The organism is Prosthecobacter sp. GW821-HT29F12, assembly GCF_058803405.1.
In genome coordinates this window covers 5899024-5956694 of the sequence record NZ_CM179517.1, presented here as the reverse complement: position 1 = coordinate 5956694, position 57671 = coordinate 5899024, and the positions used below count along the sequence as shown (strand labels likewise).

Genomic DNA, 57671 nt, shown 5'->3' with positions numbered 1-57671 from the left:
ATCATCCGCACCACCGGGATCAACCTTGTTCAGCGTGATCGTGCCTTTGTCGATACCGGTGACCACGCGGCCCTGCGGATCACGACCAATGCCACTCGGCGGACCATAGCTCGACTGCACCAGCGTGCCGGTCACAGCCAGCAAGGAGTCGCGCAGTGTCTCGGCATCGATGCGGCGCAGTTTGAAACGCGCATAGAGCTTGTTCTCAGGATCGTTGTGCAAAGAAGCGTTGTTCACCGAAGACTGCCGGTAGGCGCTGCTCAGCATGATGAGGCGGTGCAGGGACTTCAGCTTCCAGCCGCTTTTCACAAACTCATCGGCGAGATAGTCAAGCAGCTCCGGATGCGTGGGCAGCTCTCCCTGGCGGCCAAAATCACCCGGAGTGTTCACGATGCCACGTCCCATGTGGTTCATCCAAAAGCGGTTCACAAGCACCCGCGCCGTCAGCGGATGTTTGCCGCTGGTGAGCCATTGCGCATAGGCAAGGCGGCGCCCGCTGGACCCGCTGCTCACCGGCACCGGTTTGAAAGGCTCAATCTGCGGGCTGGCCAGGATGCTCAGCTCACCAGGAGTCAAAGCCTGCTTCGGCTGATCATGATCCCCACGATTGAAGAGCTTCGTCACAGGCACCTGGCCCTTCACTTCCGTCAGCGCCATCACAAAGCCTTCCGCCGGCTTCGTCTCGCGCAGCTTTTTGGCCTCGGCCATCTTTGCATCCACGATGTCCTGCTTCTTCTTGTCGTAGAGATCGAGCGAGTAGGTCGCGAGCGCGGAGGGATACTTTTTGATGAGCGTCTTCTGCTCCGGGGTCTGCTTGGCGACCGGCGTGTCACGGGCGACGCGGAAGGCCGCCTGCTCGGCCTCGGGCACCTTCTTGATCTCGACTTCGAAAATTTCGTCGAGGAACTTTTTGCTCATCGCACGCGCCTCGACCTCGATCTCCTTGGCCTTGACTTCGATCGCAGCCGCCTTGGCGCGCTCTTCAGGAGTGTAAAGTGAGTACAGCCTCTGCGCTGGCGCACGCCATGCCTCCCAGTTGTAGGCCGGATCAAACACTGCGCGCAGGCGATAATAATCGGCCTGCGTGATCGGATCGTAGCGATGATCGTGGCACTGCGCGCAGGCCACCGTCATGCCCATGAGCGACGAAGTCGTGACCTTCATCTGCTCGGCAATGACCTGGTTTTTCGCGAGCTTCGCATCATCCGGCGCATCGCCCGTGCCATCAGGCGCCATGCGCAGGAATGCGGTGGCAATGAGCTGATCAGTCCGATGCGGGTCCAGCACCGCCTGCTGGAAGTCCGCATGCGTCGCCCCGGCGAGTTCGTCCCCCGCCAGCTGCTCCTGAATGAATTCATTCCAAGGTTTGTCCGTGTTCATCGCACGGATCACGTAGTCCCTATAACGCCACGCCTGGGGCCGCACCGAGTCAGCCTCCGAATAGCCGTTGGAGTCCGCATAGCCCACCACATCCAGCCAATGCCGCGCCCAGCGCTCGCCGTAGTTTTTGGAGGCCAGCAGGCGCTCCACCAGCTGCTCATAGGCCAGCGGTGATTTGTCATTTAAAAAGACCTCCACCTCTTCCGGCGTCGGCAGCAGTCCGGTCAGATCGAGCGACACACGGCGGATCAAAGTTCTGCGGTCGGCCTCTGGCGCAAAGCTGAGCCCCTTGTCAGCCATCGACTTCAGCAGAAAGGCATCCACCGGGGTGCGCACCTTCTTTGCATCCACATTGGCCGGCACCGCAGGACGTTTCACCGGCTGAAAAGCCCAGTACTCGCGGTCATCGTCTGAAATCATCGGTCCGGGAGCGAGCGCCAGCGGCTCCGGCCTCGCGGTCTTGGCCCCTTGGGCGATCCACTGCTCAATGATCGCCAGTTCCGCCTCGGACACCTGCTTGCCCTTCTTCGGCATCTCGCCGTTTTTGATCAGGCGGACCAGTTCGCTCTGCGCCGGCTGTCCCGCCACCACGACATGGCCACCGCCCTCCAGCTTGAGGTCCATGAAGCGCCGCAGCCGCAGGTCCACCCCGCCCTCGGGCTTCTCCTCCTCCCCATGACAGTGCGTACAGTGCGCTTTTACGATGGGGCGCACGTCTTTTTCAAACGTGAGCAGGCGCTCCGCACCGCGAACGGTCACGGCGAGGGAGCAAAAAAGAACAGCAGGCGTCAGCTTCATCAGAGGGGAACAAACCTACGCCCCCAGTACGCCCGTTTTTGCGGCGGATTACTCCACCGCCACTTTGATCACCACTTTGAACACCTGCTCTGGCTTTTCCCACTCGATGCAGGGCGCATGCGCATCCTCCGGGTATAGGATGGCAAAGTGACCGCCGCTCATGTGCAGCGGGGTCACATCAGGCACCAGTTTCCACAGCGCAGCCTCTTTTTCCTCGTTGTAGGCCATCGTCTCCTCCTTCATCGCCGCCAGCGGCGCCCACAGTATCGTCTCACGACCGCTGTAGATAAACTGCACGTCGATGTACTTCCGATGCGCCTCAAACTTCGCCTTCTCCATCGGCTTGGTCTCATACGTCTGCACCAGCGCGAAGCAGTGATCCCCATCCAGATCAAACCGCCCCAGCGGTTGCGTGCCATCCACGGTGCGCAGATAGGCAAAGGCCTTGGCAAAGCGAGAATTCAGGGATTCGTAGCGGGCGGAGTTTTCAAGAGTGTCGAGGATCATGGGAGGAAGAGCTCCAAATCGACACCATGCTCAAGCGGACTGCAATACACAAAGGCGGACGATGAACATCATCGCGCATTGAATTGTCATCAGCCTCGCTGAGTGTCCCGCCCCTTCGTCCGCCCTGTCCATGAACGACCAGTTCCTATTTTCCGACATGCCCGCCGCCCTTGAAGAGCAGCCGGTCACCAGCGTCTTTCTGGCCATCCTTCCTGATCAGGTGGCTGCGGAGCAGATCGCCCGCTGCGCGTGCGAGGTGAAGGCTAGACACGGGCTCAAGGGTGCTCCCCGCCCCACGGGGCGCTTCCATGTCACCCTGCATACTTTCGATCATGCCCCGCATGCATTGGAGAGGTCGGTTCAAATGGCTCAAATGGTCGCGGCCAAAGTGGTGAAGGACGTCAGTCCATTTGAGGTGCGCTTTGACCGGGTGAAAAGCTTCTCAGAAAAGAAATCCAATTGCCCCTGTGTCCTCGCAGACCGCGAAGGCAATGAAGCCTTGAGAGCTTTCGCCTCACGCTTGAAACGCGAAATGGGCAAGCCCGCCGGACACTTTACGCCGCATGTCACGCTCCTGTACGATGATGCCATCGTTAAAGAAGAATATGTGGAACCCGTGATCTGGACGGTGCACGAAATCGTCCTGCTCAAGGCCATCATGAAAAGAAAGACTTTCCAGGAGCTCGGCCGCTGGCCGCTTCAGGGCTGAAGCACATCGCAACCTGTCACTTCGCACGGAGCAGTTCGACAATCGTCTCCCGCATCACCTTTTCTGACTCCGGCGCCGCAAAGGCCTGCGTCGGCTCATAGCCGCCTTCAGCGAAGGATTTTTCCAGCGGGATGTACCCCGGCCCGCCATCACCATAACTCGCCGTGGCGACAAATCCGCCGGGCCGCTGCTGCTGCGCAAACAATTGATACTCGATGAAAGTCTCGCCCGGCAAATGCAGGAGGCACACATCATCCCCCAGATGCAGGCTGGTGAACTGAATCGGCACACCCGCCGCACTCTGGCGGGCAAAGCCCACACGAAACGCGGCACTGATGCGCGTCGAGGCCGCAGCAGACGCGTTCTCACACACCTTCAGCATGCGCTCTTCGGGAAACTCGGGATTCGCTTTCAGCACCACCGGGCGCGCGCGCCATTCGATCTCCGTCAGAGGCACGCGTTTCATCTGCTGCTCGGACGTCACCATCGCCGCATGAATGTTTTCCCCCAGCCGCACCCGGGCCTCCTTGCTGGCATCATTGTATTTGCCTGCCCCGATGTTGCCTCCACAGCCGGTGAAGTACAGATGCGGCACGCCATCGTCCTGCGTGCGCCGCTCACGTGCGGTGCCCACGAAGTCATACGTCACCATGCCATCGCCGTAGTAGCTCATGGGATGCGTCGCGTAGTAGTGCAGCACCGCCAGCTTCTTCTCGCCGTTCCAAAAGCTGATCGTCTTCAGCAGCGGATCCACCAGCCCTTCCGGCAGCGCCTGCAGCGCCGCATCCTTCGTCGAGCTCAGCCGCATCTTCGCCACCTTCCCGTCGTCACCCATGATCCGGCGGTTGGACGCCACCTTCTCCACCGCCGCCTCGCCATGCGCCATGTGCGTCAGCGGCTCAGCCTTCTTCAGCCCCGCCTCAAGGCTCGCCGCCACGCCCTTCAGCGCACGCTCCGCCCACTCAAGGTCCATCACCTTCGGCGGCGAAGCAAAACCCTCCAGCAACCGGTGCGATGCCGCATCCCCAATCGGCGCATTGTGCTGGTGCAGACTCTGCACCGCCACGCGTTCCGGCGTCGTCCCCGCCGCCTGCGCCAGCACCTCCCGCCAGTGCACATGATCCCCCGCGCGAATCTCACACCAGTCCACCGCACACAGCACCACCGGCTTGTCATCACTCAAAATCACCACCCCCAGCGCCAGCAAAGGCTCGCTCACCCCCACCACCGGCTTCACCAACCCACCGCACAAGGGCGCACCGACCAACGGCGTGACATCCGCCCGAAACGTCGCGAGCCGCAGGGATTCGCCGAAGGCTGGGAATGTCAGCAGCGCCAGGAAAGTGATAAGCTTGTTCATGACTTCACTACGGGGGCCGTGCAGCAAGCTCTCAAACAGATTCTGCATTTCGTCACGGGATGGACTGCCCAATCGATTCTGTGGGACATCCCTGCACCGCCTCCACACAGAGCTGAATCTCCTCCTCTGTCACCGGCTGACGAAAGACGATGCTATAACCGATGTCGTCATCGCGGCGGAAAAAATCGGGGGCATTGCCGCGGCATAAATCGCAGTCGATGCAGCTGCTATCGACGTAGAAACGGCCTGGCGCATTTTGAGGGAGACGGTCTTCAAGGTTGGGCATGGTTAAAAGCGGGGTTGTCCGCGCCGATGCTGTCGCACCTTAGATTATTTGCGTGAAATGCATTAAACTCAGGTATTGTTGCAATTGATGCAACAATATCTGGCCCGGAAACCTTTCGACCTTTACGCGCTGCACCTCTTTCACCTCGTCGTGAAACACCGCAGTTTCACACGAGCCGCACGCGAGGCTGGTCTGTCGCAAAGCGCACTCACACGACAAATGCAGTCTTTGGAAGAGCGCCTGGGCCTGGCTCTGATCAACCGCACCACACGGTCCGTCGAAATCACCGAAGCCGGCCTCTTTCTCGCCGCTGAAGCCGCACGCCTCATTGGCGGTGTTGCCTCGGCGCTGGACGGATTGCAGGCTGAGTTTGGTTCCATCCGCCCCGAAGTTCGCGTCAGCGTTTCGCGCACCCTGGCGATGGCTCACATGCCCGGTCTCTTTCATGCCAATCACCAGCGTCATCCCGAAGTCGTATGCCGCGTCAGCTACAACACCAGCAGTTCCATCCTCACCGCACTGGATGCAGGAGAGATTGACGTGGGCGTCATCTGCCCGCCCTCACCTCTGCCAGAATCCATCAAGGTCACCCACCGTTTCAAAGACGCCTTTGAATTGATCGCCCCGGCCACGATGGCGGCCAAGGCTCCCGTGAAAGGTGCCGAGCGGCTCCGCCTTTGGCTGGCGCAGCAGCCATGGCTCCTCATCGACTCCAGTGCGCAGACCGGCAAAAACCTCCGTCGTTGGATGAAACGCCAGCACCTCGACCTTCAGCCCACGATGGAACTGGACAGCTTCGACCTCATCATCAATCTCGTCGCCTCCGGCTTCGGTCTAGCCTTCGTGCCCCGGCGTGCTCTCGCTCTCTATCGCAGAAAGGAATCCATCGCCACCCTGCACTTCCCCGAACGTTTCGAACGCGACATCGTCGCCGTTACTCGAAAGCATCGCAAACAACCCCAGCATGTGCAGAGCTTTGTTGAGAACATTTTGTTCTAGCTATTAACTCACCAAAATCATTCAGTATGCGCAGGCTAACATCATTGATCATTTCGGCGGTCATTTTGACTCACACTGCATTCGCAGACGATCCGGTCTCACCCTATGCATGGATTTCAACCTCAGAAAATCGGGAATACTGTTTCCGGATGATTCCCGAAAAGTACCACTTCGAGAGTGACAAGAAAATCATCGACCATCCCGCATTTTGTGTGGCCAGCAGACTCGAAAAAACCGGGGATTTGCAAGAAATCTGGAGAGCAGAGGGCTGGTATGCCTTCTCCGGCCATTTCTCGAATGACGGTCGACATTTTGTGCGCATGGGCCCGTGGGCTTCTGATCAGGAAGGACACACTGACCTCGCCCTGGCATTTTATGACCGCGGAAAATTGCTCAAAGAGTACCGAGTCAAAGACCTCATCAAAGATGCCTCCAAGCTGGAGTATTCCGTGAGCCACTACCGCTGGCAGCCTGAAAAGCAGTCAATGCCTACAGGGTTCGTCGATCATTGGGAATCGCGTCTTTTTCATCTCGTCATGGTGGACAAGACCACCTACGACTTTGATTTCACCACAGGTGCCATTGTGACTTCGGGCACCGATTCACAGGCTCTCAGCAGTCATGAAATCTTCGCAAAAGCAGAAGATGATGCCAGGAAGGCTGGCATATCCATGTTGGAATCCAGCGATGGAGCTAAAGATCTGCAGCATTTCTTCAAGCTGAGCGAAGTCAGTTTTGCGGTGAACACCAGAATCGAAGGAATATATTTTGAGGGTTCTGAATGGCGCGGAACTTTAACTCCAAAAACGCCGCTCCAACATTCATGCGAGGTCAATGTCGTCTATCCGGTCACACCCGACAGGAAGATTATTTTTGGAGTTCAGGCAGACGTCTTGATGACTGCATTAAAGACGATCATGTCTCATCCTTATGTCGAGAATCGCTTCAGAACACATTCGGCCATTGGAGTTCGCATCAGGATGGCGGGAGATCGCATGCATTGGGACACAGATGAAGTTCAGAAAAAGCTCAGACTTCTCAAAATGGAAAACAATTCGCCTGAAAGCTTCAAGGTGTGGGCAGAGATTATTGTGGATGAGCCCGATCACGTGTACCACACGATCCACCTGAATGTGATCACAGGCCAGGTCATGATGGATGACAAGTCCACATGGCCTTATGGGGTTATTCTGCTCGAGAAAAGCGCCAAGCTAAAATGACTCAATCACTTTTCATGCTACCAGCCCCCGGATCACCTGCCCATGTACATCCGTCAGCCGCCGATCAATGCCGTTGTGCCTCACCGTAAGCTGCGTGTGATCAATCCCCAGCAGATGCATCATCGTGGCATGAATGTCGTAGCAGGTGGTAGGGTTCGCTCGATCCAGCGGCTTATACCCCCACTGGTCACTCTCACCGGCAGTAACGCCGCCCTGAATGCCGCCACCACAGAGCCAGTTGGTGAAAACGTAAGGATTGTGATCGCGGCCTTTGCCCCCCTGCGTGCTCGGCATGCGGCCAAACTCCGTGGTCCAGAGGATGATCGTGTCATCCAGCAGTCCGCGCTGCTTCAAATCAAGAATCAGCGCTGAAACCGCCTTCGCCATGCCCCAGGCGAGCGGGCCATGGTCGCGCTCCACATCTTCGTGACTGTCCCAGTTGCGGCGCGGAAAGCCATTGTCATTGCCGCTCCAGATCTGCACGAAACGCACGCCTCGTTCCAGCAGACGGCGTGCGGCAAGGCACTTCCGCCCCATGTAGTCGGCCTCTTCTTCGGGATTGATCTCCGTCGGCCAGACTTTGCGATGCTCCTGAATTCCGTACATCGCCTTCATGGCATCGGATTCCTTCGAAATGTCCAACGCCTCGGGCGCGGCGAGCTGCATCTTCGCGGCAAGTTCATAGCTCTGGATGCGGCTTTCCAAGCGCGAGTCTTCTGGATGCGCGGCCATGTGTTTGCGATTCAGCTGCTCCAGCAGCGCAAATCCCTCGCGGTCGGACTTCGCACTGATGTAGCGCCCGGCCTTGTGCGGAAACAGATCCGCGATGGGAGTCTCCGCACCGGGATAAATGATCGTCCCCGCATGCTGCGAAGGTAAAAACGCGCTGTCCCAATTCTTCGGCCCGTTCGAGGCAAATCCGCGATGATCCGGCAGCACGACAAACGTCGGCAGATTGTCGCTGATGGAGCCCAGCGCGTAGCTCACCCAGCAGCCCACGCCCGGAAAGCCCGGCAGATTAAAGCCCGTGGCCTGCAGCAGCGTGCCCTGCGAATGCACGCCGGTCTTGCCCACCATGTTGTGCACAAAAGCCATGTCATCCGCACAAGCCCCCAGTGGCGCGACAGCTTCGCTCAGCATGCGGCCACTCTGGCCATAGGGTTTGAAGTCCCACACCGGTTTCTTCCACGGCCCGAGCCCGTTTTGAAACGCCTCCACCTTCTCGCCAAAGTCGGCGTCTTCGCCATGGTGCTTGATCAGCGCCGGCTTGTAATCAAAGAGGTCAATGTGGCTGGCAGCACCGCCCATGAAGAGCTGCACCACGCGTTTTGCCTTGGGCACCACCACCTGGGAGCGATGCGCCGTCTCCGCGCTGGCCAGCGAATGAAACGCGAGCGCGCCAAAGCCTTGTCCGGCGGTTTGCAAAAGCTGGCGGCGGGTAAACATGACAGAACAGTAGGCAATCATACGCCGCTGGCCAGCAGTCCCTTGTCACGCATTCGCGCCAGCCCCTGCGGGAAACGAATTGCACAGTCGCACAGCCCTCCAAAATCGTTATGCTCTACACACATGTCAGCCTGGTCTCCGCTCCGCAATCCTGTCTATCGTGCCATGTGGCTGGGCAGCATTGGCTCAAACATCGGCACCACGATGAATGACACGGCAGCCGTCTGGACCATGACCACGATGACGAGTTCGCCTTACCTCGTGTCGCTGATGCAGACGATGTCCAGTCTGCCGCTCTTCCTGCTGGCCCTGCCCGCCGGAGCATTGGCAGATCTGGTGGATCGGCGGCGCTTGATCCTCATCGCGCAAACCGGTGCCCTCCTCACCGCCGCCGGCATGGCACTGCTGGCATGGTACGGCGCTCTTACTCAGACCCTGCTGCTTCTCGCCACCTTTCAGCTCGGCGTCGCCGCGGCCTTCACCATGCCCGCCTGGCAGGCCCTGATCCCGGAAATCGTGGGCCGCGAGCAACTGCCCGCCGCCATTGCACTCAATGGTGTGGGCTTCAACATCGCCCGCTCACTCGGCCCCATCCTCGGCGGCCTGCTGCTCGCGGCACTTGGCCCGGCACCCGTGTTTGCGCTCAATGCCCTGTCCTTTGTCGCGGTGATCGGGGTGATGTGTACGGGCAACTACATCGCCACTCCGCGCAGCGCCCAGCAGGAGCAGATGCTCGGAGCCATGGCCGCCGCCATCCGCTACGCGCGCCATGCACGCGCCATGCAGGCCGTCCTCTGCCGTGGCGGTATTCACATGTTTGCCGCCGTGGCTCCGGTGGTGCTGCTGCCCATCATCGTGCATTCACGCCAATGGGCCGCCGCAGATTTCGGCATCCTCATGGGCTGCTACGGCGGCGGTGCCATCCTCATGGCCCTGGTGTGGCTGCCCAAACTGCGCGAGCGCTTTTCGTTCGATCACGTGCTGTTCGGAGCCAGCGTGGTCTCTGCAGCCATGACGGCCATTCTCGCACTCGTGCCTGGAAAGATCGCCATGGGTCTCGTCCTCATGGTCACAGGGGCGGCGTGGATCAGCGGCATGAACACCTTCAGCGTCGCCTCCCAAAGCGTGTTCCCCAATTGGGTGCGCGCCCGCAGCTCCGCCATTTATCTGGTCGTCATGCAGGGTGCCTTTGCCATCGGTGCCCTGACCTGGGGGCAGCTCACCAGCCAGTTCAATGCACCCATCACGCTCGGCATCGCCGCAGGCTGCCTTCTCATCAGCGCTCTGCTCGCACGCCTCCTGCCCATCAGTCATGTGGAAAAGCTGGACCTCTCTCCTTCCGGCCACATGCTGCCACACAGCGCGATGCCCACCGAACCCGCCCCCAGCGACGGCCCGGTCCTCATCACCATCGAGTATCACATCGATCCCAAAGAAGCCCCTGAATTCCGCGCCGCCATGCTGCATCTGCGCGAGGTCCGCCTGCGCGATGGCGCATTCCGTTGCTCCCTCTTCGCAGACTTGGAAGATCCCACGCACTATCGCGAAACCTTCCTCGTCGGCTCCTGGGCCGAGCACCTGCGGCAGCACGAGCGCGCCACCATGGAGGACCAGCGCACCGAGCAAGCTGTACAAAGCTTCCATCGCGGTGCCGAACCACCCCGCGTGCGGCACCTGCTCATGGTCAATCTGCGCGATGTGAAGCCGTGAATACCTGAGGCCAACGCAAAAGATGGAAATATTTTTTACTCCATTGTCGCAAAGATCATTTGGCTCTAGGATCGGCCCAAGCCATTCCTAGCATTGCTGCTATTTTGCCAGTCTCATTCATTTGAATGGCGGAGATTCGTCATGCCGCGCGGCATCTCAGACTGATCTCGAACATGAAAGCTTTTCTCTTCGCCCTTTCCGCGCTCGCGGTGCCGCCCGCTGCTCATGCCACCGTTTACAACGTGGGTCCGGCCTTTCCCATGACCATGCTCAAAGATGTGTCATGGGCCACCCTGCAACCGGGGGATGTCGTCAACATCCACACCAAACCGGGCGGTTACCATGAGAAGATCCAGATCTCTCAGGCTGGCACCAGCACTCAGCACATCGTTATTCATGGCGTTCCCGACCCGGTGACCGGCGCGCTTCCCATCATCGATGCCAATCAGGCGGTTGAGGACCCCAACGTGCAATATCGCCCGGGCATCAGCAACACCTTCGGACTGATCACAGTGAGCCCCCGGCAGACCGGCTATGTTTATGGAGGATCTCACATCGCATTCGTGGACATCGAAAACCTCGACATCCGCAACGCGCTCTACACCAGCGATGGCAGCATCTCCTTCACCGATCAGTTCGGCGTGACCCACCCCTACAACACCTTCGCCTGTGGCATCTACATCGAGTGGGCGCGCGACTTCACCGTGCGGGGCTGCGAGATCAACAACTGCGACAACGGCCTCTTTGCCAATTCCAAAAACGGCGCCGCACAAAGCAGCGCACGCCTCCTGATCGAAGGCAACTACTTCCACGACAACGGTCTGCCTCTGACTTACGATCCAGCACACCCCACCCAGGTGCTGAGCAATGGCTACCATGAGCACGACTGCTACATCGAAAGCGCCGGCGTCACCTACCAGTACAATCACTTCGGGCCCATGCGCACCGGTTGCCATGGCGACGCCATCAAAGACCGCAGCTCCAACATTGTCATTCGCTACAACGAGTTTGATCTGGGCGAACAAGGCGCGGCAATGCTCCTGCTGGAGCCGCAGGGCGGTGAGGGCTTCATCGAGTTTCAGCCCGGTTACGCAGACGCCTATGTCTATGGAAACAGCATCACCATTCGGAACTACGCCTCCCCCGTCAACATGGTCAGCTGGATCTCACAAGGCACTGCGGCGAGCTATCCCACGCTCCACCGGGGCACGCTGTATTTCTTCAACAACACGCTGGTCAATCACCACAACCGGCTGGCACTCTTCGAGCTGACCGCCACCACCTATACCGGGACTTCACCCACGTTCGAGAACATCGACTGTCGCAACAACATCTTCTTCACGGACACAGTCTTCATGAACGCGACCTATGAGAAGATGGTCTTCTCAACACCCGGCGCGACCAATGGCGGCGGCGACATCAACCTCAACGGGCCGAACTGGATCAGTCCCGGCTGGGCGAAAGATTCACCCGGGCATGCCTACGGGGGCACGCTCAACGGCATCTCAAACCTCATCGTAGGAGACACCTTCGGCGCGAACAATCCCAACTTCGTCAACGCCAGCACACGCGACTACCATGGGCTGACCGGTTCCAACATCCTGGATGCCGGCGGCCCCCTCGCAGCCAGCGCGATCTCGCTCGGCCATTCGGACACACTCGAATATCTTGCCCCGCAGGGCTTTCAATCACGCACGCAGGTGGGTGGCGCCTTGGACTTGGGAGCGGTCGAAAGCAGTGGCATACCACCGCCGCCACCTGCAGGCGGCATGTTGCAGTTCAGCTCCGCAGCTTACACAGTCAATGAAAACGCCGGCAGCATTACCATCGACGTCACTCGCAGCGGCGGCAGCACCGGTGCCGTGAGCGTGGCCTACAACGTGAGCGGAGGCACCGCGACGCAGGGCGGCGATTTCACGGCGAGCAACGGCGTGTTGAACTGGCCCGCAGGCGACCTGACCCCGCGCAGCTTCACCATCACCCTCATCAATGACAGCACCCTTGAGAACGCCGAGAGCCTCCAGCTCGCCCTTTCAAGCGTGAGCGGCGGCGCAGGCTACGGTGTGCCGAGCTATGCCGGCATCACCATCAACGACGATGACATTCCACCCTCGCAGCCCATCGTCGCTGTGACGGGGTCCGGGAAACTCATTCGCTTCACTACGGGCGCACCGGGAACCATCCTCAGCAATGTCACCGTCACCGGTATCGATGCATCACAAACACTGCGCGGTCTTGCCTTCAGGCGCAGCACCGGACAGCTCTATGTCGTGGGTGCCGTCGGTGGCACCGGCCCGGTGGCGGCCTCGCTTTACCTGCTCAATCCTGCCACCGGCGCGGTCACCAAGATCGCCGACATCACCACCCCGCAGCTTGCGCATCCGTCGTTTGATCTCGGGATCGATCCCTCCACCGATCAAATGCACATCTTGGGCAGCACCGGGCAGCACCTGCGGTTAAATTCAGATACAGGTGCCGTCCTCGCTGCAGACACACCTCTCGCCTTTGCCTCCGGCGACACCCATTTCGGCGCCACGCCCGGCATCGTCGGAGCCGACTTCACCCCCGGGCTCTCACCCACGGTCTACGCGATTGACAAGACCATCGACAGTCTGGTGCGCGTGGGCTCCGTCGGTGGCTTGCCCCTGAACTCTTCCAGCGGGCAGCTCACCACCATGGGCTCGCTGGGCACGGACACCGAAGGCCTCACCGGGCTCGACTTCTCCCCTGCGGGAGTGGGCTACGCAGTGCTCAATCCCGCCACTGGCACCAGCAGCAATCTCTACGTGATCGACACCCTCAATGGTCACGCAACCTCCCTCGGCCAGATCGGCGTTGCGGAACAGGTACGCGACATCGTTGTGGCCACACCGGGAGACATCAGTTTCGTCAGCAGTTCCTACGCAGCCGCTGAAAACGGTGGCAGCGCCTCCATCGGCATCGCCCGCTCCGGTGGCTCCTGGGGAGCCGTCAGCGTGGATTTTTCCACCTCCGGCGGCACGGCCAGTTCCGGGGGTGACTACACCTCCGTCTCTCAAACAGTCACCTGGCTCGACGGCGAAGTTGGCGTGAAGACTCTCATCATTCCGATCAAAAGCGACACGCTGGTGGAAGGCAACGAAACGGTGAACCTCACACTGGGCAATGCCACCGGCGGAGCTCTGCTTCTCCTGCCGTCTTCCAGCATTCTCACCATCAATGAACCCCCTTACCAGAACTGGAAAAATCTGACCTTCGGCATCCATGCCAACAATCCCCTCGTCTCAGGAGACGCCGTCTGCCCCGCAGGCGATGGTGTGCCGAATCTCCTGAAGTATGCCGCCGGCCTCTATCCCTTCTCCCATGCGGGTGCCGCACGGCCGTCGATCACCATCAGCGGCAGCAAGCTGCTGCTCACTTTTCAGCATGATCCCTCTGCGACCGATGCAACTCTGGTCGTCGATGCTTCCAGCGATCTCTCACAGTGGTTTGCGGGCTCGCAGTACGGTCAGTTGGGCGACATCCCGTCCAATGCCGCCAGCACCCAGCTCTCGCGCGTGATGGACCCCGCCACCGGGCTGGAGACGATCACGGTGCAAAGCAATGTGACAACTCCCACCGCAGGCTTCCTGCGCCTGCGAGTCAGCCAGCCGTGATCGCGTACAAACCCCCGCAGGCAAATATCACGCCCTGCGCTTTCATCTCGGCTACGTCTGCACCATCACCGGCACCCCATGAGAAGCGCCAGCGCGCTGCCCGCGGCCGGCGCTAGATAAATGCGAATTTATCTCGGCTTCCTGTCTTTGTTCATGTGCCAGCTCATTAATGAGGCGTCAATCACCCCCCAACCATGGCCACGCGCATCCTCTTGCTCCTGCTGATTTCGGCATCCCTGCTGCAAGCCGACCCGCAGATCTCTTCCTGGGTTGCAGGCGCCTCGACCAGATACGCACGCATTTTCACCAGCACAGCGAACCGCACTTCCGGCACATCCGCCACGACGTGGACGAACGGCACCCAGGTTCAATCTTCCCCCGCTTATGCTGGAGTGAACGAGGTGAACACCTCCGCAAGCTGGGTTTACATCCGCACGACAGGCCTTGGAGCTCATGTGATGGGGCCGTGGAACAATCCGAACTACCCGAAGAATCAGGCGCAGATCTGGCGGTTTCCCCGTGGTGCTGCAGGGGCTCAAACCGTGACCGGTCAATCGACGCTCACAGGCATGGGTGCCATAGGCTATTTCGTTGACGGCGTGGCCGCCTACAACACCTCGGACGGCTACTCCTACTCCAACTCCAACAACGTTGACGGGACACCCAATGGTACCGTGGGCACCGGCGACGGCATTTGGAATCGTGATGCGTTTGTCAATGAAGCCACCTCCTTTGACTACGCGCTGGCTCACAATCAGCCGAGCGGGGAGTATCATTATCATGCCAATGCGATCACCGCGCGCTACCTGGTGGGAGACAACATCCTCTACAACAGCACGACCAAAAACTACGCGGAAAACACGGCCAATACGAACATCCAGCATTCCCCGATCATCGGCTGGATGAAGGACGGCCTGCCGCTTTACGGCGCGTACGGCTATGATGGCGGCAGCACCGGCGCGACAGCGACGGCGACTGTGAGCGGCGGTGCGGTGACGGTGGTGAACGTGACGGCGGGCGGGACGCTGTACCAATCCGTGCCGCTCGTCACCTTCAGCGGCGGCGGTGGCAGCGGCGCAGCAGCCACCGCCGTGGTGACCAATGGGGTCGTGACGGCGGTGAACATCACCAGCAGCGGCAGCGGTTACACCTCCGCACCGACGGTGACGATCGGCGGTGTGCGACGCATGATTTCTGGCTATCAACTTCGCGATGGCACGAATGGATCGATCAGCCTCGACTCGACGGGACGCACCACGCTGCCCGTCTGGGCCGCAGCAGCCCAAGGCCGCTCAGCCACGCTGACCTCCGCGCAATACGGCCCCGCAACCAATTACACCACGACCGGCCTGACCTACACGCTGGGACATTACGCGGAAGATTACGCCTATCTGGGCGACTCTGCAGACTTCAGCGGCAATAATTATGTGCAGGGTTCGCGCAGCAATCCCAACGGCGTCTTCTACGACCTGAACAAATACAACGTGCGCTTCTGCGTAACGCCGGAGTATCCCAACGGCACCTGGGCCTACTTCGCGACGATCAAGACGGATGGCACCTCCTATTACCCCTACATGGTCGGTCGCTGGTATTACGGCAATCCGACTGGCGGCAGCACCAGCACCACGGTCATGTCGGCCGATGGCGCAACCACCCAGGTGCTTGCCGGTGCAAACACCGCCGTGAATGTCAGCACGCCCACCGTGTCCGGCGGCACGGTCACACTCACCTGGAGTTCGGTGGAAGGCGGCACCTACTCGGTGGATGCGTCACCGAATCAATCGACCTGGACGAGTGAGAAAACCGCCCTCAGCCCCACGAATGTGCCCACCGCGCCCACGGCGGGAAATCAAGGCGTCACCACCACCACCAGCTATGCCACGCTGGCTTCATCCGGCATCGAATACGCACGGGTGAGCCGCACCGCCCTGGCAAGTTACGACAGCACGGGCCAGACCACCGCCACCGTCTCACAAAGCACCATCAAAGCCTTTTCCGATTCTGGCACGAACACGCCGCCAACCATCAGCACCATCGCCAGTCAGACCACAGCACAAAACAGCACCCTGAGCTCGGTTGCATTCACCGTCGGGGATGCTGAGTCGGGCGCCGCCGGCCTCACGCTGGCTGACGCTTCGGACAACACCACACTGGTGCCCGTCGCAAACATCGTCTTCGGCGGCAGCGGGGCGAATCGCAGTGTCACGATCACACCGGTCACAAATCAAACCGGCAGCGCCACGATCACGCTCACCGTGAGCGATGGCCTCGACACCACGAGCACGAGCTTCACCCTCACCGTCACGCCCACGGCACCGGGCATCGCAGCCATCGCCATCAATCCGGCGTCACCCATCAGCACTTCCAATGTGGTCGTCACCGCCAGCGTGACACCACCCTCAGCCCGGACGCTTTCCACGGTGCAGCTCACCTACAACACCGGTGCCCAGACTCCCACTGCGGTGTTCACCGAAACAATGACCGCCAGCGCGGTCTCCCCCTGGACCGGCACCAATGCCAGCAATGCCTGGACGCTGAACTACACGCCGATCAATCCCTTCAGCCAGACAACGGCCGCCAACAACGGCAGCGGCAATGCCTGCGGCCTGGAGTGCAACAAGGCCACGCCCAATTTGACGGATTGCTACATCACCACGACCAACGCGATCAACGCCACCGGCTCTTCCGCCTACGTGGAGTTCTACGTCGCCACATCCAACTTGAGCGGCACCATGGGCTGGGATTTCCAAACCTCCATTGATGGCAGCACCTGGACCTCGCGCCTCAGTGAAACCAGCGGCTCCAACCACGTGTATCCCGGCACGCCGTATCACTATGATCTGAGCAGCGGCGAGCGCGTGAGCACGCTGAAGCTGCGCTTCCGCTTCGCCGGCTCCGGCGCAGGCACACCGCAGGCAAAGATCAGTCTGGACAACATCGTTGTCAAAGCCGCCACCACCAGCGCACCAGTAATGCTGACGATGTTTGATGACGGCACGCATGGTGACGGTGCGGCGGGAGATGGCACTTATGGCGCGACGATTCCCGCGCAGGCGCTCAACACCCTGGTGACTTACAGCATCACCGCCACCGACAACACCACTGCCAGCACCACGAGCGGCACGGGCACCTACACCGTGGGCACCGGCGCCCCGGCGTTGACCGTCACTCCATCGAGCAGCTTCACCGCCAGCGGCCCCGCAGGAGGCGCGTTCTCGCCCGCGAGCGCGACTTACACGCTCACCAACTCCGGCACGGCATCGATGAGCTGGTCGGCCAGCAAAACGGCGGGCTGGCTCACCCTCGATTCTTCGGGCGGCACGCTCGCAGCAGGCGCAAACACCACCGTTACCGCGACCATCAACAGTGCCGCCAGCAGCCTCCCAGCAGGCACCTACAGCGACACTCTCACCTTCACCAACAATACCAACAACATTGGCACCACGACCCGTGACGTCAGCCTCAGTGTACTTTCCACAAACGCAAATCTCTCCGGCCTCACACTCGGCGGAGTCACGCTCGCCCCCACATTTTCCAGCAGCACCACCAGCTACACCGCCACCGTTCCCAACACGACCTCAGCCATCACGGTCACCCCCACCGTGGCCGATGCCACGGCAAGTGTGAAGGTTGAAACCGTGGCAGTTTCCTCAGGCTCCCCCAGCGGTTCGATTGCTCTTGCCGTGGGCAGCGGCAACGTGATCAATACGGTTGTCACCGCCCAGGATGGCCTGACCACAAAGGCCTATGCCATCACGATCACACGGCAAAGCGGTGCGCAAACCTGGCAGACCACCTGGTATGGCAGCACTGTCAGCAGCAATGCCGCCTACACGGCCGACCCATACCACACGGGCCTCTCCAACCTGGCGGTTTACGCGTTCTTTGGCCCCGGCCAAAATCCCACCACCGCTCGGGTCTCGCAGCTTCCTCAGCCCTCGCTCAACGGCGGGAACTACACCTTTGGCTTTACCGAGCCGGCAGGAGTCAGCGGCGTCACCTACGGCGCGGAATGGAGCAGCACGCTGCTGTCCGGCTCATGGACCCCGATCACCGACTCTGGCAGTGGCACCCAGCACATCTTCAGCGTTCCCGTCGGCAGCAGCACCAGGCTGTTCATGCGCTTGAAACTATCGAGCCAGTAGACCTTATGTGGAGCAGCATCGTCCCTGCCTGGACGATGCTTCATCTTCCAGCCTCCATGCAACACTCAGCGTCTCGACTGGCCGAAGACGGTTTTTCCATTACGTTTCAAATTCATGCCCCTCTGTCGTTCCGCCTTTGTCTTTCGTCAGTTCACGGCGGCTTTGCTCCTCGCCACCACCGCCTTCTCCTCCACGCTGCGCCTCGATGTCAGCCTGACGGCGGGTGACGCCCCTCTGCTGCTCGACTCCCTCCGCTATGCCAATGCGGCGGGGGAAACCTTCTCCATCACGCGTTGCAGTTTCCTCCTCAGTGGTTTCGCTTTGCAGCAGGCCGATGGCACTTGGCTGGAAGTGCCGGGTCACATTGCCTGGCTCGACGCTGAGCGACATCGTCTTGGCACATCGTTGCCAAACATCCCCGCAGGCAGGTACCAGGCTCTGCGCTTCCATCTTGGTCTCGATCCCGCCACCAATGCCGCCACGCCTGCGCAATATCCGCCTGATCATCCGCTCAATCCCAACTTGAACGGCCTGCACTGGAGCTGGCAGGGCGGGTACATCTTTCTCGCGCTCGAAGGCAGCTTTCGCGCCGCTGGGCAGGCCCCAGGCGGCTTTTCTTACCACCTCGCCCGCGATCCCAACCGCACCCCGCTCACCTTCACGGGAGATTTTGATCTCACTGCGGATGCCGGCGCTTCATTCACCTTCGATCTGCATAGGTTGCTGGCCGCTCCAAAGCCACTCTCCTTCGTCAAAGACGGCCTCTCCACTCACTCGCATGAGGGCGATCCTGTTGTCGCCGCACTCAAAGCCAATCTGCCCGCGGCCTTCACGCTTCAGCAGATCTCCAGCAGCATTCCCTCGATAGCACGCCCCTCGCACCTCAAGCCGCTCTATCTGCCAGCCACGCACACGCCGTATCGTTTCACCATCAGCAGCTACTTCCCCATCCCGCCGCTGCCACGGGACAATCCTCTGCTGGAGGAACGCGTCGCACTCGGTGAGCGCCTGTTCAACGACACCGCCTTCTCCCGCGATGGCTCGCTCTCCTGCGCGAGCTGTCATACACGCGCGAATGCCTTCACCGACCCGCGCCGTTTCAGCATCGGAGTCGCAGACCGGATTGGCACCCGCAATGGCATGCCGCTCTTCAATCTTGCGTGGAAGAGCAGCTTCTTCTGGGATGGCCGCGCTCCATCGCTGCGCGCCCAGGCTCTCATGCCTGTGCAAGACCATCTCGAAATGGATGAGACTCTGGAAAACGTGGTCGCTAAATTGAAAAAGACCTCCAAAGCAGAGTTCGCCCGCGCCTTCGACAGCGATGAGATCACGCCGGAACGCATCGGCCTGGCCATTGAGAACTATCTCCTGACCCTCACTTCTTTCGACTCCAAATTCGATCGCAGCATGCAGGGGAAGGAGCAGCTCACCGATGAAGAGAAACGGGGCTTCGAACTCTTCATGACCGAATACGAGCCACGCATGGGGCAGAAAGGCGCCGATTGCTTCCACTGCCATGGCGGTCCGCTCTTCACCGATCACCAGTTTCACAACAACGGCCTTAGCCCCGTGGAATCAGACACCGGCCGCCACCGCGTGACGCAGAATGACCGGGACCTCTACAAGTTCTCCACGCCCAGCCTGCGCAACATCGCCCTCACCGCGCCCTACATGCACGATGGCCGTTTTCAGACGCTCGAAGAAGTCATCGCCCATTACGATCACAATCTGCGTCGCACGGACACGCTGGACCCCAACCTCGCGAAACATCCGTCCACCGGCATCCGCCTCAGTGCGGCGGATAAAGCCGCGCTCGTCGCCTTCTTGAAGACCCTGACAGACGAGAAGTTTACGAAGTAGCCTTCTAGCGGGCAACCGTCCACGGCATCCAGTAGGCCTGCACCATCACCAGCACGCCCATGAGAATGGCCAGCGCGATGCTGTGCCAGAACACACTTCGCAGCACCGTGCCCGCATCCGGACTGTCCGGCTGGCCTCCCGTCGCCACGGAAGCCACGACGATGCTCTGCGCATCGATCATCTTGCCCATCACCCCGCCTGAGCTGTTCGATGCGACCATTAGCGATGGCGACAAATGCAACTGCTGCGCCGTCACCTGCTGAAGATTGCCAAAGAGCACATTGGATGATGTGTCACTGCCCGTGAGCGCGACCCCCAGCCAGCCGATCAGCGGCGAGAAAAACGGAAACAGCACACCCGTTCCTGCCAGCATGAGCCCCATCGTCGTGTCGGTGCCCGAATAGCGTGTGGTATAACCCAGCGCCAGCATGAGCGAGATGGTCAGCATCGAAGTCCGCACGCGCCACAGGCAGCGCAGATAAATCCTCACCAGTGACGCGAGGCTTCTGCCCAGGAGCATTCCAGCGGTGATCCCCGCCAGCAGCAAGGCGGTGCCTGTGGCAGAGAGATAGTTGAACGTGAACGTCGCCTTTTCCGGCTCGGGCTTCTTCACGACCGGCGGCATTTTCTGCACCGCGAGATGCAGTGGTGTCAGAGGAATGATCGGCGCCTGCCAGGTGCTGACCGCCTTGGTGCCGGGGGCATAGCCGTTGAGCATTGTCTTCGCAAACGGCGTGGTCCAGAACCCCACAAACAAGGACAGCATGATCCAGGGAATCCAGGCGCGGAACGGACGTTCGATCTTCTCCTTCGGCCCCTTCCTCTCCTCAGCACTGCTCGGTTTCCAGAAACGCAGCAGAAGCACCATCGAGGCCAGCGAAACCAGTCCTGCGGCGATGTCCACCAGCCACGGCCCGTGGAAGTTTGAAACCAAAAACTGCACCAGTCCAAAGCTGCCGCCACATACCAGGCACGCAGGCCAGACCTCCACCATGCCCCGCCAGCCTACCTGCGCCACCACCAGCCAGAATGGCACGATGAACGAGAAGATCGTGAGGTGCAGTCCGACGATGGAGCTCAGCACATGCACATCCAGCCCGGTCACATCTGCGAGAGTCGTGAGCGGAATCCCCAGCGAACCAAACGCCACCGGCGCGGTGTTCCCAATGAGCGCAAGCTTCGCAGCTTCGAGCGGTTTAAATCCCAGCCCGATCAGCATCGCTCCCGTGATGGCCACGGGAGCACCAAACCCCGCGCAGCCTTCAATGAAAGCACCAAAGGCAAAAGCGATCAGCAGCGCCTGAATGCGGCGGTCCCCCGCCAGCCCGGCGATCTGCTTCTTCAACGACTCAAACTGCCCGGTCTCGACCGAGATCTGATAAATAAAAATCGCGTTCACCACGATCCACCCGATGGGAAACAAGCCAAACACCGCGCCCAGACCGCTCGCCGTGAGTGCCAGCTGGGCCGGCATGTGAAACACCGTGACCGCAATCACCAGCGCCACCACCAGTCCTGCAAACGCCGCAATGTGCGCCCTCACATGCCAGAACGCCAGCAGCCCCAGCAGCACCACCACAGGCACCGCCGCAACGCAGGAGGAGAGAACAAGATTGCCGAGAGGATCGTAGTTTTGAGACCAGGTCATGGAGTTAAGGGATGTGCATCACGCGGCATCTGCATCGTATGTTTCACTTCCATGCACAATTCAACCGCCAGTGCGTGCCGTCACTCCTGGAAATAGCATGCGGATCTTTGCCGCTCAGTCCACAAAGCTGAATTCATTCAGGTTCAAAATCACCCGGCAGGTGTTTTCCAAACCTTCGCGCTGCGCGTACTCGATCAGTGGCCTGATTTCATCCGCCGTTGGACTGCGTGAAAGCGCCAGCACAAAGGCACGCCTTGTCTGTGCCTCCAGTCCCTGCGCTTCCTTCGTCACACGCTCCGCAAAATGCTTCGCCATGGCGACGACAAGACCGTTGTTCATCATGGCCAGAGCCTGCAGCGGGCTGAGCGATTCATTGCGCTTCTCCACCCGCATCGAGGGATCGGCACAATCAAGCGTGGTCATGAAGGGCTGTTGCTGTGAACGCACAATGAAGCGGTAGACGCTGCGCCTCCATGACTTCGGGTCCTCCGGGTCATGCAGCTGATACTCGTAATGCGGACTGTGCTGCGGCTTCTCAATGACGAAGTCCTGAAAGCTCGGCCCTCCCATCGTCAGGTCCAGCTTGCCGCTCACGGCGAGGATGGAATCACGAATCGACTCCGCATCCAGCTTGCGGCGGTTTTGGTGGGAGAGGAAAACGTTGTTCGCATCCGCCGGTTCCGCCTTGTCTGACGATTGCCGGTACGTGTCACTCATCACGATCAGTTTGTGCAGGCGCTTCAAGCTGCCGCCAAGATCATCACGAAATGTAACTGCCAGCCAGTCCAGCAGTTCAGGATGACTCGGCCTGCCGCCCATGCGGCCAAAGTCATTCGCAGTATCGACCAGCCCACGCCCAAAATGATGCTGCCATGTGCGGTTCACGATGCTGCGCCACGTGAGCACATTGTTCTTGTCAGTGATCCATCTGGCGAGCGCAGCACGACGGGCGGACTCACCCTCACCGGCAAGCTGATACGTATCATGGAAGGCCTCGCTCAGCGCAGCAATACCCTGCGGGCCCACTTCCTTCGCCGGCTGCTTGATATCGCCACGTTTGAGCACCTGAATCACCCGCGGCTTGCCGCCTTCGTTGCCCGTTCCTTTGAAGGCTCCCGTGCCCGTATGAATGGCACCCGCATACACCTTGCCCGGCTTCGGCAGCTTCGTGATTTCCGCATCAATGACCCCGCGCTGCTTGCGCATATCGTTGAGCTGCTGGCGCGTCGCCGCATCTGCTTGGGCGAGCATGAGTGCATCTCGCTCTTTGATAAGCCGCTGTTTGTCCTCCTGCGTGCGTGCCTCGGGTGCGATGCCATCCGTGAGATTTTCTTTCTGCCAGCGCGGCGCGGCCTCGATGCTGTCGAGCGCCGTCACAGGCCGGCCTGCTGCGAGGTTCGACCCGTTTTTATCTGCAAAGACCTCCATCTCGGACAGCGCCAAGATATAGTCGTTCTTGCGCTCCGCCAGCTTCACCGCCGTGACACGCACGTATCTGCCCTTGGCACCGTCATCTCCCGCCGTGCCCGTTTCAAACGGGGTGAGACCGGGATTCTTGAAGTCGTTCATGAACGTCGCGTCGTGCTTGCGCCAGATGAGCGTCACGCCGGTCTTAAATGTGGGATCATCACTCGCCTCGACCTTGAAACGCACCGGAAACCCAAAGCCACCGCCGATGCCGCCGAAATCATCATAGCAGGGCTTCAACACAATGCGCTGAATCTCCACGCTCTTGCCAAGATCCACCTGCACCCACTTCACCGTGTTTTGATCCATCGCGATGGCGCTGTGATACCCAAAATCCGGTTTCACATTCGGGTTCGTGCTGGACGCCTTGTCCGCAGCTCCATCGATGCGTTTGCTGAGTGCCGCATAAGCTTCGCCCGCCTTCTGTTTCAGCGGCTCCTCCAGCGCCTTGATGCTGGCGGCAATTTTCTTGTGCTGCTGCTCCAAATCCACAAACCGCTGCATCGAAGCATCATCCGGATAATAGTTCACATCCGTGCGGTCGATGGCGGCAAACACCGCCTGCAGTGAATAATAGTCCTCCTGCGAGATGGGGTCGAATTTGTGATAGTGGCATTGCGCACAGCCGACGGTGAGCGAACAAAAGGCACCCATCGTGTTTTGCACCATGTCATCACGGTCCAGATGCCGCGCGATTTTGCCATCCAGCTTCGACTCCGGCACCTCCGCATGCCCGATGTAATCCCACGGCCCCGCGGAGATGAAACCAAGCGCCGTGATGCCGTCTGTAGTGCCAGGATGCAGCACATCCCCCGCGATCTGCTCATCGATGAAACGCGCATAAGGCTTGTCGCTGTTCAGCGCACGAATGACGTAGTCACGGTAAGGCCAGGAATTCATTCGCGGCTTGTCCTTGTCATAGCCATGCGTTTCTCCGTAGTGCACAAGGTCCAGCCAATGCCGCGCCCAGCGCTCGCCATAACGCGGTGAGGCCAGCAGATCATCCACCAGCCTCTCATACGGTAGCGCTGCATATCGTTCCACCTCCGCCGGAGAAGGCGGCAGACCGGTGAGATCAAAATACAAGCGGCGGATCAATGTACGGGCATCCGCCTGCGGTGCTGGTTTGAGGCCATGCTCCGTGAGCTTCGCACGAACGAAGCCATCAATGTTTCCATCCCTTTTCGCCAGCGGCTTAAAGCTCCACCAGTCCAGGCGGTCCTCCACCTTGGCCACATCCACACCCTCCGGCCACACGGCCCCTTCATCAATCCAGCGTTTGATCACATCGACCTCCTCACTGCTGAGCTTTGACTTCGGCGGCATCGCGATCTTTTCATCCGCACCGCTCACAAAAAGAAATAGCGGGCTCTCGGCACTTTTGCCTGGAACTATGTTCGGCGCATGATCCTCGCCACCAGTTAGAGTGCTTGCCTTGATGTCGAGCCTGTAGTCGTTCTTCTGTTTTTTCGCTCCATGGCACTCATAGCAGTGCTTTTCGAAAATGGGCCTCACCTCACGGACAAAATCGACCGCGAAGGCAGGCACGGCGGCGAAGATGATGAGAGCAAGGAGGCGCATGGATCATTCATACGACGCTCAAGCGGCCTTTTCATGCCACGCGAGCGCGGGACATCATACCAGCCCTTCCTTCAGCGCCTTGGCCACGGCTCCCGTGCGCGTATTTACCGCCAGTTTCTCGTAGATGCGTCGAAGGTAAGTATCGACCGTGTGGACACTGAGCGTAAGCCTGTCGGCGATCTCTTTTTTGATGAGTCCGGTGGTCATGAGCTGTAAGATCTCCTTCTCCCGTTCGCTCAAGCCATAGTCGTTCTGCTTCGGGGCGAACTTGGAAAACATCTCAAGCACGCGGCGAGCGATGCGCGGATTCATTGGCGATCCACCGGCCAGGGCATCCCGAACTGCCTTCGTAATATCAGCTGCGCTGCTGGTTTTCAGAAGATAACCGGCGGCTCCAGCACAAATGGCCTGAAAGACTTTGTCATCGTCCTCAAAGACCGTGAGAATGACGACGAGCACCTTGGGTGCGCGCTCCTTGATCAGGCGAATGCCCTCAAGTCCGCTCATGCCAGGCAGCCCGACATCGAGGAGAATCAAATCGGGCACATCAGGTTTGGCCAGTGCGGCGAATAATTTTTCGCAGGAGTCGAAATCTCGCGCGCATTGAAGATCGGATTCTGCATTCAAGACGCGCACCAACGTGCGCCGGAATGCAGCGTGGTCTTCAACGATCCAGAGAGTGTTCATGAGAAATCGGCCTCCAAGTTGATGCAGGTGCCGCTGTCGGCCCTGCTGGTGATCTGCAAAGTGCCGCCGAGCACCGTGGCACGGTGCTGCAGATTGGCGAGGCCATTGCCTGCGGTGACGGCGGCGACGTCAAAGCCGCAGCCGTCGTCTTCGATGCGGAGATGGAAGTGTTTTGCAGTCCAATGCACTTCAATGCGCACCTTTGCAGCATGGGCATGACGGGCGATGTTGTGCGCGGCTTCGCGGAAGAGGAGGAAGACCTGCCTGTGGAATTCAAGTGAGGCAGTAGCTAAATTGCCTTCTGTTGCCTCAATTTGCCAGTCGATGTCTTTCAACAACGCACCGGCACTTTGCCGCATGGCTTCGACGAGGCTGGTCAGCGGCGGTGCATCGCCCTCGCGCACGAGCCAGATGATGCCGCGCATGGATTCGGCGGCTTCACCGGCGAGGCGGTGGATTTCTTCGAGGGAATCGGAGGCGGAGCCATCCCGCAGGGCCAGCTCGGACATGAGGCGGATGCTGCCGAGGTGGCTGCCGATTTCGTCGTGGAGATCGCGGGAAATGCGATGGCGCAGGGATTCCATTTCGCGACGACGGGAGCGGCGTGAACGCTGGACCGCCAGCCAGGCGATGACGATGGCGAGGCAAAACACTGCGCTTGCGAGCCATGCTGCGCGGCTTTGTGCAATGGAAAGCGCTATGGTGCGCTGAGTTTCCAAAGCGGCGAGTTCGTCTGTGATCTGGCGGCGTTGGGAGAGATCGGCGAGCCATGAGGCTTCATCGAGAAGAACGCCGGAACTGCTGCGACCGTCGATGAGGCCGGCGCGGCTCCATGCGGGGGTGATGGTGTCGTCGGAACTGGTGATGACGGCCTCACGGGCGATGTTTTTTCCTGTGTCGAAGGCCTGCAGTTCTGCAAGCGCATACACAAAGTCGCCGCTGCGTTCCCAGAGTTGCGTGGCGGTGCAACGGAGGGTCTGCGCACGCAGACCGGGGGTGGGGAAGGCTACGGGGGTGTCGCCGGGGTTGGGGAAGTCGGCGGTGGTGCTGTCGAAGATGGTGCGGCCATCGGCTTCTACTTTGAACCGGCGGGGGAAGCCGAAGCCAAAGCGTTCGGGGTAGTCGCGGGGGTGGGCGGGGATGAGGCGGATTTCTTGAATGTCGCGAGGTGCGCCCAGATCTACCTGCACCCATTTGGTAGTATCGGCGGTGGTGGAAATGCCGCTGTGCCAACCGTTGCCGTTTATTTCATCAGGATGCACTGGAAGACCCAGTGCGTAAGCGCCATCGACGAGATGACGGGGGGACCAGGTGGGGAGAGTTTCGACGGAATTGGGGGCCAGCACCTGGGCGTGGAGAGCGACGTTGCGGCCTTGGCTGAAGACGAGGAGTTCGCCGAGGCAGAAGATGAAGCGCTTGGTTTGGTGGGGTTGGGCGGCGAGTTTGGTGGCGGTGAAGCGGATGTGGCGGGCTTTGATTCCTTTTGTATTTATGCACCATGGTGCAAGGGATGGAAGGGCATCGGCGGACGTTTGATCCAAAAGTGTGTCGGATTCCGCAAAAAGAGGGTCGTTGGAGGCATCAATGCGGAAGCGTTGCGGGAAGCCGTAGGCTTCCGCCACGCCGAGCATGGCGGGGATGACAACGACTGAGTCCAGAGGGTACTCGGCACCGAGATCGATTTGAACCCAGCGGACGGAATCGGCTTGGGGGGCGAGGCCGCTGTGGAAGCCGGCATGCTCCAGTGGCTGAGGGGCGGGCAGGGCGGGCAGTTTTGACAGCGCGGTTTGGAGCTCGTGCTGGCGGTGGTCCAAGGTCGAGAGCTGTGGGTTCAGCCATGACCATGGAGCACCGGCGGCGAGGATGGATGCGAGGATGAGCAGGGCTGGTTTCAACAGAGGGACCATTCCTGACAATGGGACGAGTGCAACCCACGTGAAGGCGGGACAGGGAGCATCAGACTTTTTTGAATGGCCTTACCGTCTTCCTCATTCAGAGCGTCACTCAAACATTGAGGGGCATGCCATGCTGGTGAGAGGTGCAGGACTCCCCCTCACCCCGACCCTCTCCCCGAAGAAAAATGTTCGCTGTTATCGTATGTCAGGGGCGGGTAGAGGGAGAACCGATCTGGCTGCAACAGAACTATCGGAAACCAAATTATTTCAAACGCTTCAGGTCAAACCCGTGAGAGCTCCAGTGCTGGAGCCGAATTGGTCGGACTCGACGCCGAGGCGGTGGAGGAGGGAGAGGAAGAGGTTGCTGAGGGGGAGGTTGTTGTCGCGTTTGAAGGCGAGGTGCTGGCCGTGTTTGAAGCCGCCGCCGGCGAGGAGGATGGGGAGGTTGTAATTGTCGTGGGTGTTGGCGTCGCCCATGTTGCTGCCGAAGAGGACCATGGTGCGGTCGAGGAGACGGGCGTCGTCTTCCTTTTTTGAGGCGAGGGTTTGGATGAGTTTTTTGAAGAGGCGCATTTGTTCGCGATCGGCTTCGGCGAGCTGGCGGACTTTTTCTTCGGACTGACCGTGATGGCTGAGGCCGTGGTAGCCTTCGGTGGTGTTGTCAGCGCCGGGGAGATGGAAGGCGGGGGTGGCGAAGGCATCGACCATCAGAGTGACGATGCGGGTGGAGTCGGACTCGAAGGCGAGCTGCGCCATGGAGAGCATGAGATCGAATTTTTCGAAGATGAGCTTCTTGTCTTGAATGTCTTTGGGCTCGGGCTGGGTGGCGACGGGCTTGGGTTTGAGCTCCCATTCGCGGGCGGTGAGGAGGCGTTCTTCGACTTCGCGAACGGAGGTGAGGTATTGATCGAGGCGTGCGCGGTCGGTGCTGCCGAGGTCGCGGCTGAGGCGCTTGGTTTGGTCGAGGAGGGTGTCGAGGATGCTGCCGCGTTCGTCGAGCTGCTGGAGTTGTTTTTTGACAGCGGCGGGATCGCCCTGAACGAACATGCGGCGGAACAAGGCGGGGGCGCTGTCTTCTGCGGGAAGGAGGACGCCGTCGCGGGTCCAGGAGAGGCTGCGGTTGGCTTTGTCGATGTTGACGCCGAGGTTCAGCGTTGGATAGCGGGTCTGCTGGCCGAGTTTTTCGGCGATGTATTGATCGAGGGAGATTTGATTGCGGAAGCCGCTTTTGGTTGGGCCGCGTGCGGCGGTGAGGAAGCAGTTTTCTGCGCTGTGGCCGCCATTGACGTCGGGGTGGGAGAGGCCGCTGAAGAGGGTGAACTCATTGCGGACTTCGGCGAGTCCGGAGAGGGTCGGAGAGAGTTCGTAGTCGCGTCCGGTGTTCTTTGGAAAGAAGGGTTTCGGAAGGAAGCCGAGGTTGTTGGAGATGATGAGGAGGCGCTGGGGTGGTTTGACCTGTGCGGCGCGGCCGAAGACTGGGCGAAGGCATTCGAGGAATGGCAGGGTGAGAGTCGCCCCTGCGCTCCGTAGGAAGCGGCGCCGGGAGAGGGGTTTGGAGATGTAGGGGGCGTTCATTAGACAATCAGACAATCAGATGGGGAGACAATCAGAACCAGAGGTTAGCGCTGGGTGAGAGCCCACTGTTCGGGGTGGTTTTGCATGTTTACGAGCATGCCGATGATGTTGTCGTACTCGGCGTAGATCGCCCGCGTGGCATCGGCTTTGGCATAGCCGCATTCGACGGCGAACTGGAGCCATGTCTGCGTTTCAGCGGCTTCGCCTTCAGCATCGTTGAGCTTGCTGACAAAGGAGCCTGCATAACGACGCTTGCGCCAGGCCTCAGTTATGTTGGCAGCCACTGAACGCGAAGATCGGCGACCTTGATCAGTCAACGAGTAGCGCTCATCTTTCGGAAATGTCTTGCTGAGCCGAAACACTTCCATGGCCACGGCAAAGGCACGCTGATAAACATCCAAATCAGTGTGTCTCACCACTTTGCTTTTTCTCGTCTGCTGGTCTTTTTCAAGCTTCATGGTCGGGTCATCTCATTGTCTGATTGTCTCCCCATCTGATTGTCCCAGAAAGATGGGGCTTTGGATGAGGGCGTGGAGGAGGTCGCGGATGGGGTAGTTGTTTTTGGCGCAGGCGTTGAGGAGGGATTCGATTTCGGGGCGGTCGGAGAAGCGGACGGGGGTGCCGGTGGCGTAGATGGTGAACTGGTGGAGGAGGTTGCGGGCGAGCTGGCGGGGGTCGGCGGCGATGAGGGTTTTGAGGTCGTTGATGTTATTGAAGGTGCGGCCGTCGAGGAGTTTGCCGGTGGTGTCCACGGGGGTGGCGACGGTGTAGCTGAAGCTGTGGCCGGCGCGGTCGATGCCGGTGATGCGCTGGCCTTCTTCGAGGCCGCGATAGTGGGTGCGCCAGCCGCCGAGGATATCGAAGTTTTCGAGAGCGAGGCCGACGGGATCGAAGCGGGCATGGCAGGCGGCGCAGGATTTGGATTTGGTGTGGAGGGCGAGGAGATCGCGGATGGTTTTGGCACCGCGAATGTCGGGCTCGACGGCGGGGACGCTGGCGAGTGGTGGTGGCGGTGGCTGGCCGATGAGGCGTTCCATGACCCAGGCTCCGCGCACGACGGGGGAGGTGGTGGTGCCGTTGGCGCTGACTTTCAGAACCGCTGCCTGAGTGAGGAGGCCACCGAGTGGGCTGTCCTTGGGCACTGGAACTTTGCGCATGGCGGAGCCGGTGAGTGGTGGAAGCTGGTAGTGCTTGGCGAGGCGGTCGTTGGCGAAGACGAAGTCTGTTTTTACCAGCACGCTGGCGGGGAGGTTGTCGCGAATCATCGCGGTGAAGAAGGTGCGGGTTTCGCGCTCCATGCTTTCGACGAGGTACTCGTCAAAGCGGTACTCTGGGAAGAGGCGGATGTCGGGATCGTCGCGGCGGACGTGGCGGAGGTTGAGCCAGCAGTCGGTGAAGTTTTTGACGAAGCGGTCGAAGCCGGTGCTGGCGATGAGGCGTTCGGTTTCGGCACGGAGGGTCTGGGGATCGCGCAGCTTTTTGTTTTGCGCGAGGTCCATGAGTTTTGTGTCTGGACGTGAGTTGGTGAGGAAATGGGAGAGGCGGGAGGCGATGGCAAAGTGGTCGTCTGCTTTCACCGGTTCGCGCACGTAGATGAAGTCGCCGGAGGCGAGGAAGGCTTTGTAGCCGGCGAGCATGGCTTCCGCGAAGGAGGCGTTTTTGGCGAGCTGGGCCTGGATGAGGGCATCGAACATTTGCAGGTCCTCTTCGGGCACGGGCTCGCGTGCGGCGAGTTTGACGAAGCGGCGGAGGAGACGCTTGGCATCTTGCTGGGGGTCCTTGGGTTTCACGTCCACGCCGAGGTCGTCAAAGAGGACGCGGTGTGAGGGTGGAGGCCATGATTGAGATTCGAGGGGGCCTTCGATTTCGAGCCACTGAACGGCGAGGCCGGGCTGACCGCCCTCGGGGAAAGGTGGATAGCGGTAGGAGGGAGCGGAGCCGTTGGGGTTCATGGCCAGCGGCATGGGCTGGCCGAGCAGGCTGTACTCGATGGCTTCGCCGGCACGCAGACGAACGGTGGTTTCATAGACGCGCTTTTCGGGCTGGATGTCGATGATGCCGCCGGTGTCATGCACTTCATTGATGATGTCCACGCCCGCAGGTTTGCGACTGCGGAAGGTCATGGGCAGGGGCTGCGTGGCCGGGGTGATCACGTAGCCGGGCTGCTGGAGTACGGCGCGGGCGGAGAAGCGCACCTTGTAGTTGCCGGTGCGCTTGGCGGTGAAGTGTTTGGGGGTGCCGAGGTAGGGCCAGCTGGCGGAGCGGAAGAGGGCCATCTCGAGGGTTTCGTCTTTGGCAGCTTCCTGCTCGGTGGGTTCGTCTTTGCCTTTGTCTTTTTTCCCTCTGAATTCCACGGCCTTGTTGTCGCGAGTGAAGAACATGGCCTCGCGATTGCCGAAGGTGCCGGTGCCGGGGAAGAGATCGGTGCCGACGGCGCGGTATTTGATTGCCGGTGGCGGGGCGGCTTCGGTGGTGATGGCTGCGTGCAGTGCGGCCTCGGCGGCATCCAGATAAGCGACGAGCTGGACGCGGGACATGTCGAGCATGTCGGTGGTTTTGTTGAAGCGGTGGCCTTCGCGGTCTTCGGGGAGGATATCGCGGATGTCGAGGTCGGGAAGCTGAAGGAGATCGCGCAGGTTTTGTTCGTACTCGTCGCGGTTTAAACGGCGAAGAGGGCCGCGACCATGGGCGAGGATGTCGGCGTGATCAGCGGCGGTGAGGGATGTGGCGAGGGATTTGACGAGGGCGGCCCGGTCTGCCTGCGGGAGGTCCTCTGCTTTGGGTGGCATCTCGCCTTTTTCGACGCGGTCGTAGATGCGGATCCAGCGGTCGCGGGTGGCGGGAGTGGAAAGGTCGAAGGGGAGTGAGGTGAGATCGAGGCTGCCTTTGGTGGTGTCCTTGTCGTGGCACTCGAAGCAGCTTTTCTCGATCTGGGGCGGTGCGCTTTGCGCGTGCGTCTGCGCCAGCATGGGAAGAGCACTGAGGCTCAGGATGGAGATGAGGTGCTTGTGGTTCATGCTGCGAGGGCGCCTCCACGCAGAGCTGCGGTGGCCATGGCGCCGGCTTTTTTCACGACGGCAGCCAGTTTGAGCATGCGTTCCTCGCTCAGAAGCTGGCTGGGGCCGGTGATCCAGAGGGAGGCGATGGCGTTTCCTTCGGCATCGAAGATGGGGGCGGCGAGGCAGTGGTGGCCTTCGAGGTGTTCGCCGACGTCCGTGGCAAAACCATTGATGCGGACTTGGTCGAGGCACTGGAGGAAGTCTTTGCGGTTCGAAATGGTCCAAGGCTGGAAGCGTTCGAACTTCATGCCGGAGATGATTTCGTCGCGCTCGGGTTCGGGTGTGAAGGCGAGGATCGCCTTGCCGGGTCCGCTGGTGTGGAGGGGGAAGCGGGTGCCGCGCTCGACGTAGAACTTGATCATGGCGCGGCCGATGACGCGCTCGAGCACGATGCCTTCGGAGCCGCTGAGGATGCCGAGGTGGGCGGCCTCGCCGGTTTGATCGCTGAGCCAGCGCATGGCGGGGAGGGCGGCTTCGGTGAGGGGGACGTCATCGATGACGGGCTGGCAGAGTTTGAGCATGGCAGAGCCGACGCTGAAGCGTTTTTCGGCATCGCGCACGAGGTAGCCGTGGGAGACGAGGGACTGGGTGACGCGATAGACGAAATTGACGGAGAGTTTGAGGGAGTCGGCGATTTCGGAAAGCGTGAGGCCGTGGGGATGTCCGCCGAGGCATTGGAGCACGGCCAAGGCGCGGTCGAGGCTGGGGGTGCTGAAGCCGGAGTCGTGGACGGGGGCCTTGGGTTTTGTGCCTGGCTTGGTCCTTGGCTGGCGACGGGGTGAGCGGGTGGCGGGCATTTTCTATATGCTAAAGTGGTTGCACGGGTAGAAACGGCGTGGCGGAGATGTTTCTTGCGAGCGGTGCGGGGGATGACGATGGAGGCTACAAGCCGGGGTGTTTGAATCTGTCAGGGGGATAGGGGTGGGACGCGCACAAGGATGTATCTGAAATGCACCTGGGGGATGCGGGTGTATTAGTGGGTTGTGGGCGAAAAGGGGTGTTTGATTTTTAGCAAGGGAATGGAGAGCAACGTGAATGGGGAGAGGGGGCTGGGTTGGAGAGAGGGTGGATGGGCGAAAAGGGAGCGCTGTTTTCCGGCAGAGTAACGTGTTGGCAAAGGAATGGGCGGTGGGTGATTTGATTGAGGCGTGGTGGGGCGGTGATGGGGATGTGTGCTGGTTTTTTGCGGGGTGTGTGGCGAAGCGGGGCGGCAGGGACGTGCGGACGGAGCCGATGTGGACATCGGCGCTCCCAGCAATGAGATCCCCCAGGAGAAGGAGAACGCTTCTCGCATACCTCCGGCATGCGGCCTGGGTGGGAATGACGTCATGGGTCTGGTCCGGTGGTTCTCGCTCGCAAAGCCTCGCTTCACCGCCGGCTACCTTCCGTGCTCCCTCCGGGAGCAAATGCCCTTCGCATTTCATTCGCGCCGATTTCACGTTCCAGAACCGGCCTGCTTGCGATGCACCTAAGCTCAGTTTCACACGCGCGTTTGCGGCTCGGAGTGAATGCGGCAAGCCTGGGCCGACACCTTTTTTAACAGGCTGGACGACGAGTTAAGGACGGAGGATGTTCGTCACCTTGCGAAAGCGGTGTCGCCGATGCAGGCTTGCGCCGTGCATCTCTGCCACCGCACTCCACGATGCTGTCGCGTAGTTTGGTGTTCCATGACCTTCATTAGAAAGTGATGGCCACTGCTACGTCACCCCAGAGAGTTATTTTTTGTCGGCGGAGATCAGGATTTCGTCGAGGACGCGGCCGTCGGGATTGGGGAGCTTGAGGGCCAGGAGTTTGGCGATGGTGGGGGCGACGTCGAGATTGGCCATGCGATCGAGGACGATGCCTTTTTTGATGCCGCGACCGCTGGCGATGAAGATGCCATCGAGTTCGGGGTCGCCGTTGAAGTAGCCGTGGGTGCCGGCGTAGTTGACGGAGGGGGTGACGGTGGCGTCTCCGCCGGCGTCGTTTTTGAAGGCGTAGCCGGGTTTGGGGTAGAGGACGAGATCTCCCATGCCCTGGTTTTCTTCGGGGGTGGGCATGCCGAGGGTGTGGCCGTCTTTGCCGTCGATGACGCGGTCCACGCCTTCGACTTTTGAGAACATTTCCTTGAGCTGCGGCAGGAGCTCGGCTTTGCGGGCGGGATTGGTGATGTAGACGAAGGCCATGCCGCCCTGGGTCATGGAGTAGGCGTCGCAGGTGTTGATGGTGGGGCCGAGGCCCTGGGCGAGTCCGGCTTTTTTCAGCTCGACATTGGGAAGGATGATCTTGGTGACTTTCTTGAAGCCGTGATCGGTGGCGATGATGAAGGTGGTCTGATCGCGCAGACCGCTGTCTTCGACGGCTTTGACGAGATCGCCGACGAGACGATCTGCATAAGCGAGGGCGGTGGCGCTGGCCATGGAGCCGGGGCCGTAGGTGTGATGGGTGGAGTCGGTGTTGAGCGTGTGATAAAGCAGGAGGTTGGGCTTGTGGGTCTTGAAGATGTGGATGGCGGCCTTGGTCCACATGTTGTCGAGGAAGGTGACGCTTTTGCGCTGGGGGCCGAGCTGCATCCATGTGATGTGCTCGGGTTTGATCTCGCCGGCGGCGATCATTTCTTTTTCGACTTTGCCTTCGGCTTCGGGCAGCTCAGCGAAGCTCCAGTCGATGGTCTTGGCTTTGGTGACGGCGACCCAGTCGGATTCGGCGGTGGTGAGACCGGCTTCGTGTGCGATGTCGTAGAGGGTGGGGGCGAAGACGAGTCTGGTTTTGTCGGCCCACTGCTCGATCTTTGGCGGCTTGTTGTCGCCTTGGCGGACGAGGAGGCCATTGAAGAGGACGCCGTGCTTGCGGGGCTCCACGCCGGTGACGAGGGTGGTGTGATTGATCCAGGTGATGGAGGGATTGCTGACCGTCATGGCCTTGGTGCTGGCACCTTCGGCGGCGAGCTTGCGCAGATTGGGGATCTGCAGGGATTCATCATTCCAGAGCCATGCGGGGAAACCATCAAGGCTGATGAGGATGACGTGCTGGTCCTTGGGGTTGGTCGAAGGCGACTTGGAGCAGGACGTCAGTGTGCGAACAATGATGATGCTGAGGACAAGCAGGAAACAAAATTTCATTTGGGGCGAAGGGTTACGAGTGCTTGCGTCGTTTGCTTTCTCCCTCATGAAGCTTGCTGCATTTTTTCTCCTCACCGCCATGTCCGCCAATGCTGTTGAAATCGTTGCGCATCGGGGGTTTTCCGCGCGTGCGCCGGAGAACACGCTCGGGGCTTTTGATCTGGCATGGAAAAATCAGACGGATGCGTGTGAGCTGGATGTGTATCTGACGGCCGATGGCAAGACGGCGGTGATTCATGACAAGGACACGAAGCGCACGGCGGGAGTGAACCTGGATGTGGCGAAGTCCAAGCAGGCGGATCTGACCGCCATCGATGTGGGCACATGGAAGGGCAAGGAGTGGGCGAGTGAGAAGATCCCGACGCTGGAGCAGGCGCTGGCGACAATGCCGAAGGGGAAGCAGCGGTTCTTTATCGAGGTGAAATGCGGGGCGGAGATCGTGCCGGAGCTGAAGAGGATTTTGGAGCCGATGAAGGAACGTGCGGCGCAGCTGGCGATCATTGCGTTTAAGCGGGATGCGGCGGCGGAATCGAAGAAGGCGATGCCGTGGATCCAGGTTTACCGGCTGGCGGCTGGGAAGACGAAGGAGAAGAAGCCGACGGATCTGACGCAGCTGATCGCGGATACGAAGGCGGACAAGCTGGACGGGCTGGATCTGGGGACGGCTGATTTCCCCTGGGATGAGGCGATGGTGAAGCAGATCCGGGATGCGGGCTTTGGGCTGTATGTGTGGACGGTGAACAAGCCGGCGGATGTGCAGCGGTTTGCGAAGCTGGGGGTGGATGGGATCACGACGGATGATCCGGTGATGGTGAGGGAAGCGCTGGGGAAGAAGTGAGCGATGGGGCGGGAGTGGTGGAGTGGTCGGGGATTGAAAACTGGGAACTGAAAACTGAGAATTGTAAATTGTTCGGAGGGGACTGAGGCGAGGCGGAACTTTTTGCAGACGCTGCTGGTGGGCGTGGGGTGTGGTGGAGTGGTGGGTTTGCTTCCCGGATTGGAATGGCGGAAACCCAGGGCGGCCTCGCCAAGGCTCGTCTGCCCTGGGCTGCGATAGGCCACACCTTTGGTGTTTTAGAAGCGGCAGTTCTCGTCCGCATCAGACCTATTCAACGAACGACGTTCGGGTTTAACGAGTGGCATGCATGCGGGAGATCATTTTGGAGGTGGTGGAAGGTAATCTGTCGCAGGGGGAGGGAGACCGTGCTATCTGAGCCGCCCCCCACTCATGTCTCCTATTACTCCTGCTGTCGTTTCCGCCAAAGACCTGCGCCTTCAATTTGGGCTGCAACAGGTTTTCAATGATGCGACGATGAGCATTCATGAGGGTGAGAAGCTGGGGCTGGTGGGACGCAATGGCTCGGGGAAGACGAGTCTGATGCGCATCCTGGTGGGAACGGAGAAGCCGGACAGCGGCATTATCTCGCGGCGGAACGGGATCATCGTGAGTCATCTGGCGCAGGAGTTTGTGCTGGATGATGATGCGAGCGTGATCGACAACGTGCGGGCGGGTGCTTCGGCGCTGCTGGAGATGGTGGAGCGCTATGAGACCGGCGACTACAAGGGAGACCAGGAGGATGATTTGCTGCATCAGATCCAGCTGCATGATGGCTGGGGTGTGGAGACGCGGATCAGCACGGCGATGAATGAGCTGGGGCTGCCGGCGGCGGATCGTATCGTGAAAGGTCTCTCTGGTGGTGAGAAGCGGCGTGTGGCGCTGGCGCGGGCGCTGGTGTCGCAGCCGGATCTGCTGCTGCTGGATGAACCGACGAACCATCTGGACGCGGAATCGATCGAATGGCTGGAGATTTTCCTGCGGGACTTCACAGGTGCGGTGCTGTTTGTGACGCATGACCGGTACTTTTTGGACCGAGTGGCGACGCGGATCATCGAGATCGATGACAGCCGGATTTACAGTCATCCGGGGAACTACAGTGACTTTTTGGAGAGCAAGGCGGTGCGTGAATCTGTGGAGGCGAATTCGGAGCGGCGGCGGCAGAGCTTTCTGCGGCATGAGCTGGAATTTGTGCGTGCGGGTGTGAGAGGCCGGGGCACGAAGCAGCGATCACGACTGGATGAGTATGACCGTGTGGCGGCCATCGACGCGCCGGAGGCGGAGCTGGTGATGGATTTGATCATCCCGCCGGCGTCTGCGCTGGCGAACACGATCATCGATGCGGTGGAGATCGGCGCGCACATCAATGACCGGTGGTTGTTCAGCCATCTGAATCTGAGTTTTGACGCGGGGACGTGCACGGGGATTATCGGCCGCAATGGACTGGGCAAGACGACGCTGCTGCGGATGCTGATGGGGCAGCAGGCGCCGAATGAGGGCAAGGTCACTATTGGCAAGCGGACGGTGTTTAACTATGTGGATCAGCAGCGACTGCTGCTGAACCCGGAGAACAGCGTGATGGAGGAGGTGGCGGGGCCGATGTCTGAGTTTGTGCAGTTTGGGCCGGAGAAGATGCATGTGCGGACTTACCTGCGGCGATTCCTTTTCACGGATGAACGTGTGACGATGCGGGTGAAGGAGCTGAGCGGTGGGGAACAGAGCCGTGTGCTGCTGGCAAAGATTTTGCGCCGGGGTGGCAACTTTTTGATTCTGGATGAGCCGACGAATGACCTGGATCTGCAGACGATGCGGGTGCTGGAGGAGGCGATTCTTTCCTTCAAGGGCTGCGTGCTGGTGGTGAGCCATGACCGGTACTTCCTGGACCGTGTGTGCGACCGGCTGATCGCTTTTGAGGGACAGGGGCGCATTCATGAATGCGCGGGGAACTACAGCTACTACCAGGAGAAGCGTGCGGCGAAAGCTGCGGCGGAGCTGGCGCTGGTGAATGCGGCGGTGAAGAAGGAGAAGACGGTGGCGGCGAATGCGCCGAAGCCGAAAAAGATGTCGCAGAAGGAGCAGCGGGAGCTGGCGGAGTGTGAAGCGGCGATCACGAGTCTGGAGAGTGAGATCGCGGCGATGGAGGGGGAGCTGAGCAACCCGGAGACGTTTATTAAATTGGGGGCGGGGACGAATGACTTCATCGCGAAGCTCGAGGCGAAGAAGCATGAGCTGGAGGGGAAGTTTTCGCGGTGGGCGGAGCTGGAGGAGGTAAGAGTGGCGTGTGCGGGGTGATGGGCATGCCCATTATCGGTCACGCGTTTCGGGCATTTCCCGAGTCGCTTGCCTCACCCATTGATCGATAGATTTATAATCTCGTCGGGCCATGAAATCGAAAAGCTGATTCAGCCTGCTCATTTTCGGTGGAGAAACAAACTGCAGCAGTTCTTCATAGGATACTTCTTGGCTCGATGAGTCGAGATGCCACCATAGGCGCATCAGATACCGGCATTCTTCCTGAGAGCCCACGTCCGCGAATCTTGAGTGCAGCGCGCCCGTGACGCTGTTCAACTGGCTTTCATCACGAAACCATTCGGGACGGCTTGGAGTCCATTCAGACAGAAGTTCGGTCGTCATTTCGTCCAAGCCGGGGTCAATGCACTGAACTTACTCGAGCACCTTGATCTTCAGATTGCGGTAGTAGACGGGGGCCTGGGCTTTGCCGTGGAGGCCTTGGAGGCCGATGGGGCCGGAGCGGGCGTAGTCTTTGAGGGCTTTTTTGAATTTGTTGGGGGTGCCGTCGGGGTTTTTGCCGGCTTCGGACCATTTGTCGAGGTCGGCGTTGATGACTTCCTCGCCGTTGAAGACGACGCTGACGAGGGGGCCTTTGCAGGTGATGGTGAAGTGATTCCACTCGCCGACGGGTTTGGCCATGCTTTTGCTGGGGGGCATGGCGTCATAGATGGCGGCGACCATGCCGTATTTGCTGCCGTCTGCGGAGTCGTGGACCTGGATTTCGAGGGCGGAGAGGACGTCTTTGATGTTGCCGGAGCGGAGGAAGATGCCGCTGTTGGATTCCTTTTCGACTTTGAAGTCGAGATCGAGGATGAAGTCGCCGTAGGAGTCTTTGGTCCAGAGGGTGTCGTGGTCTTTGGCGACGAGGATGCCATCTTTGAGCTCCCATTTGCCGGGGTCGACGGTGTTGGAGAGGTCGGCGGCGAACAGGTCCTTCCAGCCGGTGGTGTCGGGGGGATCGACGGCCAGGGAGAGGGAGGCGGTGGCGAGAAGGACTAGGAGGGCGTGTTTCATGGGTGGTGGCTGGTAACGTGGAGGGGATGTGGGAGATTCCAAGTCATGGGTGGAAAGTTTGGCTTTGGGCTGCCTGCCGGAGGGGGCTGCCCCTCATTTAGGTGGATTCGGCGCGAAAGTGTTCGGGGTGATGGATTTATAGGATTGCTTTTTTCTCCGGCTTGGCCAATTCTCCATAAAATAACCCGCCAGCACTCACATTATCCGTTCCATGAAATCCGCTCACTCCTTGGTCATCCTCTCGGTTCTTGCTGCTTTGTCTCTTACTTCCTGTGGTCATGATTGGAGCTGGGGCAGTGGCGGCTACAGGCGCATCGCCCCGGGTGGCACCTACTACGGCAGCAACTTCAACGGAGCTCCTAGCTTCGGCGGACATGGCGGTGGCTACGGCAATGGCTACAGCGTCTGGCCGCAGCCGACGATCAACTACGGTGAGAACTTCACGTACGAAGACGATCCGAACAATGTGGGCAACAGCTGGGACCACGGCGGCTACGCGCTGCCGTCAACGAGAACGACTGTCGTTACCACCCGACAGGAAACGTACAACACCGTCCGCACCTCCGGCAAATAAGCCCTTCCCGTCAAAGGTGATGGTGGTCTGGAGTGGCAGAATGCCTCCAGAGGAAAAGGATTTCACTGAGCCGCCGCTGGCGTCCCAGAGGCGTGCCTGATTGTCGCGACCGGCGCTGAGGAGTTCTCCTTTGGGGCCGAAGGCGACGGCGAGTACGCCATTGGGGATCTTGCCATAAGAGCCCTGCGGGCGCTCTGGAGGATGGGCATTGGTTTTGGTGATGGCGGGCCAGCCGTCCTTGGCGTCCCACCAGATGAGGAGGCCGTCTTCGCCGCCGCTGGCGAGCATTTTGCTGTCGCTGCGCCAAGCGAGGGAACGGACGGAGGCTTTGTGCTCGGAAAGGGAGAGGAGGATGCCGCCGCCGGTGGGGTCCCAGAGATGGATTCCGCCGGCGCGATCTGAGCTGGCGAGTTTTTTGCCATCGGGGCTGAAGGCGAGAGCGGTGATCCAGTCGGTGTGCTTGGTGAGCTTGTGGCGGAGTTTGCCATCGGCGGTGCCGTAGATTTTGACGATCTTGCCGGAGCCGCCAAGGGCGACGAGCTGCTGATCGGGGCTCAAGTCTGCGGCGAGAACGGCGTCGGTTTCATCGCCGATGGTGGTGAGGCGTTTGCCGGTTTTGACGTCAAAGAGGACGACGCTGCCGGACTGGACGGGTTTGCCACCGGCGACCATGAGGACGCGGCCATCGGCGCTGAAGCGGATGACGTTGGGCTGGCCTTCGGGGAAGGCGAGGGCGCCGAGGGGCTGCTGGGTGGTGGCGTCGAGCAAAAGCACGTGTTCATGGCCGGCGACGGCGACGAGCGGGGCGCGCGGACTGGCGGCCATGGCGATGATGGGAAGCGGGCGCTTGAGTGCGGGGGGCGTGAAGGGAGGCAAGGACTCGGGCATCGGGGGCGGGCCGTCGAGTTTGATCCCGGTGGTGGGTGTGAAGCTGGTGTCGCGTTCGGCGATGAGGGATTTGCTGGCGGAGGATTCGCGGAGGCCGCCCTGGATCCACTGGCGGATGAGCTCGATCTGCGGGGCGGGAATGGCGGCTTTTTTGGGTGGCATGCGCTCGGCATCGTCTTCGGCAGTGATGGCCGTGAAGAGAAGGCTTTGACTGGCGCGGCCGGCGATGACGGCTTTGTCGCCGCTGCCGCCTTTGAGGACGGCGGTGAAGTTGGCGAGGTTCAGATCGGCTTTTTGTTCGTCGTCGCCATGGCATTTGAGGCAGTGCTCACGGAAGATGGGCTTGATGTGCTCGTCGTAGGTGATGACGGGATCGGCGGCGGCGGCCGTGGTGATTAGAGCGGGAAGGAGGAGAAGGAGGCGCATGTTTTTCGCAAGGGAATGAGAGAGCAAGGGAATGGGATAGGGAGGAATTGTTTCTGGATGGAACGGCGCTTGGTTAAGGGCGTGGGTTTAGGGGACGTTGGGACACGCTGGCGGCGGCGATGGGGCGGTGAGAACGCTGCTGGTGAGCTCGGCGTGTGAAGGGGGCGCTGGGTTTGCTTCCCGGATTGATGGGGCATAACCCAGGGTCGCCTCGCTTAGGCTCGGCTGACCCTGGGCTGTATTCCGCAGCCCCTTCAGGGCTGGCGTGGGGCGGAGCTTTTCGAAGACGCTGCAAGGGGGCGCAGGGTGAGGCGATGTGCTGGGTTTGCTTTCCGGAGACTGGCGTGAAGACCAGGGTGGCCTCGCGGAGACTTCCTCCTTCGCTCTGCGAGCTTCGTAGGACATGCGGCAACCCTTTGCCGAGATGCGCAGCCCCATTTGGGCTGTTGATGGAAGGGAGTGAAATGGCAGAAGAGTTTGGCATTTTACCAAGTGGATTCGGTGGCGTTGGTCGGTGCTTGCGAAAGTGGAGACGAGCGAAATCCCCATCTTGATGGATGCCATTTAATCCTGGATGATTTTCCAGTGGCCCCAGAGCTGGGAGAGCGAATCGAATTCTGGGGCGTTAATCGCAGCGAGGGTACACAGCCATGCGCCTGGCACGGTTTTTGGAAGCAGCCCGTGCATGGATCAATGATTGAAGAGGAACTCGGTGGAATTGAGGAGGCTCCAGAAGATGTCCTGGTAGGGTTTGCGGTCTTTGGTGTCGCTGCCGACGAGTTCGAGGAGGGCTTTGAGTTCTTCGGGCTTGGGTTTGCGGCTGAGGGAGCGGAGGTAGAGGTTTTCGATGATGGTTTCGGGTGGGGTGCCGGCCTTGAGGTGTTTTTCGATGACCTGCCCTGCCCCGACCTGGCTTTGGACGGTGTCGCCAGCGACCATGTGGAGGGTTTGTGAGAGGGTGGGTTCGAGCTTGGTGTCGCAGGCACAGACGCTGGCGCGTCCGGCGCGGCCGAAGGTTTCGAAGAAGGGATCTCCGGTCATCGCGTGGGTAGTATCGCCAGGGGTGCGCGGGTAGTGCTGGACGGCTTTGGTGCCTTTCGGGAAATACACGAAGCCGCGCTCGCCGTCGGTGGCTTTGACGATGGCATCGAGCAGGACATCGGCGCGCAGGCGGCGGAGCTGGGCGCGGGAGAACTGGCGGGTGTCGTCGGCGTTGGTCTTGTTGGGCCGCGCGGAGAGCTGGTAGGTGCGCGAGGTGGTGATGTCGCGGATGAAGGCGCGGAGGTTGAACTTGGAGTCGGCGAGGTGCTGGGCGAGGGCGTCGAGCAAGGGGCCGTTGGTGGGCGGATTGCTGACGCGCATGTCGTCGAGGGGCTCCACGAGACCACGGCCCATGAAGTGGGCCCAGATGCGGTTGGCGAGGTTGCGGGTGAAGAGCTCGTTCTTGGGTGAGGTGAGCCAGGCGGCGAGGGCCTGCCGGGGGTCTTTGCCCTTTGGCACGCTGCTTTCGCCGCCGAGCACGGTGGGGAGCATGGGGCGTTCATCGACGAGGTGTTTGGCGGGTGAGGCGGAGAGGTCGTTGAAGACATAGAACTCGCGCGGCTCGACGCCGAGCTTGCGCTGGATGCCGGTGAAGAAGCTGACCCAGCCGTAGTAGTCGTCCATGGTCCAGCGATCGAAGGGATGGTTGTGGCATTCGGCGCACTGGATGCGAACGCCGGTGAAGAGCTGGGAGAAGTCGGCGGCGAGGTTCTTGGGCGTGACGCGGACATCATGCACGAGCATGGTGTAGAGATTGGCGGGGGCGCTGTTGATGTTGCTGCCTGTGCCGGTAATTTGATCGGCGACGAATTCATTGAGCGGACGGTTCTCTGCCATCTGATCGTGGATCCATTCGTAGTAGACGTCGGCGGCTTTGACATCGGTGGCGGACGGTGCGTAGCCACCGCCTTTGACGCGGAGCATTTCGGCCCAGAGGTCCGTCCAGAGGTCGGTGAAGCCTTCGCTTTTTAGGAGGCGATCAATGAGGGCGGTGCGCTTGTCCTTGGATGTGTCCGCGATGAATTCCTGGTAGTCCTTGGTGGTGGGCAGAGCGCCGCTGAGATCCAGGAAGACGCGGCGGAGGAAGGTTTCGTCATCGCAGATTTCGGAGGGCAGGAGGCGCAGTTTTTGCAGGCGGTCGTGGATGATTTCGTCGATGTAGTTGTTCGCGACGGGATTCGTCCATTGGTAGTTTTTGTCCTGCGGAAGGACGATGACTTCGGAGCCGATGGTGAAGCGGTTGAAGCGGGCGAAGACGTGGGTGTCGCCCCGGCCGGTGGAGGTGACGACGCCGTTTTTGTCGATCTTGGCGGTGGAGGGGTTGTTGGAAGCGAAGAGAGCGAGGTCGGTGACATCGCGTTTGGTGCCGTCCGAGTAGCGGGCGGTGACGGTGGTCTTTTGGGTGCCTTTACCGCCTTCGAAAACGAGGCGCTCGGGTGCGAGGGTGATTTCGACAGGCTGGGGGACGGATGCGGCATCGTCGGGGGCGCCGGCGGCGATCCAGTTGAGCAGGGTCTGGTAGTATTTGGTATCGGGCTTGAATAGCTCGCCACCGGTGTGGGGGACTTTGCCGGTGGCTTTGAGGAGCATGAGGCTTTGCTCGGGGGCGGCGAGATTGACGCGGCGGCCGACCATTTCCTGGGTGATGCGGTAGTAGTCGCCTTTGGCATCGTAGCCGAAGAGGGAGAGCATGAAGCCGTCTTTGCCGCGAGCGGAGCCGTGGCAGGTGCCTTGGTTGCAGCCGGAGCGGAAGAGGATGGGCATGACGTCGCGGCGGAAGCTGGGGGCTGATGCTTCATCGGCTATGACCGAGAGAGGGAATAGCAGGGCGAGGAAGAGAGGTTTCATTTTGGCAAAGGAATGAAGGAGCAAGGGAATGTTCCGGAGACTGAATTTATGGCTTTACTGGAGGAGAGTAGTCAGGGTGATGTCCTGGTGATTGAAGTTGATCCAGTGGAGGCACTTCAGAGGTAATGAGGCGAGAAGGAGCTGGAGGTGGGGGCGCTGTTGCTCGATGTAGGTTGTGTAGGAACTGACGTGGAAGGCAGTGTGTCCGGCGAGCATTGGCAGTGTATGGGTGCCGAGTTCGATGTCGTTGCTGGTTACGGTGAGCCGGGTTTCGGGAGCGTTGAGAAGGCATGACAGGGCCTCCCGATAGAGACTGGCTTCGAGGAAGCCGCCGAGATCATCAACAAGGCAGGTGAGATGGTCTCTGAGAAGACGGCATTTTGCCGAAAGTGGCTGCCAGCCGTTTGTCGTGATCTTACATGCGTGACGCTGGGCTGTTGTGACCGGAGCCATGCGCAGTTTTCCATTTACTTTGTGATCGCTGAAGTTGAGCAGTTTGATGCAGCGAATGCCGAGGCACATGGCGTAGTTGAACACTTGGGCGTCATGCGCGGGGATAAAGTGTTCAACCGTCTTCAGTTCATAGACGGCATCGCTCGCCACCAAGTCGAGGCGATATTCCTTGGTGAACGAACCATGAGTTACTCGAAGCGGCACTTGTGTCATGACGTTCTTCATTCCAGCGGCACGCAATCGGCTGGCCAACTCATTTTCATACACATGTTCATCGCACAGCCGTCCAAGATTGTTCTGCGTGGCATAGGCGCATTTCATGACGAGATCGTCGCGCTCAATAAACTCGTCGCGCGTCAGATTGGCGATGGGCATGGCGCAGTGAATCGGCATCAATCGAAAGTAAAAAATTCAGTCATTCCATTGCTCCTTCATTCCTTTTGCCGAAAAGAAGGTGTTCATTTCAGAGCGGCTTGTTGCAGGGCGGGGTCGACGCGGAGGATGGCTTTGCCGGTGCGCTGGCGGATTTGCTGGTTGTGTTCGGTGACGGTGATTTCGCAGCTGAGTTCTTTGTACTGGCCGAGGAGGGCTTCGGGGGTGGCGGAGATTTCGAAGGTGAGGTGTTTGTCGCCGGACTTGAGTTTGGGGGTGTTGATGACGGTGACACCTTTGGGGAGGCCGAGGAGGGTGGCGGTGGCTTCGCCTTCGAAGGGTTTTTTGTGTTCGATGTCCCAGACGACCTGGGCTTTTTCGCCACGACGGACGGCGGTGGGATTGCTCTTCAGGGCGATGTAGGGCTGGGCGATGGTGATGTCGATGAAGGCGCTGGAGGCGCGGATGCGGCCCGCGCCGAGGTAATAGGAGCCGCCTGCGGTGGAGGCGGTCATGGCGAGGCGATAGGTGCCGGGCACGGCTGAAGTGCTGGCGCTGAGGCGCAGGGTGCCTGCGTTTTTACCTGCTGGGATGGTGAGTGTGGGCTCGCCTTCGACACCGGGTGGCACCCAGTCGAACTGATGCTCGATGGCTTCATCAAAGCCGGGCTGGCGGGTGATTTTGACCGGCAGCGTGAGTTCACCGTTTTGGGAAAGCGGGATGGTCGGCTGCTCGACATCGATTTGATAAGGGGCAGGCTCGGTGACGGCAAAGGCGTAGTCATTGACGACGAAGGAATGCCAGGCGTGACCCCCGCTGTGGCCGAGGAAGGGAAAGGACTGCTGCGAGCGGCTGAGCAGTGGGGTGCCATCGGTGGTTTTGCAGGTGATGGAGATGAGCGCGGTCTGTGGCTGGGTGCCGGCGTCGGCGATGAACTGAACCGGGACCTGCCGCTGACCGGCGAGCAGACGCGGAGCGATCATGCGCACGCCCTTGGGCAAGCCATGCACGACAAGATCGAGTTCGCCTTTGTAGCGAGTGCCGGGGGCATCGATGAGATTCACATTCACCGTCCAGCGGCCACCTTGTGGCACGGCGATGCTGGTGAGGCGTGGACATTCGACCATGTCGATGACGCGCGCCTGGATGAAGGTGTTGATCTCATCGCGGACGGGCTCGACCTCGATGCGGTAAACGGAAGTGGGATCGCCGAGGCCGCGCATGTCGGTGATGTTGATGAGGTAATCGCCATCGGTTTTCGGTTCCCAGATGACCGCGGGATCCATGAGTTCCTTGCGCTGAATCTGGCGTGACATGGCCCAGAGATCGCGATCAGGGAGCGTTGAGTCATCTGCGGTGATGTCATCGGTTTCGGCGTCGGCTTTGCGGATGGTGAGTCGTGGATCGAGCGGCGTGCCGAATGACCGAGCAAAGACGCGCACGCGCCAGCGATCACCTGCTTTGGCTTTGACGCGGAAGGTGTCGGCATCATTGGCGGCTTCGATGCGGCCGTTCAAAGCAGCAGGGAGGGCGGTGACGGTGGTTTCATCGGCCTCTTTGGTTTCGAGCACATTGGGGAACTCGCTCACGCGCATCATCAGCGGCGAGGGCATGGTGTCGTTGAAGGCGAAGTCGCCAGCTTGTGCGGGGAGCGTGACCTGGATGGCCTCGTCGCCTGCGGGATCGCCGAGAAGGGTGGCGGCAAGTTTTTCGCCTTTCATGCCACCGGCGGGATACACGGCGAGGGGGCGATGATTTGAGCCGATGTGCGCGAGGTAGTAGCCGTTGCCGCCGGAGGTGAAGATGCGCTGTTTGATTTCGACGCGGTATTCGCCATCGGCGGGGAGAATGGTGCTGAGCACGGGGTCTTGCAGGTGCAGGGCGCTGTCGTCATTGCGGGCGAGTTCTTTGCCACTGGCATCGAGAATGCGTGCGGTGAGGTCGAACTCGGACCCGGCGTAAAACTTCTCCGTGAGCCATACGGAATCGACCTCCACGGAAAGGTGCTCGCCTTTGCGACCGGTGACGCGGTAAACATCGACATCACCGACTTGATTTGTGTCCATGCGGCCGAGCACCGCGCTGTTCATCGGCACGGGTTGGTCTTCCTGTGCTTCTTTGACGATGGGAAAGCGAGTCACTGCGAAGGTGCTGAGCGTGGTGAGCTCGGTGGCGGTGCGCAGCTTGAAGGGGTGCAGTCCGAGCGGGCAGTCGGCGTCGATCTGAAGCTTTGCCTGCACGCTGTCTTGAATGAAACCGCCGTGGATGGTGCCACGGGACTCGGGCAGCGAGGGCAGGCTTTTGAGTTCGATGCAGCGGATGCCGGGACGATAGAAGAGGATCTCCCGCGCCTCTTTGATGAAGGCACCTTCCAACGTGACTTCGACCGTGGTGCCGCGCTGGCCGGCGCGAGGCGTGACATACTCGATGTGATGCACCATGGGGCCTGCGAAGGCCGAGGTGAGCAGGCATGCTGAACCCATGAGGGCGGTGAAAAGTCGCATGGCGATTAGGAGATGATGCCTTTGACGACTTTGCCGTCTTTGACGATTTCGATGGGGCGGGTACCGCCGAAGGCCATGAGCTCCTCGTTGGAGTCGATGCCGAGCTGGTTGTAAACGGTGGCGAGGAAGTCTTCGAGCTTCACTTCGTCGCGAGCGGGTTCGGCGGAGGTGGCGTCTGAGGCGCCGTAGATCTGACCGCGGGTGATGCCGCCGCCGGCGAGGAGCATGGAGTAGACGCGGGCCCAGTGGTCGCGGCCATTGCTCATGTTGACCTTGGGTGTGCGGCCGAACTCGGTAGTGACCATGACGAGGGTGCTGTCGAGCATGCCGCGCTGATCGAGATCGGTGATGAGGCCGGAGATGGCGTGGTCGAGGGCGGGCATGAACTCGATGCAGGTGCCTTTGATGTCCACGTGGGAATCCCAGGAGCCGTAGTTGACGCTGACGAAACGGACGCCGGATTCGACGAGTCGGCGAGCGAGGAGGAGGCGCTCGCCGACGGCGGCGGGGGCGCGTTGTTTTAGCTCGTAGTTGCGGCCGTAGAGATCGCGCGTGGCATCGTTTTCGTCGGCGAGGGAGAAGGCTTTGCGGGCGGCGTCCGAGGTGAGGAGGGAGTAGGCACTTTTGTAGAAGTCATCCATCGTGTTCACCTTGTCGATGTCGGCATCCAGTTTGCGGAGCTGGCCTTCGACGATGTCGCGCGCGGCTTTGCGGCGTTCGAACTGCTGCATGGAGACGCCGTCAGGGATGCTGAAGTCGCGGACTTTGAACTCGCCTTTGGCGCCGGGGTCGGCGTTGAGCTGGAAGGGGCCGTACTTGCTGCTGAGGAAACCGGTGCCGCCTTCAAAGCCGCGCATGGAGGGAATGGCGACGTAGGGGGGCATGCCTTTGCGCACGCCCATGAGATGGGAGACGACGCTGCCCATCTGCGGGTAGTCGATGACGGTGGTGGGGGTGTAGCCGGTGTAGAGGTGGTAGGTGGCCTGCTGGTGATCGGGGATTTTGCCGGTGACGGAGCGGACGATGGTGAGCTTGTCGGCGATTTTGGAGAGGCGGGTGAAGTTCTCGCTGAAGACTTCGCCGGTCTTGGTTTTGGCGACGCCGAAGGCGCCGCGGTATTCGGTGGGCGCTTCGGGTTTGGGGTCCCAGGATTCCTGCTGGGCCATGCCGCCGGGGAGGTGGAGGTGGATGATGCTTTTGGCTTTTCCTTCTTTGAAGAAGCCGGGCTCGACGGTGGCGCGGGCTTCGTGTTTGAGGAGATCGGCCATGCTGAGACCGAGGGCGCTGCAGAAGCCGATGCGCATGGCCTCGCGGCGGTGGAGATTCATCTGGCGGAAGCCGGAGCAGCCGGAGGGGGTGGAGGCTTTCATGTGGCTGGTGACGGGGATTGCGGGGAAACGGGTAGCTGAGTTTACTGACTGAGGCTGGGTTTCCTTGCGGGACCCCGAGAACTCGGGGGGAGGGTTGGCGAAGGGTGCGCTGAGCTTCCAGATTCCGGCTGAAGCCGGTACTACAAAACGTGCGGTGGGTGGGAGTTTGCGGTCATGGCTGCAGGTGAGCTTTGCAGAAGTGGAGAGGCCGTTTCATAGTGGGGGATGAATTTGAATCTTGAAGGGCAGGCGGTTGCTGTGTTTGGAGCTGCGCGTGGTATTGGGCGGGCGATTGCGGATGGGTTTGTGGCGGAGGGGTGTGCGGTGCGGGGGTTTGACCGGGAGAAGACGGCAGAGTTTGTGACTGCGGGGGATGTGGCGAACTATGAGGGGGTGAAGGCTTTTGCAGGGGAGTTTGAGAGGGTGAACCACGTGGTGTTTTGCGTGGGCATTGGGTCGGGGAAATTTGGGTTTCCGTTTTGGAATCTGGAGCCCGACGACTGGGCGCGAGTGCTGGAGGTGAACCTGATCGGCGCGGTGAATGTGGCGCATGCGTTTGCGCCGAGGCTGATCGAAAGCGGTGGAGGATCGATGCTGTTTCTAGTGTCTGTGGCGGGGCAGATGGGGTCGCAGACGGATCCGCCGTACAGTGCTTCGAAGGCGGCGCTGATTAACTTTACGCAGTGCGCGGCGAAGGATCTGGGGCCGCATAATGTGCGGGTGAATGCGCTGGCACCGGGGATGGTGAAGACGGAGCTGAATCAGAGCATCTGGGCTGCGGGGCAGAAGAAGCTGCCGGAGGACAAGCGGCAGAGTTTTGATGAATGGGCGGCGGAGAAGATCAAGAAGGTGTCCCACCTGGGCCGCTGGCAGATGCCGGAGGAGTATGCGGCGATGGCGACGTTTCTGGCGTCAGATCATGCGAAGAACATCACGGGGCAGACGATCAATATTGATGGGGGGCAGGTGATGCATTCGTGAGGGGGGCGTCAGGCGCGTGGGCGGTGCCGGCAGAGATTGTAAACTGGGAACTGAAAACTGAGAATTGTAAATTGGCCGGAGGCGTGCGGCGGAGCGTTTGGCAGACGCACCTGGTGAACGGTGATGACGGAGCGCCGCACAGGGACTGTGCGGACCACTATGCTGGCGCCTGTGCGAGGCGCTGTGAGGTCTTGAACGGTCTTACTCTCTCCAGACCTTTTTCCAGCTCTTTTGGTATTAAGCGTTTGGGGAGAAGCGGAGCGTTTCCTTGTTCCACAGGAACAAGGCTACTTTGCTTCGCCACAGCGGCATCGAGTTCGCTCTACTCGTAGAGGCGGAAGAGGCCGCTGTGGTCGAGGTCGCCGAGGTGTTTTTCGTGGACGAATTTTTCCCACTGGGCGAGGGAGTTTCTCAATGTGGGGGAGTCGAGGCCGACGGAGTCGGCGAGCTGGGACATGAGGCGGACGTCTTTGAGCTGGAGGGTGGCGCGGCCACCGGGGGCGAAGTCGCGGCGGACCATGCGGTCGCCGTGGAGATCGAGGATGCGGCTTTCGGCGAAGCCGCCGAGGAGGGCTTTTCTAACGAGGGCGGGATCGACGCCGGAGAGTTCGGCGAGGCGGAGGGCCTGGGCGACGGCATCGATGGTCTGGGCGACGATGAGCTGATTGGCCAATTTGGTGACCTGGCCGCTGCCGACGGGGCCGAGGTGGGTGATGTTTTTGCCGACGGCCTGGAAGATGGGGAGGGCGCGCTGGAAATTGGATTCGCTGCCGCCGGCCATGATGGTGAGGGTGGCGGCTTCGGCGCCGACCTGACCGCCGGAGACGGGGGAGTCGACCCAGTTGACGCGTTGGGCCCATTGTTTGGTTTCGGGGACGCCGGTGGTGCCGAAGTCGATGATGAGGGCGTCTGGGTGCAGGCCTTCGATGAGGCCGCCGGGGCCGAAGACGACGGCTTCGACGACGTCGGTCATGGTGAGATTGATGCAGATGATGCCGGGGCCGATCTCGCGGGCGAGGTCCGGGAGGGAGGAGGCGCGGCGCATGCCGAGGGCGACGGCGGCCTCTGCGGGGGCGGGGCTGCGATTCCAGACGACGACGTCGGCTCCGGCTTCATGGAGGTGGCGTGCATTGGCGCGGCCCATGTTGCCGAGTCCGACGAATCCGATCTTGTGTCCTGCGAGTGGCTTGCTCATGTCGGGGCGAACTCACATCAGGCGGTGCCTGATGGCAAACTCCTTCCCAACCAACTCATGAAAATCATCATCACCGGCGGCGGCGGCTTCCTTGGCTCCCAACTTGCGCAGAAACTTTTGGACCGCGGCACGTGGTGCGGCGAGGCGATCACGGAGATGGTGCTGCTGGATGCGTTTTTTCGTGGGGAGCCGACGGATGCGCGGGTGAAGCATGTGAAGGGTGACATTGGTGACCGGGCGACGGTGCTGGCGACGACGGGGGCGAAGTTTGATGTGATCTTTCACCTAGCCTCGATGGTGAGCGGGGAGTGTGAGGAGAGATTTGATGATGCGATGCGGGTGAACCTGGAGGGCGGGCGCAATGTGTTTGAGGCGGCGCGTGCGGCGGAAGGGCGGCCGCGGGTGGTGTTTGCGAGCAGCGTGGCGGTTTATGGCGGCATCGACATGTCGCAGCTGATGTCTGACCTGACGAAGCAACTGCCGCAGACGACCTACGGGATGACGAAGGCGATGTGCGAGATGATGGTGAACGACCACACGCGCAAAGGGCACTTTGACGGACGCAGTGTGCGGCTGCCGACGGTGATCGTGCGGCCGGGCAAGCCGAATGCGGCGGCTTCGAGCTGGGCGAGCGGGATGTTTCGTGAGCCGCTGAATGGCGAGGCGTGCCTGCTGCCGATCCGCCGGGATCAGCCGCATCCGATGACGGGGTATCGGACGGTGATTGAGTCGTTCATCTTTTTGAGTGAAGTGGCGGAGGAGAAGCTGGGCAAGGACCGGGCGTATGTGCTGCCGGCGCACCGGGTGACGCCGAACATTGCGGAGAAGGTGATTCAGGAGGTGGCGGCCGAGAAAGGGATCACGCTGGGGCCGATTGTGGATGCGTTTGATGCACGGATTCAGGGGATCGTGGACAACTGGCCGCAGCAGGTGGACGGCGCGCGGGCGGAGGCGATTGGCCTGCCGAGGCCGCCGGAGCTGAAGGTGATCGTGGAACAATATGTGGCAGACTTTGGAATGAAGTAGGCTTTGCCGCGACCGGGGAATGCAGTAGCCTCACCGCATGAGTGAGATACGACCTTTTGCGAATGCGCCGCAGATCAGCTTCAACCCGCGCCTGATACTTTCGGGGCTGGTGGGCCTTTTTTTGGCGGTCGGTATTTTCTCGGGGGTGTATCAGGTGCCGGCGGAGTCGGTGGCGGTGGTGCAGCGGTTTGGGGGTTACTTGAAGACGGAAACGCCGGGGCTGCACTTCAAGCTGCCGTGGGGGATCGACCAGATCACGCTGGTGGAGATTTTGCGGCAGCAGAAGCTGGAGTTTGGCTTTGGGACGCAGGGAGCGACCAATCCATACCAGTATGCGGATGCCCGCGATCAGGAAGAGGAAAAGACGATGGTGACGGGCGATCTGAACACGGCGCTGGTGGAGTGGGTGGTGCAGTATCACATCAGTGATCCGGTGGCGTATGTGTTTAACTTCCGTGAGCCGGTGCCCACGCTGCGTGATCTTTCCCAGGCGGTGATGCGCGAGGTGGTGGGTGACCGAACGGTGGATGAGGTGCTGACGATTGGGCGGCAGGAAATGGAGACCCGATGCGCTGAACGCCTGCGTGAACTGGTGGCGACACTGAACATGGGGGTGCGGATTGACCAGATCCAGCTGGGCAATATCAATCCGCCGGCCGATGTGCAGGCGAGCTTCAGCGATGTGAACCGTGCGAAGCAGGAGAAGGAGTCTGCGATCAATACGGCAAGCGGAAATTATTATCAGATCATTCCCAAGGCGCGTGGTGAGGCGGAGCAGAAGATCAAGGGCGCGGAGGGCTATGCGGCCAAGCGCGTGAATGAAGCGGAGGGTGATGCGGCGCGATTCAAGGCGGTGCTGGCGGAGTACCTGAAAGCGCCGGAGGTGACGAAGAAGCGCCTGTATTTGGAGACGATGGGCGAGGTGCTGTCTCAGGTGCCGGGCAAGATCATTTTGGATGACAAGGCCTCCTCGTTTCTACCGCTCATGAATCTCCGCCAGGCGGAACCGCAAACCAACCCTGCCCCTGCCACACGATGAAAGCTTCTCTTGTTTTGATAGTTGTCCTCGCACTGGGGATCGTGGTGAGCTCCGGTTTGTACACCGTGAGCGAGACGGAGCAGGTGGTGATCACGCAGTTTGGCAAGCCGGTGGGAGAGTCGATCCTCAAGGCGGGACTGCACTGGAAGACGCCATTTGTCCAGACGGTGAACCGACTGGACAAGCGGGTGCTGGAATGGGACGGGCCATCGGCCAACATGACGACAAAGGACAAGGTCATCGTGGTGGTGGATGTGTTTGGGCGCTGGGAGATCAGCGATCCGCTGATTTTTTTCCGCCAGCTCACGGACGAGCGACGTGCGCTGTCGCGGCTGGATGACATCCTGGCGAGCGAGACGCGCATCGTGATTGCGAAGCATGACTTCATCGAAGCGGTGCGGACGACGAAGGACCGCAAAGCGATCCGTGACGTGGCCAACACGACGACCGTCGGCAGCGCGCCATCGAGTGCGGATTCGCGCCTGGGGGTGCTGCCGCCGATCACGTATGGCCGTGTGGAGCTGGAGGCGGAAGTGCTCAAAAACGCGATCCCGAAGATCGAGGGGTACGGCATCCGGCTGCTGGATGTGCGCTTCAAGCGCATCGACTACGATCCTTCGGTGAGCCAGTCGATCCACCAGCGGATGATTTCCGAGCGTGAGCAGATTGCCAAGCTGCACCGTGCGGAAGGCGAAGGCGAAGCGGCGAAGATCAACGGGGAGCGTGAGCGTGATCTGGCGACGATCGAGTCTGAGGCGTATCGCAAGGTGCAGGAGATGGAAGGTGCGGCGGATGCGAAGGCGACGGAGATTTATGCGAAGGCGTACAACCAGACGCCGGAGGCTGCGCAGTTGTTTGAGTTTTTGAAGACGATGGAGACGTACAAGCAGCTGATCACGGCGGATACGACGATGATTTTCACGACGGAGAGCGAGCTGTTTCGCTTCTTGAAGTCGAGCAATCCGCAGGCGGTCAAACCGGCGGCGGGGGCGAGCGGGGAGTTTACGCCGCTGCACAAGCTGCCGACGTTGATGGAAGTGGGGCGGTGAGGGGGCTTGAGCCGGAACGGGCTTCCTCCTTCGCTAAAGCTACGGAGGACAGGGAAGCCAGGACTACGGAACGGCGCTGGGTGGATGGTGAACGAAGAGGAGATAGCGGCCGCCATTCGTGGGATACCCCTCACCCAACCTCTCCCCCAAGGATCTCTTGGGCATTGCTATAATATCGGCGGGGAGAGGGGATTCGCTTTGTGACCGCATCATGTCATGGAGCTAAAAGGGCCATGAAGTCATTTCAAAATGCTCCGACCAAGCTGATCAGGTAACTTTGCGGCGGCGACGGAGTGTGAAGGCGGAGAGGCCGAGGAGGAAAAGGAGGAGCCGGGAGGGTTCGGGGACGACGACGATGACGCCGTAGGTGGTGAGGGCGCTGGTGTCCCAAGAGAGGCCGGAGCCGAGAGCCACACCTGAGAGGTCCAGATCTGCCAGGGTGAAGGAGCCGGAGCCGGCGAGTGAATCTGCGGTGCCCACGGTGGTCCAGTCGAGGAGTTTGAAGATGCTGCCAGCCCCGAGGGTGGCGCTGTTGTTGAGGAGCTTGAGGGTGCCGCCTGCGGTGGAACCCAGAGTGAAGGTACCGTTGGTCAATCTGATGCTGTCGTAATTGCCTGACTGGTTCCAGATGGTGGTGTAGGCGGTGCCGGTGGCTCCGCCGTGGGTGTTCAAGTAGGAGAGAGCGCTGCCTGAGAGATCGAAGGCCGAATCGACCTGGGAACTGGAGGTGAGGCTGAGCTGGATCTGGCCGCCATTGTTGACGTTCACCGCCGTGCCCGCCGCGGTGAAGGTGAGGGTTTGATTGCTGGTGCTCGTGGCACCCACGCCGGGGGCGAGGACGGCACCGCTGGTGATGACGGTGGCACCGGCGATGCTGCCGGAGCCGGAGAGTGTGGCGGCGGTGCTGACGGTGACGATGCCCGAGCCGGTGAGAGCGCCGGTTGAGCCATCCCCCACCTGCAAGGTGCCTGCGGCGACAGTGGTGGTGCCGGAGTAGGTGCTGGTCTGGGTAAGAACGAGGGTGTTGGCACCGAGTTTTTTGAGGCCCACGCTGTTTGCGCCGCTGTTGGTGTCGGCGATGCTGCCGCCATAAGTGAAGCTGCCGCCGGAGGCGTTGGTGGTGTCGAGACCCATGAAGGAGCCACTGGTGAAGCCGCCGGTGGAGGTGCCTAGGGACTTGAGGATGTCCACGTCTGCAGCGGTGAACTCGCCGGTGCCGCCGACGTTGAAGGCGGCGGTGGCAGCGCTGCTGACCGTAATGTTGGCGGCGGTCCAGCTTGCGGAGGTGTTGTTGTAAAGTGCTGTCTCACGGAGGAACTGAAGGATGCCGGCCGAGACCGTGGTGGTGCCGGTGTAGGAGTTCACACCATCCATGTAAAGGGTGCCTGCGGTGGTCTTGGTGAAGGCGCCACCGCCATTGAATTCAGCGAGATTTGTTAGAGTGCCGGACTGGGCATTGAAGGTGATGGCATTGGTCGAAGCGCCAATGGATTTGCCGGTCATGTCGAGCGTGCCGCCATTGAGGGTGAGGGTGGCGTTGCGGGTGCCTGAGCCGGTGCCACGCAGGATGTCTCCCTGAACGGTGAGAGTGCCGGCGGTGATGGAGATGGTGGCGGTGGCAGTGCCAGCATTGGCGCTGGCCATGGTAACGGCGGTGGCGCCAGTGGTGGCCAGGGTGACTGTGCCACCGGAGACATTGAGAGCGGTGGTGGTGGAACCGGTGCTGGTGTTGCTGTTGCCAAGAATGAGGGCCTGAGCTGCGCCAGAGCCGATGGTGACCGTGCCGCCGGTGACGTTGATGATGGAGCTTACTGCTCCGGTGCTGGTGTTGCTGGCGAGAGTGGCGGCGATGCCGGTGCCGGAACCGATGGTGACAACGCCGCCACCGAGATTCATGACGTTGGTGCTGTTGCCAGCGGCGGTCTTCGAACCCATGGTAAGATTGCCGGTGATCAGGGTGCCGGTGTCGAAGGCGAAGAGGTTGTCCATGGGTCCGGTTCTGGCGTTTTGTGTGCCGATGGACACAGCGCTGAACAGCAGATCCGCATTGTGACCCGAGACATCAAAAGTGTTCCGATTGCCCACTGGCAGAAGTGCTGCGGTGACGCTGGTACCGCTGCCCAAGTTAAAGGCGGCAGCAGTTACGCCGTCGGCAGCGCGAATGGTGACTGTGCCAGCTGAATTCAGGAACGTGATGGAACCCAAATCACGCGAGCCGGTGCCGATGTTGACGGCGTTGACGTTGATGACGTTGGTGCCGGTGCCGAATTTGAGCGAGTTGATTTGTCCTGCGTTGCCATTGTAGGCACCGCCGCCGCCGACGGTGAGAGCGCTGGCGGTGATGGTGGTGTTTTGCGCCAGGATCAGAGCGGCGAATCCCGTGCTGTTTGTTCCCGTGGAACTGCTGACCTGAAGAATGCCGCTGGTGGTGTTGAGGGAGACATTCAAGGTGGCCAGCGCGCTGAAGTCGGCGGTGGTGATGTTGGTGGAGCCGTTGTTGCCCACGAGGAAGGTCAGACCTGTGCCGGTGGTGTTGATGACATTGAAGGTGCCCGCACCTGAGGCGGAGAAGAGGGTCGTGGAGTTGGTGGCTGTGCCGCCCAGTGTCACCGTGCCGCCAATGGTGAGAGTCTCCCCTGCCCCGATGAGGATCTGATTGGTTTCCACCGCTGTGTTTGTCTGCACGAGAAGGTTTCCGGCAAAGGTGGCGCTGGCGGTGGAGAGATCCAGCGTGCCTGCGGTGGTGATGGAATTGGCGGTGCCGAAGTTCAACGCACCCGCGAGGTTTTGGTCTGCAGTGAAACGCAGGATGCCGTCGTTGATGCTGGTGGCGCCGGAGTAAGAGCTGGTGCCGCTGATGACCCAGGTATTTGTGTCTGACTTGACCAAGGTCAGAACGCCAAGGCCGTATTCATTGAGGCTGCCCAGAGTGTTGGCCAGAAGTGGATCGGAGAGTCCCTTGAGGGTGAGCGTTTTGTTGCCTGCCGTTTCAAAATGGACGCCACCGAGCACGAGCGCACCGGAGCCTGAAGAATCCAGGGTGACAGCGCCGGTGGTGCCCTGCATGCCGATGGTGCGATCACTGATGCTGCCGCCGCCGGTGTAGATGAGGGTGGTGGCAGTCGAGCCAAGCCCCATGTGAATGACGCCGTTTTGAGCCGTGGAAGCACTGCCCAGCGAGCTAGCACCGCCGCCCACGCTGGTGATGGAGCCAAAGCTGAGGGTGCCGGCCTGAACTTCGACAGGACCGGCGAAGGTGCTCAAGCCAGAAAGGGTGAGCGTGCTGGTCTGTGTTTTCAGCAGGCCGCCTGCGCCTGCCAGCACGGTGTCCACACCGATGTTGCTGGTGCTTCCAAAGTAGAAGCCGGCGCTGGCCGTGATGGAGCCCGAACCGAGAATGGCCGGGTTGTCGCCATAGATGGACACGAGACCGGCGGTGATGTTGTAGATGACCATGTCCAGAGTAGCACCGGCTCCGATGTTGAGATCACCGCCAACACCGGTGGCATTGTCCGCACCGAGAGTGAGGGTCCCGCCGGCAATCGTGGTGGCTCCGGTGTAAGTGGCGGCGGCATTCAGGGTCAGGTTTCCAGCACCGGTCTTTGTCAGTCCGCCGACACCTGAGCCGACTGAGCGGGCGAGCGCGAGATCGTTGCCATTGGTGTCAATGGTGGCACCGCCCTGGAGGAAGAGGAT

The 57671-nt window shown here is 60.5% G+C and carries 38 protein-coding genes (2 of these 38 only partly in view); 15 read left to right on the top strand and 23 right to left on the bottom strand.

The window, feature by feature from the left end:
* Together AC3RLQ_RS24645 and AC3RLQ_RS24640 are read right to left on the bottom strand one after the other, a co-directional pair.
* On the bottom strand, positions 1-2178 hold the 5' portion of the coding sequence (locus AC3RLQ_RS24645; protein WP_493031297.1) for a PSD1 and planctomycete cytochrome C domain-containing protein. Its footprint begins 435 nt before the window's first position; only the first 2178 of its 2613 coding nucleotides appear in the window; its start codon is at positions 2176-2178; its stop codon lies beyond the left edge, outside the window.
* A gap of 48 nt (positions 2179-2226) precedes the next feature.
* Positions 2227-2685, bottom strand: a complete 459-nt coding sequence (locus tag AC3RLQ_RS24640; protein ID WP_493031296.1) for a NanQ anomerase/TabA/YiaL family protein — start codon at positions 2683-2685, stop codon at positions 2227-2229.
* Positions 2686-2815: 130 nt separating this feature from the next.
* Here AC3RLQ_RS24640 and AC3RLQ_RS24635 point away from each other — a divergent pair, with 130 nt between their 5' ends.
* Positions 2816-3394: a 2'-5' RNA ligase family protein gene (locus AC3RLQ_RS24635; protein WP_493031295.1), complete on the top strand. Its 579-nt coding sequence runs from the start codon at positions 2816-2818 to the stop codon at positions 3392-3394.
* Between the two features lie 16 nt (positions 3395-3410).
* Here the strand turns inward: AC3RLQ_RS24635 and AC3RLQ_RS24630 are convergent, their stop codons facing one another.
* A complete protein-coding gene (locus tag AC3RLQ_RS24630; protein WP_493031294.1) occupies positions 3411-4754 on the bottom strand; it encodes a hypothetical protein in 1344 nt (447 codons plus the stop codon).
* Between the two features lie 52 nt (positions 4755-4806).
* Positions 4807-5040, bottom strand: coding sequence for a ferredoxin (locus AC3RLQ_RS24625; protein WP_493031293.1), 234 nt, complete (start codon positions 5038-5040; stop codon positions 4807-4809).
* Positions 5041-5127: 87 nt separating this feature from the next.
* On the opposite strand from AC3RLQ_RS24625, the gene AC3RLQ_RS24620 reads away from it, so the two are divergent.
* Together AC3RLQ_RS24620 and AC3RLQ_RS24615 are read left to right on the top strand one after the other, a co-directional pair.
* Positions 5128-6039 carry a LysR family transcriptional regulator gene (locus AC3RLQ_RS24620; RefSeq protein ID WP_493031292.1) on the top strand — a complete coding sequence of 304 codons (912 nt, stop codon included), beginning with the start codon at positions 5128-5130 and terminating at the stop codon, positions 6037-6039.
* 149 nt (positions 6040-6188) lie between these two features.
* Positions 6189-7259, top strand: a complete 1071-nt coding sequence (locus tag AC3RLQ_RS24615) for a hypothetical protein (protein WP_493031291.1) — start codon at positions 6189-6191, stop codon at positions 7257-7259.
* Positions 7260-7271: 12 nt separating this feature from the next.
* Here the strand turns inward: AC3RLQ_RS24615 and AC3RLQ_RS24610 are convergent, their stop codons facing one another.
* A complete protein-coding gene (locus AC3RLQ_RS24610; RefSeq protein WP_493038759.1) occupies positions 7272-8606 on the bottom strand; it encodes a DUF1501 domain-containing protein in 1335 nt (444 codons plus the stop codon).
* A gap of 222 nt (positions 8607-8828) precedes the next feature.
* On the opposite strand from AC3RLQ_RS24610, the gene AC3RLQ_RS24605 reads away from it, so the two are divergent.
* The 4 genes from AC3RLQ_RS24605 (at position 8829) to AC3RLQ_RS24590 (ending at position 20055) form a co-directional block, all read left to right on the top strand.
* Positions 8829-10415, top strand: a complete 1587-nt coding sequence (locus AC3RLQ_RS24605) for an MFS transporter (RefSeq protein ID WP_493038757.1) — start codon at positions 8829-8831, stop codon at positions 10413-10415.
* Positions 10416-10588: 173 nt separating this feature from the next.
* Positions 10589-14050, top strand: a complete 3462-nt coding sequence (locus tag AC3RLQ_RS24600) for a DUF4394 domain-containing protein (protein ID WP_493031290.1) — start codon at positions 10589-10591, stop codon at positions 14048-14050.
* Positions 14051-14244: 194 nt separating this feature from the next.
* Entirely contained in the window at positions 14245-18195 is a 3951-nt protein-coding gene (locus AC3RLQ_RS24595; protein WP_493031289.1) for a beta strand repeat-containing protein, read from the top strand.
* Between the two features lie 114 nt (positions 18196-18309).
* A complete protein-coding gene (locus tag AC3RLQ_RS24590; RefSeq protein ID WP_493031288.1) occupies positions 18310-20055 on the top strand; it encodes an MbnP family protein in 1746 nt (581 codons plus the stop codon).
* Between the two features lie 4 nt (positions 20056-20059).
* On the opposite strand, the gene AC3RLQ_RS24585 is transcribed toward AC3RLQ_RS24590, so the two are convergent.
* From AC3RLQ_RS24585 to AC3RLQ_RS24545, 9 genes are all read right to left on the bottom strand, one after another.
* Positions 20060-21703 (bottom strand): L-lactate permease, encoded by a 1644-nt coding sequence (locus AC3RLQ_RS24585; protein ID WP_493031287.1) that lies wholly within the window; start codon positions 21701-21703, stop codon positions 20060-20062.
* 114 nt (positions 21704-21817) lie between these two features.
* Positions 21818-24751, bottom strand: a complete 2934-nt coding sequence (locus AC3RLQ_RS24580; protein ID WP_493031286.1) for a DUF1553 domain-containing protein — start codon at positions 24749-24751, stop codon at positions 21818-21820.
* 54 nt (positions 24752-24805) lie between these two features.
* Positions 24806-25438 carry a response regulator gene (locus tag AC3RLQ_RS24575; protein WP_493031285.1) on the bottom strand — a complete coding sequence of 211 codons (633 nt, stop codon included), beginning with the start codon at positions 25436-25438 and terminating at the stop codon, positions 24806-24808.
* Positions 25435-27333, bottom strand: a complete 1899-nt coding sequence (locus AC3RLQ_RS24570; protein ID WP_493031284.1) for a histidine kinase — start codon at positions 27331-27333, stop codon at positions 25435-25437. Before AC3RLQ_RS24570 ends, AC3RLQ_RS24575 begins: the two co-directional genes overlap by 4 nt.
* A gap of 276 nt (positions 27334-27609) precedes the next feature.
* Positions 27610-28908: a DUF1552 domain-containing protein gene (locus AC3RLQ_RS24565; protein ID WP_493031283.1), complete on the bottom strand. Its 1299-nt coding sequence runs from the start codon at positions 28906-28908 to the stop codon at positions 27610-27612.
* A gap of 44 nt (positions 28909-28952) precedes the next feature.
* A complete protein-coding gene (locus AC3RLQ_RS24560; protein ID WP_493031282.1) occupies positions 28953-29366 on the bottom strand; it encodes a four helix bundle protein in 414 nt (137 codons plus the stop codon).
* Positions 29367-29378: 12 nt separating this feature from the next.
* Positions 29379-31925 (bottom strand): DUF1592 domain-containing protein, encoded by a 2547-nt coding sequence (locus tag AC3RLQ_RS24555; protein ID WP_493031281.1) that lies wholly within the window; start codon positions 31923-31925, stop codon positions 29379-29381.
* The gene (locus AC3RLQ_RS24550) at positions 31922-32764 is read right to left on the bottom strand and encodes an IclR family transcriptional regulator (protein ID WP_493031280.1); all 843 of its coding nucleotides are present in this window, start codon (positions 32762-32764) and stop codon (positions 31922-31924) included. Before AC3RLQ_RS24550 ends, AC3RLQ_RS24555 begins: the two co-directional genes overlap by 4 nt.
* A 918-nt stretch (positions 32765-33682) precedes the next feature.
* Positions 33683-35068 carry an alkaline phosphatase family protein gene (locus AC3RLQ_RS24545; protein WP_493031279.1) on the bottom strand — a complete coding sequence of 462 codons (1386 nt, stop codon included), beginning with the start codon at positions 35066-35068 and terminating at the stop codon, positions 33683-33685.
* 46 nt (positions 35069-35114) lie between these two features.
* Between AC3RLQ_RS24545 and AC3RLQ_RS24540 the strand changes: the two genes are divergently transcribed.
* The 3 genes from AC3RLQ_RS24540 to AC3RLQ_RS24530 all read left to right on the top strand — a co-directional run bounded on the left by AC3RLQ_RS24540 (position 35115) and on the right by AC3RLQ_RS24530 (position 38195).
* Positions 35115-35906: a glycerophosphodiester phosphodiesterase gene (locus tag AC3RLQ_RS24540; RefSeq protein WP_493031278.1), complete on the top strand. Its 792-nt coding sequence runs from the start codon at positions 35115-35117 to the stop codon at positions 35904-35906.
* Positions 35907-35960: 54 nt separating this feature from the next.
* Positions 35961-36125: a twin-arginine translocation signal domain-containing protein gene (locus tag AC3RLQ_RS24535; protein ID WP_493038755.1), complete on the top strand. Its 165-nt coding sequence runs from the start codon at positions 35961-35963 to the stop codon at positions 36123-36125.
* Positions 36126-36296: 171 nt separating this feature from the next.
* Positions 36297-38195: an ABC-F family ATP-binding cassette domain-containing protein gene (locus tag AC3RLQ_RS24530; RefSeq protein WP_493031277.1), complete on the top strand. Its 1899-nt coding sequence runs from the start codon at positions 36297-36299 to the stop codon at positions 38193-38195.
* A 12-nt stretch (positions 38196-38207) separates the two neighbouring features.
* Here AC3RLQ_RS24530 and AC3RLQ_RS24525 read toward each other — a convergent pair whose 3' ends face one another.
* Together AC3RLQ_RS24525 and AC3RLQ_RS24520 are read right to left on the bottom strand one after the other, a co-directional pair.
* Positions 38208-38537, bottom strand: coding sequence for a hypothetical protein (locus AC3RLQ_RS24525; protein ID WP_493031276.1), 330 nt, complete (start codon positions 38535-38537; stop codon positions 38208-38210).
* 30 nt (positions 38538-38567) lie between these two features.
* Positions 38568-39209, bottom strand: a complete 642-nt coding sequence (locus AC3RLQ_RS24520) for a 3-keto-disaccharide hydrolase (RefSeq protein WP_493031275.1) — start codon at positions 39207-39209, stop codon at positions 38568-38570.
* Between the two features lie 211 nt (positions 39210-39420).
* Here AC3RLQ_RS24520 and AC3RLQ_RS24515 point away from each other — a divergent pair, with 211 nt between their 5' ends.
* Positions 39421-39783, top strand: a complete 363-nt coding sequence (locus tag AC3RLQ_RS24515; RefSeq protein WP_493031274.1) for a hypothetical protein — start codon at positions 39421-39423, stop codon at positions 39781-39783.
* Here AC3RLQ_RS24515 and AC3RLQ_RS24510 read toward each other — a convergent pair.
* The 5 genes from AC3RLQ_RS24510 to AC3RLQ_RS24490 form a co-directional block, all read right to left on the bottom strand.
* A complete protein-coding gene (locus tag AC3RLQ_RS24510; RefSeq protein WP_493031273.1) occupies positions 39715-41097 on the bottom strand; it encodes a WD40 repeat domain-containing protein in 1383 nt (460 codons plus the stop codon). The two genes, AC3RLQ_RS24515 and AC3RLQ_RS24510, sit on opposite strands and share 69 nt — an antisense overlap.
* Positions 41098-41787: 690 nt before the next feature.
* Positions 41788-43986 (bottom strand): DUF1549 domain-containing protein, encoded by a 2199-nt coding sequence (locus AC3RLQ_RS24505; RefSeq protein WP_493031272.1) that lies wholly within the window; start codon positions 43984-43986, stop codon positions 41788-41790.
* A gap of 54 nt (positions 43987-44040) precedes the next feature.
* Positions 44041-44814 (bottom strand): GxxExxY protein, encoded by a 774-nt coding sequence (locus AC3RLQ_RS24500; RefSeq protein WP_493031271.1) that lies wholly within the window; start codon positions 44812-44814, stop codon positions 44041-44043.
* 83 nt (positions 44815-44897) lie between these two features.
* On the bottom strand, positions 44898-47315 hold the full coding sequence (locus AC3RLQ_RS24495) for a PPC domain-containing protein (protein ID WP_493031270.1): 2418 nt from the start codon (positions 47313-47315) through the stop codon (positions 44898-44900).
* Between the two features lie 5 nt (positions 47316-47320).
* Complete coding sequence (locus AC3RLQ_RS24490) at positions 47321-48685, bottom strand: DUF1501 domain-containing protein (protein WP_493031269.1); 1365 nt, start codon at positions 48683-48685, stop codon at positions 47321-47323.
* Positions 48686-48910: 225 nt separating this feature from the next.
* On the opposite strand from AC3RLQ_RS24490, the gene AC3RLQ_RS24485 reads away from it, so the two are divergent.
* Complete coding sequence (locus AC3RLQ_RS24485; protein WP_493031268.1) at positions 48911-49666, top strand: SDR family NAD(P)-dependent oxidoreductase; 756 nt, start codon at positions 48911-48913, stop codon at positions 49664-49666.
* 322 nt (positions 49667-49988) lie between these two features.
* Here AC3RLQ_RS24485 and AC3RLQ_RS24480 read toward each other — a convergent pair whose 3' ends face one another.
* Positions 49989-50861: an NAD(P)-dependent oxidoreductase gene (locus AC3RLQ_RS24480; protein ID WP_493031267.1), complete on the bottom strand. Its 873-nt coding sequence runs from the start codon at positions 50859-50861 to the stop codon at positions 49989-49991.
* A gap of 57 nt (positions 50862-50918) precedes the next feature.
* Here AC3RLQ_RS24480 and AC3RLQ_RS24475 point away from each other — a divergent pair, with 57 nt between their 5' ends.
* The 3 genes from AC3RLQ_RS24475 to hflC are packed head-to-tail and all read left to right on the top strand — an operon-like array spanning position 50919 to position 53975.
* Positions 50919-51887 carry an NAD-dependent epimerase/dehydratase family protein gene (locus AC3RLQ_RS24475; protein WP_493031266.1) on the top strand — a complete coding sequence of 323 codons (969 nt, stop codon included), beginning with the start codon at positions 50919-50921 and terminating at the stop codon, positions 51885-51887.
* Between the two features lie 37 nt (positions 51888-51924).
* A complete protein-coding gene (gene hflK / locus AC3RLQ_RS24470) occupies positions 51925-52926 on the top strand; it encodes an FtsH protease activity modulator HflK (RefSeq protein ID WP_493031265.1) in 1002 nt (333 codons plus the stop codon).
* Entirely contained in the window at positions 52923-53975 is a 1053-nt protein-coding gene (hflC, locus tag AC3RLQ_RS24465) for a protease modulator HflC (RefSeq protein ID WP_493031264.1), read from the top strand. The genes hflK and hflC overlap by 4 nt, the downstream gene beginning before the upstream one ends.
* Before the next feature lie 267 nt (positions 53976-54242).
* Here the strand turns inward: hflC and AC3RLQ_RS24460 are convergent, their stop codons facing one another.
* Positions 54243-57671 carry the 3' end of a beta strand repeat-containing protein gene (locus AC3RLQ_RS24460; protein ID WP_493031263.1) on the bottom strand. Its footprint extends 10872 nt past the window's final position, so the window shows 3429 of its 14301 coding nt (coding positions 10873-14301); the start codon falls outside the window, past its right edge; it ends in the stop codon at positions 54243-54245.

Coding starts and splice junctions, on each gene's coding strand:
- AC3RLQ_RS24485 (WP_493031268.1), top strand. CDS start 48,911: ATGAATTTGAATCTTGAAGGGCAGGCGGTTGCTGTGTTTGGAGCTGCG.
- AC3RLQ_RS24495 (WP_493031270.1), bottom strand. CDS start 47,315: ATGCGACTTTTCACCGCCCTCATGGGTTCAGCATGCCTGCTCACCTCG.
- AC3RLQ_RS24480 (WP_493031267.1), bottom strand. CDS start 50,861: ATGAGCAAGCCACTCGCAGGACACAAGATCGGATTCGTCGGACTCGGC.
- hflC (WP_493031264.1), top strand. CDS start 52,923: ATGAAAGCTTCTCTTGTTTTGATAGTTGTCCTCGCACTGGGGATCGTG.
- AC3RLQ_RS24575 (WP_493031285.1), bottom strand. CDS start 25,438: ATGAACACTCTCTGGATCGTTGAAGACCACGCTGCATTCCGGCGCACG.
- AC3RLQ_RS24475 (WP_493031266.1), top strand. CDS start 50,919: ATGAAAATCATCATCACCGGCGGCGGCGGCTTCCTTGGCTCCCAACTT.
- AC3RLQ_RS24605 (WP_493038757.1), top strand. CDS start 8,829: ATGTCAGCCTGGTCTCCGCTCCGCAATCCTGTCTATCGTGCCATGTGG.
- AC3RLQ_RS24600 (WP_493031290.1), top strand. CDS start 10,589: ATGAAAGCTTTTCTCTTCGCCCTTTCCGCGCTCGCGGTGCCGCCCGCT.
- AC3RLQ_RS24510 (WP_493031273.1), bottom strand. CDS start 41,097: ATGCGCCTCCTTCTCCTCCTTCCCGCTCTAATCACCACGGCCGCCGCC.
- AC3RLQ_RS24520 (WP_493031275.1), bottom strand. CDS start 39,209: ATGAAACACGCCCTCCTAGTCCTTCTCGCCACCGCCTCCCTCTCCCTG.
- AC3RLQ_RS24525 (WP_493031276.1), bottom strand. CDS start 38,537: ATGACGACCGAACTTCTGTCTGAATGGACTCCAAGCCGTCCCGAATGG.
- AC3RLQ_RS24500 (WP_493031271.1), bottom strand. CDS start 44,814: ATGCCCATCGCCAATCTGACGCGCGACGAGTTTATTGAGCGCGACGAT.
- AC3RLQ_RS24490 (WP_493031269.1), bottom strand. CDS start 48,685: ATGAAAGCCTCCACCCCCTCCGGCTGCTCCGGCTTCCGCCAGATGAAT.
- AC3RLQ_RS24550 (WP_493031280.1), bottom strand. CDS start 32,764: ATGCCCGCCACCCGCTCACCCCGTCGCCAGCCAAGGACCAAGCCAGGC.
- AC3RLQ_RS24530 (WP_493031277.1), top strand. CDS start 36,297: ATGTCTCCTATTACTCCTGCTGTCGTTTCCGCCAAAGACCTGCGCCTT.
- AC3RLQ_RS24640 (WP_493031296.1), bottom strand. CDS start 2,685: ATGATCCTCGACACTCTTGAAAACTCCGCCCGCTACGAATCCCTGAAT.
- AC3RLQ_RS24590 (WP_493031288.1), top strand. CDS start 18,310: ATGCCCCTCTGTCGTTCCGCCTTTGTCTTTCGTCAGTTCACGGCGGCT.
- AC3RLQ_RS24565 (WP_493031283.1), bottom strand. CDS start 28,908: ATGAACGCCCCCTACATCTCCAAACCCCTCTCCCGGCGCCGCTTCCTA.
- AC3RLQ_RS24555 (WP_493031281.1), bottom strand. CDS start 31,925: ATGAACCACAAGCACCTCATCTCCATCCTGAGCCTCAGTGCTCTTCCC.
- AC3RLQ_RS24540 (WP_493031278.1), top strand. CDS start 35,115: ATGAAGCTTGCTGCATTTTTTCTCCTCACCGCCATGTCCGCCAATGCT.
- AC3RLQ_RS24630 (WP_493031294.1), bottom strand. CDS start 4,754: ATGAACAAGCTTATCACTTTCCTGGCGCTGCTGACATTCCCAGCCTTC.
- AC3RLQ_RS24560 (WP_493031282.1), bottom strand. CDS start 29,366: ATGAAGCTTGAAAAAGACCAGCAGACGAGAAAAAGCAAAGTGGTGAGA.
- AC3RLQ_RS24615 (WP_493031291.1), top strand. CDS start 6,189: ATGATTCCCGAAAAGTACCACTTCGAGAGTGACAAGAAAATCATCGAC.
- AC3RLQ_RS24625 (WP_493031293.1), bottom strand. CDS start 5,040: ATGCCCAACCTTGAAGACCGTCTCCCTCAAAATGCGCCAGGCCGTTTC.
- AC3RLQ_RS24515 (WP_493031274.1), top strand. CDS start 39,421: ATGAAATCCGCTCACTCCTTGGTCATCCTCTCGGTTCTTGCTGCTTTG.
- hflK (WP_493031265.1), top strand. CDS start 51,925: ATGAGTGAGATACGACCTTTTGCGAATGCGCCGCAGATCAGCTTCAAC.
- AC3RLQ_RS24595 (WP_493031289.1), top strand. CDS start 14,245: ATGGCCACGCGCATCCTCTTGCTCCTGCTGATTTCGGCATCCCTGCTG.
- AC3RLQ_RS24635 (WP_493031295.1), top strand. CDS start 2,816: ATGAACGACCAGTTCCTATTTTCCGACATGCCCGCCGCCCTTGAAGAG.
- AC3RLQ_RS24545 (WP_493031279.1), bottom strand. CDS start 35,068: ATGAAATTTTGTTTCCTGCTTGTCCTCAGCATCATCATTGTTCGCACA.
- AC3RLQ_RS24585 (WP_493031287.1), bottom strand. CDS start 21,703: ATGACCTGGTCTCAAAACTACGATCCTCTCGGCAATCTTGTTCTCTCC.
- AC3RLQ_RS24505 (WP_493031272.1), bottom strand. CDS start 43,986: ATGAAACCTCTCTTCCTCGCCCTGCTATTCCCTCTCTCGGTCATAGCC.
- AC3RLQ_RS24580 (WP_493031286.1), bottom strand. CDS start 24,751: ATGCGCCTCCTTGCTCTCATCATCTTCGCCGCCGTGCCTGCCTTCGCG.
- AC3RLQ_RS24620 (WP_493031292.1), top strand. CDS start 5,128: ATGCAACAATATCTGGCCCGGAAACCTTTCGACCTTTACGCGCTGCAC.